This window comes from Mycobacterium sp. NGS45, assembly GCF_059812645.1.
This window is the reverse complement of the sequence record NZ_JCALDB010000005.1, coordinates 1-56,186: the sequence shown is the minus strand read 5'-3', so window position 1 is coordinate 56,186 and position 56,186 is coordinate 1. Positions and strand designations below refer to the sequence as shown.

Annotated in this window: 52 protein-coding genes (1 of these 52 running past the window's edge); 28 read left to right on the top strand and 24 right to left on the bottom strand. The window is 66.8% G+C overall.

Going from position 1 to position 56,186, the window contains the following annotated elements:
• The 4 genes from hsaD to AC5Y3P_RS06350 form a co-directional block, all read left to right on the top strand.
• Window positions 1-580 carry the 3' portion of a 4,5:9,10-diseco-3-hydroxy-5,9,17-trioxoandrosta-1(10),2-diene-4-oate hydrolase gene (hsaD, locus tag AC5Y3P_RS06365; protein ID WP_500045053.1) on the top strand. It extends 317 nt beyond the left edge of the window, so 580 of the gene's 897 nt are visible here — the last part of the coding sequence; its start codon lies off the left edge, out of view; the stop codon is at window positions 578-580.
• Between the two features lie 3 nt (window positions 581-583).
• The gene (gene hsaC / locus AC5Y3P_RS06360) at window positions 584-1,483 is read left to right on the top strand and encodes an iron-dependent extradiol dioxygenase HsaC (protein WP_500045052.1); all 900 of its coding nucleotides are present in this window, start codon (window positions 584-586) and stop codon (window positions 1,481-1,483) included.
• Between the two features lie 13 nt (window positions 1,484-1,496).
• The gene (hsaB, locus tag AC5Y3P_RS06355; protein ID WP_500045051.1) at window positions 1,497-2,066 is read left to right on the top strand and encodes a 3-hydroxy-9,10-secoandrosta-1,3,5(10)-triene-9,17-dione monooxygenase reductase subunit; all 570 of its coding nucleotides are present in this window, start codon (window positions 1,497-1,499) and stop codon (window positions 2,064-2,066) included.
• 541 nt (window positions 2,067-2,607) lie between these two features.
• Entirely contained in the window at window positions 2,608-3,948 is a 1,341-nt protein-coding gene (locus AC5Y3P_RS06350) for a hypothetical protein (RefSeq protein ID WP_500045050.1), read from the top strand.
• Window positions 3,949-4,127: 179 nt separating this feature from the next.
• Here the strand turns inward: AC5Y3P_RS06350 and AC5Y3P_RS06345 are convergent, their stop codons facing one another.
• Entirely contained in the window at window positions 4,128-4,370 is a 243-nt protein-coding gene (locus tag AC5Y3P_RS06345; protein WP_500045049.1) for a fibronectin-binding protein, read from the bottom strand.
• Between the two features lie 59 nt (window positions 4,371-4,429).
• Between AC5Y3P_RS06345 and AC5Y3P_RS06340 the strand changes: the two genes are divergently transcribed.
• Window positions 4,430-5,764: an MFS transporter gene (locus AC5Y3P_RS06340; protein WP_500045048.1), complete on the top strand. Its 1,335-nt coding sequence runs from the start codon at window positions 4,430-4,432 to the stop codon at window positions 5,762-5,764.
• On the opposite strand, the gene AC5Y3P_RS06335 is transcribed toward AC5Y3P_RS06340, so the two are convergent.
• From AC5Y3P_RS06335 to fadD3, 5 genes are read right to left on the bottom strand one after another with little or no spacing between them, the layout of a single operon-like run.
• Complete coding sequence (locus AC5Y3P_RS06335; RefSeq protein ID WP_500045047.1) at window positions 5,765-6,925, bottom strand: pyridoxal phosphate-dependent aminotransferase; 1,161 nt, start codon at window positions 6,923-6,925, stop codon at window positions 5,765-5,767. It lies immediately after the preceding gene.
• 46 nt (window positions 6,926-6,971) lie between these two features.
• Window positions 6,972-7,934, bottom strand: coding sequence for an acyl-CoA dehydrogenase IpdE2 (gene ipdE2 / locus AC5Y3P_RS06330; RefSeq protein WP_500045046.1), 963 nt, complete (start codon window positions 7,932-7,934; stop codon window positions 6,972-6,974).
• On the bottom strand, window positions 7,935-8,891 hold the full coding sequence (locus AC5Y3P_RS06325; protein WP_500045045.1) for an acyl-CoA dehydrogenase family protein: 957 nt from the start codon (window positions 8,889-8,891) through the stop codon (window positions 7,935-7,937).
• Window positions 8,888-10,039, bottom strand: coding sequence for an acyl-CoA dehydrogenase family protein (locus AC5Y3P_RS06320; RefSeq protein ID WP_500045044.1), 1,152 nt, complete (start codon window positions 10,037-10,039; stop codon window positions 8,888-8,890). Before AC5Y3P_RS06320 ends, AC5Y3P_RS06325 begins: the two co-directional genes overlap by 4 nt.
• Window positions 10,039-11,604, bottom strand: coding sequence for a 3-((3aS,4S,7aS)-7a-methyl-1,5-dioxo-octahydro-1H-inden-4-yl)propanoate--CoA ligase FadD3 (gene fadD3 / locus AC5Y3P_RS06315; RefSeq protein ID WP_500045043.1), 1,566 nt, complete (start codon window positions 11,602-11,604; stop codon window positions 10,039-10,041). Before fadD3 ends, AC5Y3P_RS06320 begins: the two co-directional genes overlap by 1 nt.
• A gap of 66 nt (window positions 11,605-11,670) precedes the next feature.
• On the opposite strand from fadD3, the gene ipdE1 reads away from it, so the two are divergent.
• From ipdE1 to fadA6, 5 genes are all read left to right on the top strand, one after another.
• The gene (gene ipdE1, locus AC5Y3P_RS06310; RefSeq protein ID WP_500045041.1) at window positions 11,671-12,840 is read left to right on the top strand and encodes an acyl-CoA dehydrogenase IpdE1; all 1,170 of its coding nucleotides are present in this window, start codon (window positions 11,671-11,673) and stop codon (window positions 12,838-12,840) included.
• Window positions 12,841-12,868: 28 nt separating this feature from the next.
• Window positions 12,869-13,660 (top strand): (5R,7aS)-5-hydroxy-7a-methyl-1-oxo-2,3,5,6,7,7a-hexahydro-1H-indene-carboxyl-CoA reductase, encoded by a 792-nt coding sequence (gene ipdF / locus AC5Y3P_RS06305; RefSeq protein ID WP_500045040.1) that lies wholly within the window; start codon window positions 12,869-12,871, stop codon window positions 13,658-13,660.
• Between the two features lie 83 nt (window positions 13,661-13,743).
• A complete protein-coding gene (locus tag AC5Y3P_RS06300; protein WP_500045039.1) occupies window positions 13,744-15,294 on the top strand; it encodes a DUF4153 domain-containing protein in 1,551 nt (516 codons plus the stop codon).
• A 48-nt stretch (window positions 15,295-15,342) separates the two neighbouring features.
• Window positions 15,343-15,966 (top strand): TetR family transcriptional regulator KstR2, encoded by a 624-nt coding sequence (kstR2, locus tag AC5Y3P_RS06295; RefSeq protein WP_500045038.1) that lies wholly within the window; start codon window positions 15,343-15,345, stop codon window positions 15,964-15,966.
• A 2-nt stretch (window positions 15,967-15,968) separates the two neighbouring features.
• Window positions 15,969-17,129 carry a steroid 3-ketoacyl-CoA thiolase FadA6 gene (gene fadA6 / locus AC5Y3P_RS06290; RefSeq protein ID WP_500045037.1) on the top strand — a complete coding sequence of 387 codons (1,161 nt, stop codon included), beginning with the start codon at window positions 15,969-15,971 and terminating at the stop codon, window positions 17,127-17,129.
• Window positions 17,130-17,197: 68 nt separating this feature from the next.
• Here fadA6 and AC5Y3P_RS06285 read toward each other — a convergent pair whose 3' ends face one another.
• A complete protein-coding gene (locus tag AC5Y3P_RS06285; protein WP_500045036.1) occupies window positions 17,198-18,310 on the bottom strand; it encodes an NDMA-dependent alcohol dehydrogenase in 1,113 nt (370 codons plus the stop codon).
• Window positions 18,311-18,382: 72 nt separating this feature from the next.
• Here AC5Y3P_RS06285 and AC5Y3P_RS06280 point away from each other — a divergent pair, with 72 nt between their 5' ends.
• Entirely contained in the window at window positions 18,383-19,147 is a 765-nt protein-coding gene (locus AC5Y3P_RS06280; RefSeq protein WP_500045035.1) for a M15 family metallopeptidase, read from the top strand.
• A gap of 10 nt (window positions 19,148-19,157) precedes the next feature.
• Here AC5Y3P_RS06280 and AC5Y3P_RS06275 read toward each other — a convergent pair whose 3' ends face one another.
• From AC5Y3P_RS06275 to echA20, 9 genes are all read right to left on the bottom strand, one after another.
• Window positions 19,158-20,549, bottom strand: a complete 1,392-nt coding sequence (locus tag AC5Y3P_RS06275) for a nitrate/nitrite transporter (protein ID WP_500045034.1) — start codon at window positions 20,547-20,549, stop codon at window positions 19,158-19,160.
• Between the two features lie 110 nt (window positions 20,550-20,659).
• Window positions 20,660-21,418, bottom strand: a complete 759-nt coding sequence (gene narI, locus AC5Y3P_RS06270; protein WP_500045033.1) for a respiratory nitrate reductase subunit gamma — start codon at window positions 21,416-21,418, stop codon at window positions 20,660-20,662.
• Complete coding sequence (gene narJ / locus AC5Y3P_RS06265; RefSeq protein ID WP_500045032.1) at window positions 21,415-22,104, bottom strand: nitrate reductase molybdenum cofactor assembly chaperone; 690 nt, start codon at window positions 22,102-22,104, stop codon at window positions 21,415-21,417. The genes narI and narJ overlap by 4 nt, the downstream gene beginning before the upstream one ends.
• On the bottom strand, window positions 22,101-23,714 hold the full coding sequence (narH, locus tag AC5Y3P_RS06260; protein ID WP_500045031.1) for a nitrate reductase subunit beta: 1,614 nt from the start codon (window positions 23,712-23,714) through the stop codon (window positions 22,101-22,103). Before narH ends, narJ begins: the two co-directional genes overlap by 4 nt.
• Window positions 23,715-23,718: 4 nt before the next feature.
• Window positions 23,719-27,408 carry a nitrate reductase subunit alpha gene (locus AC5Y3P_RS06255; RefSeq protein ID WP_500045030.1) on the bottom strand — a complete coding sequence of 1,230 codons (3,690 nt, stop codon included), beginning with the start codon at window positions 27,406-27,408 and terminating at the stop codon, window positions 23,719-23,721.
• 404 nt (window positions 27,409-27,812) lie between these two features.
• The gene (ipdC, locus tag AC5Y3P_RS06250) at window positions 27,813-28,886 is read right to left on the bottom strand and encodes a (3aS,4S,5R,7aS)-5-hydroxy-7a-methyl-1-oxo-octahydro-1H-indene-4-carboxyl-CoA dehydrogenase (RefSeq protein ID WP_500045029.1); all 1,074 of its coding nucleotides are present in this window, start codon (window positions 28,884-28,886) and stop codon (window positions 27,813-27,815) included.
• A 4-nt stretch (window positions 28,887-28,890) separates the two neighbouring features.
• Entirely contained in the window at window positions 28,891-29,637 is a 747-nt protein-coding gene (gene ipdB, locus AC5Y3P_RS06245) for a cholesterol ring-cleaving hydrolase subunit IpdB (RefSeq protein ID WP_500045028.1), read from the bottom strand.
• Complete coding sequence (ipdA, locus tag AC5Y3P_RS06240) at window positions 29,637-30,536, bottom strand: cholesterol ring-cleaving hydrolase subunit IpdA (RefSeq protein WP_500045027.1); 900 nt, start codon at window positions 30,534-30,536, stop codon at window positions 29,637-29,639. Before ipdA ends, ipdB begins: the two co-directional genes overlap by 1 nt.
• Window positions 30,533-31,288, bottom strand: coding sequence for a (7aS)-7a-methyl-1,5-dioxo-2,3,5,6,7,7a-hexahydro-1H-indene-carboxyl-CoA hydrolase (gene echA20, locus AC5Y3P_RS06235; RefSeq protein WP_500045026.1), 756 nt, complete (start codon window positions 31,286-31,288; stop codon window positions 30,533-30,535). Before echA20 ends, ipdA begins: the two co-directional genes overlap by 4 nt.
• 58 nt (window positions 31,289-31,346) lie before the next feature.
• Between echA20 and AC5Y3P_RS06230 the strand changes: the two genes are divergently transcribed.
• Together AC5Y3P_RS06230 and AC5Y3P_RS06225 are read left to right on the top strand one after the other, a co-directional pair.
• On the top strand, window positions 31,347-32,120 hold the full coding sequence (locus AC5Y3P_RS06230) for an SDR family oxidoreductase (RefSeq protein ID WP_500045025.1): 774 nt from the start codon (window positions 31,347-31,349) through the stop codon (window positions 32,118-32,120).
• Between the two features lie 15 nt (window positions 32,121-32,135).
• Window positions 32,136-33,041, top strand: coding sequence for an SDR family oxidoreductase (locus tag AC5Y3P_RS06225; protein WP_500045024.1), 906 nt, complete (start codon window positions 32,136-32,138; stop codon window positions 33,039-33,041).
• Window positions 33,042-33,129: 88 nt separating this feature from the next.
• Here AC5Y3P_RS06225 and AC5Y3P_RS06220 read toward each other — a convergent pair whose 3' ends face one another.
• The 4 genes from AC5Y3P_RS06220 to AC5Y3P_RS06205 all read right to left on the bottom strand — a co-directional run bounded on the left by AC5Y3P_RS06220 (window position 33,130) and on the right by AC5Y3P_RS06205 (window position 36,762).
• Window positions 33,130-34,548 carry a histidine phosphatase family protein gene (locus tag AC5Y3P_RS06220; protein ID WP_500045023.1) on the bottom strand — a complete coding sequence of 473 codons (1,419 nt, stop codon included), beginning with the start codon at window positions 34,546-34,548 and terminating at the stop codon, window positions 33,130-33,132.
• Window positions 34,549-34,744: 196 nt separating this feature from the next.
• Entirely contained in the window at window positions 34,745-35,227 is a 483-nt protein-coding gene (locus tag AC5Y3P_RS06215) for a nitroreductase family deazaflavin-dependent oxidoreductase (protein WP_500045022.1), read from the bottom strand.
• A gap of 9 nt (window positions 35,228-35,236) precedes the next feature.
• Complete coding sequence (locus AC5Y3P_RS06210; RefSeq protein ID WP_500045021.1) at window positions 35,237-35,611, bottom strand: DUF8021 domain-containing protein; 375 nt, start codon at window positions 35,609-35,611, stop codon at window positions 35,237-35,239.
• The gene (locus AC5Y3P_RS06205; protein WP_500045020.1) at window positions 35,611-36,762 is read right to left on the bottom strand and encodes a steroid 3-ketoacyl-CoA thiolase; all 1,152 of its coding nucleotides are present in this window, start codon (window positions 36,760-36,762) and stop codon (window positions 35,611-35,613) included. The genes AC5Y3P_RS06210 and AC5Y3P_RS06205 overlap by 1 nt, the downstream gene beginning before the upstream one ends.
• Before the next feature lie 158 nt (window positions 36,763-36,920).
• Here AC5Y3P_RS06205 and AC5Y3P_RS06200 point away from each other — a divergent pair, with 158 nt between their 5' ends.
• From AC5Y3P_RS06200 to AC5Y3P_RS06170, 7 genes are all read left to right on the top strand, one after another.
• Entirely contained in the window at window positions 36,921-38,168 is a 1,248-nt protein-coding gene (locus tag AC5Y3P_RS06200) for a cytochrome P450 (protein WP_500045019.1), read from the top strand.
• 42 nt (window positions 38,169-38,210) lie between these two features.
• On the top strand, window positions 38,211-39,233 hold the full coding sequence (locus AC5Y3P_RS06195) for an acyl-CoA dehydrogenase family protein (RefSeq protein ID WP_500045018.1): 1,023 nt from the start codon (window positions 38,211-38,213) through the stop codon (window positions 39,231-39,233).
• Complete coding sequence (fadE29, locus tag AC5Y3P_RS06190) at window positions 39,233-40,396, top strand: acyl-CoA dehydrogenase FadE29 (RefSeq protein ID WP_500045017.1); 1,164 nt, start codon at window positions 39,233-39,235, stop codon at window positions 40,394-40,396. Before AC5Y3P_RS06195 ends, fadE29 begins: the two co-directional genes overlap by 1 nt.
• 28 nt (window positions 40,397-40,424) lie before the next feature.
• A complete protein-coding gene (locus tag AC5Y3P_RS06185; protein WP_500045016.1) occupies window positions 40,425-41,381 on the top strand; it encodes a bifunctional MaoC family dehydratase N-terminal/OB-fold nucleic acid binding domain-containing protein in 957 nt (318 codons plus the stop codon).
• Window positions 41,378-41,779 carry a MaoC family dehydratase gene (locus AC5Y3P_RS06180; protein ID WP_500045015.1) on the top strand — a complete coding sequence of 134 codons (402 nt, stop codon included), beginning with the start codon at window positions 41,378-41,380 and terminating at the stop codon, window positions 41,777-41,779. The genes AC5Y3P_RS06185 and AC5Y3P_RS06180 overlap by 4 nt, the downstream gene beginning before the upstream one ends.
• Window positions 41,776-42,939, top strand: coding sequence for a 17-hydroxy-3-oxo-4-pregnene-20-carboxyl-CoA lyase (gene ltp2 / locus AC5Y3P_RS06175; protein ID WP_500045014.1), 1,164 nt, complete (start codon window positions 41,776-41,778; stop codon window positions 42,937-42,939). Before AC5Y3P_RS06180 ends, ltp2 begins: the two co-directional genes overlap by 4 nt.
• A gap of 146 nt (window positions 42,940-43,085) precedes the next feature.
• Window positions 43,086-43,919: a hypothetical protein gene (locus tag AC5Y3P_RS06170; RefSeq protein WP_500045013.1), complete on the top strand. Its 834-nt coding sequence runs from the start codon at window positions 43,086-43,088 to the stop codon at window positions 43,917-43,919.
• A gap of 59 nt (window positions 43,920-43,978) precedes the next feature.
• On the opposite strand, the gene AC5Y3P_RS06165 is transcribed toward AC5Y3P_RS06170, so the two are convergent.
• The 3 genes from AC5Y3P_RS06165 to kstD form a co-directional block, all read right to left on the bottom strand.
• Window positions 43,979-44,905: an MPT63 family protein gene (locus AC5Y3P_RS06165; RefSeq protein WP_500045012.1), complete on the bottom strand. Its 927-nt coding sequence runs from the start codon at window positions 44,903-44,905 to the stop codon at window positions 43,979-43,981.
• A gap of 117 nt (window positions 44,906-45,022) precedes the next feature.
• Complete coding sequence (chsH3, locus tag AC5Y3P_RS06160) at window positions 45,023-45,883, bottom strand: enoyl-CoA hydratase ChsH3 (protein ID WP_500045011.1); 861 nt, start codon at window positions 45,881-45,883, stop codon at window positions 45,023-45,025.
• Between the two features lie 7 nt (window positions 45,884-45,890).
• A complete protein-coding gene (gene kstD, locus AC5Y3P_RS06155) occupies window positions 45,891-47,576 on the bottom strand; it encodes a 3-oxosteroid 1-dehydrogenase (RefSeq protein WP_500045010.1) in 1,686 nt (561 codons plus the stop codon).
• A gap of 71 nt (window positions 47,577-47,647) precedes the next feature.
• Between kstD and AC5Y3P_RS06150 the strand changes: the two genes are divergently transcribed.
• The 6 genes from AC5Y3P_RS06150 (at window position 47,648) to AC5Y3P_RS06125 (ending at window position 53,747) form a co-directional block, all read left to right on the top strand.
• Window positions 47,648-48,433, top strand: coding sequence for a 2-keto-4-pentenoate hydratase (locus tag AC5Y3P_RS06150; protein WP_500045009.1), 786 nt, complete (start codon window positions 47,648-47,650; stop codon window positions 48,431-48,433).
• Between the two features lie 9 nt (window positions 48,434-48,442).
• The gene (locus tag AC5Y3P_RS06145) at window positions 48,443-49,405 is read left to right on the top strand and encodes an acetaldehyde dehydrogenase (acetylating) (RefSeq protein WP_500045008.1); all 963 of its coding nucleotides are present in this window, start codon (window positions 48,443-48,445) and stop codon (window positions 49,403-49,405) included.
• Window positions 49,402-50,463, top strand: coding sequence for a 4-hydroxy-2-oxovalerate aldolase (gene dmpG / locus AC5Y3P_RS06140; RefSeq protein ID WP_500045007.1), 1,062 nt, complete (start codon window positions 49,402-49,404; stop codon window positions 50,461-50,463). Before AC5Y3P_RS06145 ends, dmpG begins: the two co-directional genes overlap by 4 nt.
• A 128-nt stretch (window positions 50,464-50,591) precedes the next feature.
• Entirely contained in the window at window positions 50,592-50,996 is a 405-nt protein-coding gene (locus tag AC5Y3P_RS06135; RefSeq protein WP_500045006.1) for a hemophore-related protein, read from the top strand.
• A 59-nt stretch (window positions 50,997-51,055) separates the two neighbouring features.
• Entirely contained in the window at window positions 51,056-53,137 is a 2,082-nt protein-coding gene (locus AC5Y3P_RS06130; RefSeq protein ID WP_500045005.1) for a RecQ family ATP-dependent DNA helicase, read from the top strand.
• 76 nt (window positions 53,138-53,213) lie between these two features.
• Window positions 53,214-53,747: a hemophore-related protein gene (locus AC5Y3P_RS06125; RefSeq protein WP_500045004.1), complete on the top strand. Its 534-nt coding sequence runs from the start codon at window positions 53,214-53,216 to the stop codon at window positions 53,745-53,747.
• 232 nt (window positions 53,748-53,979) lie between these two features.
• Here the strand turns inward: AC5Y3P_RS06125 and AC5Y3P_RS06120 are convergent, their stop codons facing one another.
• Entirely contained in the window at window positions 53,980-54,483 is a 504-nt protein-coding gene (locus AC5Y3P_RS06120) for a DUF2505 domain-containing protein (protein WP_500045003.1), read from the bottom strand.
• Between the two features lie 193 nt (window positions 54,484-54,676).
• On the opposite strand from AC5Y3P_RS06120, the gene AC5Y3P_RS06115 reads away from it, so the two are divergent.
• A complete protein-coding gene (locus AC5Y3P_RS06115) occupies window positions 54,677-54,901 on the top strand; it encodes an MbtH family protein (protein ID WP_500045002.1) in 225 nt (74 codons plus the stop codon).
• A gap of 43 nt (window positions 54,902-54,944) precedes the next feature.
• The coding region (locus AC5Y3P_RS06110) for a condensation domain-containing protein (protein ID WP_500045181.1) at window positions 54,945-56,186 on the top strand (1,242 nt) is incomplete at its 3' end.

Sequence of the window (56,186 nt, the reverse complement as noted above, 5' to 3'; positions counted from 1 at the left end):
GCTGTTCGACCACCTCGGCTTGCAGGGCCGGATTCCGCTGCTGGGCAACTCCCTTGGTGGCGGCACCGCGGTGCGGTTTGCACTGGACTACCCAGATCGGGCCGGCAAGCTGGTGTTGATGGGCCCGGGCGGGCTGAGCGTCAACCTGTTCGCGCCGGACCCCACCGAGGGTGTGAAGTTGCTCGGCAAGTTCTCCGCCGAGCCGACGCGGGAGAACTTGGAGAAGTTCCTGCGGATCATGGTCTTCGACCAGAAGCTGATCACCGACGAGCTGATCGACGAGCGGTTCGCGATCGCCAGTCAGCCCGAATCACTGGCCGCGACCCGGGCGATGGGGATGTCGTTTGCGGGTGCGGACTTCGAGCTCGGGATGATGTGGCGTGAGGTGTACAAGCTGCGTCAGCCGGTGCTGTTGATCTGGGGCCGCGAGGACCGGGTCAACCCGCTCGACGGTGCGCTGGTGGCGATCAAGCAGATTCCGCGGGTGCAACTGCACGTCTTCGGGCAGTGTGGACATTGGGCTCAGGTCGAGAAGTTCGACGAGTTCAACAAGCTCACCGTTGACTTTCTCAAGGGGTAGATCATGAGCATCAAGTCGCTGGGTTATCTGCGGATCGAGACCACCGACATCGCGGCTTGGCGGGAGTACGGCCTGAAGGTGCTCGGCATGGTCGAGGGCGCCGGGACCACCGAGGGCGCGCTGTACCTGCGGATGGACGAGTTCCCGGCTCGGCTGGTGATCGTGCCCGGCGAACACGACCGGCTGCTGCAGTCCGGTTGGGAAGCCGCCAACGCCGCTGAGCTGCAGGACATCCGGACTCGGCTGGAAGCCGCGGGCACGCCGTACAAGGAAGCCACCGCCGCCGAACTGGTCGACCGTCGAGTCGACGAGATGATCACCTTCGACGACCCGTCGGGCAACAGCCTCGAGGTGTTCCACGGCGTGGCGCTCGAGCACCGCCGCGTGGTCAGCCCCTACGGGCACAAGTTCGTCACCGGCGAGCAGGGGCTGGGGCACGTCGTGCTCACCACCAAGGACGACCGCGAAACCCTGCACTTCTACCGCGACGTGCTGGGCTTCTCGCTGCGCGACTCGATGCGACTGCCCCCGCAGCTGGTCGGTCGGCCGGCCGACGGCGACCCGGCCTGGCTGCGGTTCCTCGGAGTCAACCCGCGGCACCACAGCCTGGCCTTCATGCCGGGCCAAACCCCCAGTGGCATCGTGCATCTGATGGTCGAGGTGGAGAACTCCGACGACGTCGGCCTGTGCCTGGATCGGGCGTTGCGCCGCAAGGTGAAGATGTCGGCCACGCTGGGCCGGCACGTCAACGACAAGATGCTGTCGTTCTACATGAAGACCCCGGGCGGGTTCGACGTCGAATTCGGTTGCGAGGGACTGGAAGTCGACGACGCCGATTGGGTGGCCCGAGAGTCGACCGCGGTCAGTCTGTGGGGCCACGACTTCTCGGTCGGCTTCAAGTAAGGCGCGCGCCGCGATGACGGAGGCGACGCCGATCGACCCGCGCACATTCCGCAATGTGCTGGGCCAGTTCTGCACCGGTGTCACGGTGATCACCACGCTGCACGACGACGTGCCGGTGGGCTTTGCCTGCCAGTCGTTTGCGGCGCTGTCGCTGGATCCGCCGCTGGTGCTGTTCTGTCCCACCAAGCAATCCCGGGCCTGGCAGGCCATCGAGGCCAGCGGCAAGTTCTGCGTCAACATGCTGCATGAGGACCAGAAGGACGTGTCGGCGCAGTTCGGCTCCAAGGCGCCGGACAAGTTCGCCGGGATCGACTGGCGGCCCTCAGAACTCGGCTCGCCGGTGATCGACGGCTCGCTGGCCCACATCGACTGCACCGTGCACTCGGTGCACGACGGCGGTGATCACTTCGTGGTGTTCGGTGCCGTGCACGGGATGTCGGAGCCGGCGGAGCAGAAGCCGCGGCCACTGCTGTTCTATCGCGGCGAGTACACCGGTATTGAGCCGGACAAGAACACTCCGGCGCAGTGGCGTGACGATCTGGAGGCGTTCTTGACCACCACCACCGACGACACCTGGCTGTAGCGTCCCTTCTCCATCGACGAGCTTCCCTTCTCCATCGACTTAGAGCCTAGGTAGCTGCTGAGGCGGTTTTCGCCTACCTAGACGCTGACTCGATGGGAGGGGGCACGTTCCTGCCTGCCACTAGAGCACGCCTGGCTCTGAGGGTCCCTTCTCCATCGACTTAGAACCTAGGTAGCTGCTGAGGCGGTTTTCGCCTACCTAGACGCTGACTCGATGGGAGGGGGCACGTTCCTGCCTGCCACTAGAGCACGCCTGGTTCTGCAGACGGGCATGCCCCTCAGTCGAGGATGGACATTTGCTACCTGGCTGCACGAGGGCGCGGAAATCTACCACTTCAGCCACTTACAAGTGCGTAAAAGGTGGTTAGCCTTGCCTATTGTAATTTAGGTAACACTCAGCTAACTTTCCTTATGTCCTCAGTTTTTTCTCAGCTTTAGGAGACCTTGTGCAGCAACCTGTCCCTCCCACCGATGACGCCCCAGTGGTCAGCCGGCGAAATAAGTTTTTGATCGCCGGTGTGGCCATGGCCAGCGTCGGCGCCATGGCAGCGGCCCCGATCGGCCCCGGCGCGACGGTGACTGCGCAGCAGCCCAAGACCATGGCCTACAACCTGACGGCGAAGATGGATGCCACTGCCTCGCCGGACGTGGTGTACGGCCAGCTGTTCGACGAAACCGCAGGCAACCTCGAGGCGCTCGGCGGCGCGTTGCTGGCCAACCCGGCGCCGCTGCTGAGCCAGGTGCTGGAGAACCAGCAGGGCTACGCGGAGAAGGTCGTCACGACCATCACCGACTACCCCCAGGGTCTCGAGGACTGGTGGAACGGTACCAACGGGGAAGCCCGCCTGAAGCAGGCACAGGCGGCATTCGAAGAAGGCGACATCGACGAGGCCTACCGGTGGCTCAACCACTCGATGCTGTACTTGATCGGAGCCATCACTGACCCGCTGCGGGCGCCCGGCCTGTTTCTTTCCGGAACCCAGGGCAGGAACGGCCCGTACGTCGCCGGAATTCCCGAGTTGATCGTGCAGAACCTTTCGAACCTGGTCGCCGCGAGCCTCAACACCGGCATTGTGGTCAGCCAGCTGTTCCAGGGGGTCTTCGCGCCGGTCAGCGGCGCGGTGTTCGAGCTCACGCGGATTGGTGAGGCCCTCGGCGCGGCCGGCGACGACCCGGAGGCAGCCCTCAATGTTCTGGTGAACACCCCGGCCGTTTTGGCCAACGCGGTGCTGAATGGCTTCGATTACGGCGACGTCGACGATCCCGGCACGATCGGCGACGACAACCAGAGCGCGTGGGCTGGACTGCTTCGATACCCGACGCCCGACGCTGACAACCCCAGTCAGCGCGTGGTCGGTGGTCTACTGCACAGTCTGCTGATCAACATCCCCACTACCCTGGCCGAAGCCATCGACAACACCCCGCCGGCCGAGCCCGAGGCGGCGCGCATCTTGGCCGAGCAGCCGCGCGTCGATCCAGATGCCACCGGGGCACTCGAACCGGCGACCGAACCGCAGGACGTCACCGACCCGCAGAACCAGGCCCTGACGCTGGTCGACGACGCCTCGAACACCGGGCTCAAGCTGTCGAAGACCGCCCCCGAGTCGAACACCACCACCACCGAGGAGACGGCCGGTGAGGTGCAAGAGCCGGTCAAGGCCAAGCCCTCGGCCGCTGACCAGATCAAGACCCGGGTCAGCGAGGCCAAGGACGCCCGGGAGGCCCGGGTGAAGAGCGCCCAGACCAAGGTCAAGGAAGCTCAGGCCAAGGTCAAGGACGCAGTGTCGAAGGTCAGCGAGAAGTTCAAGCCGTCTGCAAAGAAGGAAACCGGCACCAAGGCCAAGCAAGCCGAAGCTAAGGATGACAAGGGAAGTGAATCCTAAGTAGTCCTGGTTCTTGACCTGCTGGAAATAGCGTGGCTGGGCCCCATCCGTTCGGTTGGGGCCCAGTTGCGTGGACTCGCGGTCGCAGTACGGCACGCCTTCCAAGCGCAGCCTGGCATATCGGCACAGACAACGGGGAGCTACCTAATGGCCTGGAATCTCGCCGAGCAGAGCTTTCCCTACACGCAGCCCAGCCAGCAGATGTCCGCCGGCGGCAAACTCTCCCGATCCAGCGAGCTCTGCGGCTGGTTCTGAGTCAGATCGATGTCGTGCTCGAGCCCGGGCATCATCGGGATGAGGCCGCACACCGCGCCGAGCTGTCCGCACGGCGGCATGTCCGGGTCGGCACCGACCGGCGCCGCCCACGCGAACGCCGCAGCGCACAGCGCGCCGCAGGTCAACGCGATCAGCCGGGTCCGCATGGACCGAAGAATACCGGTCGGTCGCCCCCGGATCAGGCGCACCAGCAATACTCAGCAGAATGAGCACCCCGATTTCCACCGGACTGCGCCGCGTCGTCGTGGCATCGATGGCCGGCACCGTCGTCGAGTGGTACGAGTTCTTCCTCTACGGCACCGCCGCCACCCTGGTGTTCAACAAGATCTTCTTCGCCCAGGGCGGCGACGCCCTGGACGCGATCTTCTACGCCTTCCTCACCTACGCGGTCGGGTTCCTGGCCCGCCCGCTCGGCGGGGTGGTGTTCGGGCACTTCGGCGACAAGTACGGCCGCAAGAAACTGCTGCAGTTCTCCATCCTGCTGGTCGGCGCGGCCACCTTCCTGATGGGGTGTCTGCCCACCTTCGGTCAAATCGGTTACTGGGCACCGGCATTGCTGGTGCTGTTGCGATTCGCGCAGGGCTTCGCGGTTGGCGGCGAATGGGGCGGGGCGGTGCTGCTGGTCGCCGAACACAGCCCCAACCACAGCCGCGGCTTCTGGGCCAGCTGGCCGCAGGCCGGCGTGCCGGTCGGCAACATGCTGGCCACCGTCGTGCTGTTGGTGCTGACCTGGGCGCTGCCGGAATCGGCGTTCCTGAGCTGGGGCTGGCGCATTGCGTTCTGGCTCTCGGCCGTGGTGGTGCTGATCGGCTACTACATCCGGACCAAGGTCAGCGACGCGCCGATCTTCGTCGAGGCCCAGCAGGAGGCCGCACAGCTGGCCAAGTCGTCGCTGAACGTGGTCGAGGTGCTGCGCCGCTACCCGCGCGGCGTGTTCACCGCGATGGGGCTGCGGTTCGCCGAGAACATCATGTACTACCTGGTGGTCACCTTCTCGATCACCTATCTGAAGGTGGTCGCCGAGGTCAGTACCGCCAACATCCTGCTGTACATGTTGGCCGCCCACGCCGTGCACCTGATCGCAATTCCATTGGTGGGCCACGCCTCTGACCGGTTCGGCCGACGTCCGGTATACCTGGCCGGTGTGCTGGGAACCGCCAGCTGGGGGTTCTTCGCCTTCCCGATGATGGACTCCAAGCACTACTTCGTGATCATGCTGGCGATCGTCCTCGGCCTGGTGTTCCACGCGCTGATGTACGCACCGCAGCCTGCGCTGATGGCCGAGATGTTCCCGACCCGGATGCGCTATTCCGGGGTGTCACTGGGGTACCAGGTCACTGCCATCGTGGCCGGCTCGATGGCCCCGTTGATCGCGGTGAAGCTGCTCGACATCTACCACTCGTCGGTGCCGATCGCGCTCTACCTCGCCGGAGCTTGCATGATCACCCTGGTGGCGCTGGCCTTTGCCCGCGAGACCGCGGACATCGACCTGGCCACCATCGACGCCGCCGACCGGGCGCGGCACCTCGACGCCAGGTAGTCAGCGCAGCCAGCCGCCGATCCGGCTCAGCGCCTCGTCGATGTCGGCGCTGGGCCCGGCGAACGACAGCCGCACGAACGACGAACCCCGCGCGGTGTCGAAGTCGATGCCGGGTGCGATCGCAACACCGGTGTCGGCCAACAATTTTTCGCAGAACGCCAGCGAGTCGCCGGTGTGATCCGAGACATCGGCATACACGTAGAACGCACCGTCGGTGGGCGCCAACCGGTCGATACCGATGTCGCGCAACCCATTCAGCAGCCGTTCGCGGTTGGCGCCGTAGTGCTGCAGGTGCCCCTCGGCCTCGGCGATCGACGCCGGGGTGAACGCCGACACCGCCGCGTACTGCGACAGCACCGGCGGGCAGATGGTGAAGTTGCCGGTCAGACAGTCCACCGCGCGCTGCAACGATTTGGGCACCAACAGCCAACCCAGCCGCCACCCGGTCATCGCGAAATACTTCGAGAAGCTGTTCACCACCACGGCGTTGCGCGATGTGCTCCACGCGCAACTGGTTTGCGGCGCACCGGGATACACCAAGCCGTGGTACACCTCGTCGCTGACCAACCGGACCCCGGTCTCGTCGCACCAGGCCGCGATGGCGGCCAACTCCTCCGGCGCGATCACGGTGCCGGTCGGATTGGCCGGGCTGGCGACGATCACCCCGGCCAGCGGCGCCGCGGCGTGCGCCTCGGCGAACATCTCCCGGGTGGGTTGGTAACGGGTGTCCGGCCCGCACGGCAACTCGACCACCTCGCACCCGAGTGCGGACAGGATGTTGCGGTAACACGGGTAACCCGGGCTGGCGATCGCCACCCGGTCGCCGACATCGAACGCGGCCAGGAAGGTCAACAGGAATCCGCCGGACGACCCGGTCGTGAGGATGACGTCGTCGAGATCGACGTCCAGGCCGTGCTTCTCGGCGTAGGACGCCGCAATCGCCGAACGCAGCTCGGGGATACCCAAGGCCACCGTGTAGCCCAACTGATTGGCCTCGATCGCGGCGGCCGCGGCCGCGCGCACCGGCTCGGGTGCGCCCACACTGGGTTGACCGGCCGACAGGTTCACCAGGTCGCCGTGGCTGCGCTGCCGCTCGGCGGCCGCCAACCAGACGTCCATCACGTAGAACGGCGGGATCCCAGCACGCAACGCGGTCTTCATGGTTCCGAGCCTACTTCGCTCCCCGGCCGGGCTGGCCGGATGCGATTCAGAGCTGCTCGCCCACCACGGAGAGCGCCACCGACTCCAACCGGCGCAGCTGCTCGGCGGGCTGGCCCAGCAGCTGGGCGCAACCGTGTGCGCGCTTGAAATAGAGCTGCACATCGCATTCGGCGGTGATCGCGATACCGCCGTGGATCTGAATCGCCTCGGCCGCGACGTCGAGGAACGCCTCGGTCGCCACCACGTGCGCCAGCGCGGCCGAGGTCGGCGACGGATCGGCGATCGCCTCGGCGACGACGGCGTCGGCGGTCTGCACCTTCACGTACAGGTCGGCCATCCGATGCTTGAGCGCCTGGAAGCTGCCGATCGGCCGGCCGAACTGCACGCGTTCCTTGCTGTACTCGACGGTCAGCTCCAAGCAGCGGCCAGCGGCCCCGACCTGCTCGGCGGCCAGCAGCAGCGCGGCGGTGTCGGCCAGGCCCGGGTCGGCGGCCAGCGGTTCGACGGCCTGGGGTTCCAGCCGGGCCAGCCGCCGGGTGGTGTCCATGGTGGTCAGTGCCTCGGCACTGAACTCGGTCCAACGGGTCAGGGCCCCGTCGTCGACGCCCACGACGACGTCGGCAACGTCCCCATGGACCACGAACCCGGGATCGAAGACCACCGCACCGATCGCCGCCCCGGCGGCCAGCTGCTCCAGGGTGTCGCCGTCGGGTTCATCGGCGGCCAGCAAGGCCAGCTCGGCCAGCGTGGTCCCGAGCAGCGGGCTGGGCACCAAGGCCCGGCCCAACTCGGTGAAAACTGCCGCGGCATCCGCGAGTTCGCCGCCGGCGCCGCCGAATTCCTCGGGCACCAGCAGCGCAGCCACCCCCACCTGCTCGCACAGCAGGGTCCACAGTTTGGCGTCGTAACCGCGCTCGGTCTCGACCGCAGCACGGACCGCTTCGGGCCCGGCGTGCTTGTTGACCAGGTCGCGGACGGTCTGGATCAGCAGGGTGCGTTCCTCGGACATCTACAGTGCCTCCAATACCCGGCGCCGGTGTGTTCGCGGATCGCCCCAGGCCGAGCGCAACGCCTGCGCGCGCAGTAGCAGCAGACCCAGATCGTGTTCCTGGGTGAAGCCGATCGCACCGTGGGTCTGCAGCGAGGACCGGGCGGCCAGCAGGCCGGCTTCGGCGGCCGCCACCTTGGCCGCACTCACATCACGACCGGCCTCGGCCGATCCGCCGGCCAGGCTGATCGCGGCCCCGTACACCAGTGGCCGGGCCAACTCGAGCGCGATGTGCACGTCGGCGAGCTTGTGCTTGATGGCCTGATACGAGCCGATCACCCGGCCGAATTGGGTGCGTTGCTTGGCGTAGTCGACCGCAGCATCCAACATCGCCTGCCCGGCGCCGACCAGCTGCGCGGCGGTGACCAACGCACCGAAGTCCGCGGCGCGGTCCACGTCGGCGTCCCAGGCCGGTCCGGACGCGCTGACGTCGAACATGGTTCGGCTGGGGTCGATCGATTCGTGTCGAGCTCCCGCGTCCGCTTCGTGCACCTGCCCGGCTGCGGTCAGCAGCACCAGACCGGCGAAGTCGGCGTTGACCGCGCGCGGCTGCCAGGCCCCGGCGGCGACCGTCACGATCAGCTCGCCGGCCGCCAGCGCGGCGCTGCGTTCGGCGTCCGACGCCAGCAGAATCGGTGCCACCGCGACAGATTCGGTGATCGGACCGGGTACACCCCAGTAGCCCAATCGCTCACAGGCCACCACCAGATCGACCGGGTGCGCACCGATCCCGTCGTGCTCTTCGGCGACCGCCAGCGCGGTGACGCCGAGGTCGGTCAGTGTGCCCCAGATCTTGCGGCCCGGTGCGGTGTCGCCGTCGGCCCAGGCCCGCACCGCGGCGGGCACGTCGGCGGCGCCCAGCGCCGCGTCGATGCTGGCGGCGAAGTCGCGCTGCTGTTCGTCGATCTCGAAGTTCACTTGGTCCCCTTGGGTTCGCGGGGCAGGCCCAGCAGCCGCTCGGCGATGATGTTGCGCTGAATCTCGTTGGTGCCGGCGTAGATCGGCCCGCCGAGGGCGAACAGATAGCCCTCGGTCCAGGCATCGGTCAGTTCGGCATCCGCGCCGCGCAGATCCAGTGCGGTCTGATGGATCGCGACGTCCAGATCCGACCAGAACACCTTGGTCACCGACGACTCAGCGCCCAGCTCGCCGCCGCCCGCCAGCCGGGTCACGGTGCCGAAGGTCTGCAAGCGGTAGGCCTGCGCCTTGATCCAGGCGTCGACCACCCGATCGGCGAACTCGGCCCGAACGGTGGTGTCGGGCTGGTTCTTCCACAGTGCCACCAGTTTCTCGGCGGCCGAGGTGAACCGGGCCGGGCTGCGCAGCGACATGCCGCGCTCATTGCTCGACGTGCTCATCGCCGCGCGCCAGCCCTCATTCGGCGTGCCGATCACATCCTGATCGGGGACGAACACGTCATCGAGGAAGATCTCCCCGAAGCCGGTGTCCCCACCGAGTTGGGCAATTGGCCGCACCGTGATGCCATCGGCCTTCAAGTCGAACATGAAGTACGTCAGACCATTGTGGCGCTGCGACTCCGGGTCGGACCGGAACAGCCCGAAGGCCATGTCCCCGAACGGGGCCCGCGAACTCCAGATCTTCTGACCGTTGAGCTGCCAGCCGCCGTCCACCTTGGTCGCGGTGGAGCGCAGCGAGGCCAGGTCGCTGCCGGACTCCGGCTCGGACCAGGCCTGCGCCCAGATCTGTTCACCGCTGGCCATTTTGGGCAGGATCCGGGCGAGCTGTTCGGTGGTGCCGTGCGCGAACAGCGTCGGCGCCAGCATCGAGGTGCCGTTGGCGCTGGCCCGCCCCGGGGCGCCGGCGTGGAAGTACTCCTCTTCGAAGGCGATCCACTGCAGCAGCGAGGCGTCGCGGCCGCCGTATTCCTTGGGCCAGCTGATCACCGACAGGCCGGCGTCGTAGAGCACCTTGTCCCAGCGGCGGTGCTGTTCGAAACCCACCGCATTGTCGTAGGACTCAGTGGGGAAGTCGTCGCGGTGCGCGGCCAGGAACTCGCGCACCTCGGCGCGGAATTCCTCGGTGGATTCGTCGAAGTCGAGGTCCATCAGACCCTTTCCCTTAACTGTGGTTTGACGACCTTGCCGCCGGGATTGCGCGGCAGTACGTCCAGGAACTCCACCGAGCGGGGAGTCTTGAAGTTGGCCAGATGCTCGCGGGTGAACGCGATCACCGCGGCCTCGTCGAGGTCGGCATCGGGCAGTCGGACGACGAACGCCTTACCCACCTCACCGAGCCGTTCGTCGGGGACGCCGATCACGGCAGCCTCGGCCACGCCGGGCAGGCGGGCCAGCACCTGTTCAATCTCGGCGGGATACACGTTGAATCCGCCGCAGATGTACATGTCCTTGAGCCGATCGGTGATCCGCAAATTGCCTGCGGCATCCAGGGTTCCGATGTCACCGGTGTGCAACCAGCCGTCGTCGTCGATCGTCGCGGCGGTGGCCTCGGGATCGTCGAGATAGCCCAGCATCACACAGGAACCGCGCAGCAGCACCTCGCCGGCCTCACCGGCGACCGGGGCGTCGATCCGCAACTCGAAATCCGCGATCGGCCGGCCGCAGGTGGTGGCCACCGTGACGGCGTCGTCGTCGGATCGGCACATCGTGCCGAACCCGGTCGCCTCGGTCAGTCCGTACGCGGTCAGCACGATGTCGATGTCCAGTTCGGACTGCATGCGTTCGATCAACACCACCGGTACCACCGCGGCCCCGGTAACCGCGAAACGCAAAGAGCTCAAAACGTATTCGGCGCGCCGAGGATGATCCAGCAGGGTCTGATAGATGGTGGGCGGTCCGGGCAGCACGGTGGCATGGTGTTCCTGCACGGCGGCCATCGCGGCTTCCGGGTCGAAGGTCAGCATCGGGATCAGCGTCGCCCCGGTCTGCAGACAGGCCAGGATGCCGGCCTTGTAGCCGAAGTTGTGGAAGAACGGGTTGATGCACAGGTAGCGGTCGGTGCTGCGCACCTCGCCGCAAGCCGCCCAGGCCGCCGACCCGGCCAGCGACTGCCGGTGCGCGCACAGCACGCCCTTGCTGCGGCCGGTGGTGCCGGAGGTGAACAGGATGTCGGACACGTCGTCGGGTGCGACGGCTGCTGCGCGGGCGTCGGCGCTCTGCTGCGCCTCCGGATCCGCACCGCGCGCGACGAAGTCGTCCCAGTCGCCGTCGTCGGCCTCGATTCCGATGCGCACCACCTTGCGCAGCGCGGGCAGCGTCGCGCGATCGAGTTCGGCCACCCGGTCGGCACCGAGGAAGCGGCCCATCCCGATCAGCAGCGGCGCCTGGGTGCGGGCCAGGATGTCGGCGGCCTCGCTGGCGGTGTAGCGCGTGTTCAGCGGTACGACGACGGCGCCGGCCCAGTGCGTGGCCAGACAGGCCACCACCCAGTGCCAGGTGTTCGGCGCCCAGATCGCCACCCGGTCACCGGCTTGGATGCCGAGGGACACCATCGCCGCAGCCGCCTGTCGCACCTGATCGCGCAATTCGCTGTAGGTCAGCGTTCGATCGGGCGTGATCACGGCCGGGTGGTCGGGCAGTGCCCGGGCGATCCAGTCCAGTACCGCCGGGGTGGTTCCCAGATCGTCGGGACGCTGCCCGGCGGGACTGCTCATCGATGCTCCTCAGATTCTCGCCGCCCGGCCTAACAAAGCAAGTGCTTGGTAGGTTAGCCTACAGGGATGCAGGAGGTCCAGAAGTTCCGGGCGGAGGTCCGCGAGTGGCTGGCCGACAACCTGGTCGGCGAATTTGCAGCGCTCAAGGGCCTGGGCGGCCCCGGTCGTGAGCATGAGGCATTCGAAGAGCGGCTGGCGTGGAATCAGCATCTGGCCGCGGCCGGACTGACCTGTCTGGGCTGGCCGGTCGAGCACGGCGGTCGGGGATTGTCGGTCGCGCACCGGGTGGCGTTCTACGAGGAATACGCCCGCGCCAACGCCCCGGACAAGGTCAACCACTTCGGTGAGGAACTGCTCGGGCCCACCCTGATCGCGTTCGGCACCCCCGAACAGCAGCAGCGCTTCCTGCCCCGGATCCTCGACGTCACCGAACTGTGGTGCCAGGGCTACTCCGAGCCGAACGCCGGCAGTGACCTGGCCAACGTCGCGACCACCGCCGAACTCGACGGTGATCAGTGGCGGATCAACGGCCAGAAGGTGTGGACCTCGCTGGCGCACTGGGCGCAGTGGTGCTTCGTGGTGGCCCGCACCGAGAAAGGCTCCAAGCGGCACGCGGGACTGTCCTACCTGTTGGTGCCGCTGCAGCAGCCGGGCGTGCAGATCCGGCCCATCGTGCAGTTGACCGGCGACTCCGAGTTCAACGAGGTGTTCTTCGACGACGCGGTCACCGACGCGTCGTTGGTGGTTGGTGAACCCGGCGACGGGTGGCGGGTCGCGATGGGCACCTTGACCTTCGAGCGCGGAGTGTCCACGCTGGGTCAGCAGATCCGTTATGCGCGTGAGCTTTCCGGGATCGTGGAGTTGGCTCGCGGCAACGGCCGGATCGACGACCCGCTGATCCGGGAGCGACTTACCCGGGCCTGGGTCGGGCTGCGGGCGATGCGGTCGTATGCGTTGGCCACCATGGACGTCGAGCGGCCCGGTCAGGACAACATCTCGAAGTTGTTGTGGGCCAACTGGCATCGTGACCTGGGCGAGCTGGCGATGGACATCGCCGGCAAGGACGGCTTGGTGTTGACTGCGCCCGGCCAGACCCCGGACACCACCGACTATGACGAGTGGCAGCGGCTGTACCTGTTCTCCCGGTCGGACACCATCTACGGCGGTTCCAACGAGATCCAGCGCAACGTCCTCGCCGAGCGGGTGCTCGGCCTACCCCGAGAAGCCAAGGGCTGATGAGCGTTTGCCCGAAGAGGAGAGAACTGTGACCGACCTTTCGGTAGCGCCCGAGGAAATCGCCGGACACGGCCTGCTGAAGGGCAAGGTCGTCCTGGTCACCGCCGCCGCGGGCACCGGCATCGGATCGTCGACGGCGCGTCGCGCGCTGCTCGAAGGCGCCGACGTCGTGGTGTCCGATTATCACGAACGCCGGCTGGGCGAGACTCGCGATGAACTGGCCGCCCTGGGTCTGGGCCGGGTGCAGTCGGTGGTGTGCGATGTGACCTCCACCGAGGCTGTCGACGCGTTGATCACCGAGACGGTGGCCAAGGCCGGCCGACTCGATGTCCTGGTCAACAACGCCGGGCTGGGCGGGCAGACCCCGGTGATCGACATGACCGACGACGAGTGGGACCGTGTCCTCAACGTCACGTTGACCTCGGTGCTGCGGGCCACCCGCGCGGCCCTGCGCTACTTCCGCGACGTCGACCACGGCGGTGTGATCGTCAACAACGCCAGCGTCTTGGGTTGGCGCGCACAGCATTCCCAGTCGCACTACGCAGCGGCCAAGGCCGGTGTGATGGCGCTGACCCGGTGCAGTGCCATCGAGGCCGTCGAGTACGGCGTGCGGATCAACGCGGTCTCGCCGAGCATCGCGCGGCACAAGTTCCTGGAGAAGACGTCGTCGGCGGATCTGCTGGACCGGTTGGCCGGTGACGAGGCGTTCGGCCGGGCCGCCGAACCGTGGGAAGTCGCAGCCACCATCGCATTCCTGGCCAGTGACTACTCCAGCTATCTGACCGGCGAGGTCATCTCGGTCTCCAGTCAGCGCGCCTGATCGCACCGTCGCAATTGCTGCTCGTCGGGGTGCTGAACCACCCTTAGGGTTGGACGGGTGACGCGCAGCAAGGAGGGTTTCCGGTGAGCGCCGGCGCGCCGCCGCCTGCCGGCGCCCCAACCATGGTCGTGCCGCCGTTGCATGGGCCACTGCTGCCGCGCCAGGGCGAACCGGGCTGGAGCATCTGGCCGCGCCGACTGTGGCCGCTGAACCCGGTCGCGGCCGCCCCGCGCCAGGTGCTGCTGCTGGCCCTGGCGTGCGGTCTGATCGGCACCGCCATCTGGCGCGTCACGGTGCTGAGCATCGGCTATCCCATCGTGGGTGTCTTGGTCTTCGCGGTGGTGTACGGCACCGCGGGACGACGGCCGACCCGCTGGGAAGGGCTCGGAATCGCGCTGACCCTGTCTTTGCTCACGGTGCCCGCGGTGCTGGCTGCGGAATGGTTGGCGGTCTATTGCCTGATGGCGGCCTGGATCTTGGGCTGGTGCACGCTGGTCGGCGGTCGCACCTGGACCGCGATCTTCCTGGGTCCGTTCGTGCCGTGGCTGTCTCCGGGCCGGGTGCTGGGCTGGGTGCGCCGCGGCGGGCAGGGCGCCTTGCCGAGACGCGACGGGTTGCCGAGTCTGGAACGGGTGCTGGCGGTCGCCGGGATCACGTTGGTGTTGGTGCTGGTGTTCGGCGGCTTGTTCGCAACCGCCGATCCGGCGTTCGCGCACCTGTTGGGCAATCTGGTGCCCGCGGTCGATGGTGGTGAGATCGTCGCGCGGACCGTGGTGTTCGGCATCGTGGTGATGTTCATCCTCAGCGGCGCCTACCTACTGCGCTTCGCCCCTCGACTGGACAAGCTGGCGCCGGCGCCGATGCGACCGGTGCGGCGCTGGGAATGGCTGCTGCCCCTCGGCGTGCTCGACGCGTTGTTCGTCGCGTTCGTGGCGGTGCAGGCCACGGTGCTGTTCGGCGGGCACACCCATGTGCTCGAGACCGAGGGCCTGACCTACGCCGAATACGCCCGGCAGGGGTTCTGGCAGCTGCTGTGGGTCTCTGCGCTGACCCTGCTGGTGATCGCGGTCGTCGTCCGGGTGGCCGCCCGGCAGACCGCCGCCGACCGCCGCATACTGCGCATCCTGGTCGGAATCCTGTGCGGCACTTCGGTGGTCGTGGTGATCTCGGCGATTCACCGGATGTGGCTGTACCAACAGGCGTACGGCTTCACCTCCGACCGGATCATGGTGATCACCGTCGAGGTGTGGCTCGGTGTGGTCTTCGTGCTGATCGCGCTGGCCGGTATCCGGATGACCGGGCGGTGGTTGCCGCGCGCGGTCCTGGTGGCCGGGGTCCTGGCGCTGCTCGGCTTGGCTGCGCTGAACCCGGAGCGGATCATCGCCGAACGGAACATCGATCGTTTCGAGCAGACCGGTCAACTCGACGCCGAATACCTGTCCCGGTTGTCGGCCGACGTCGACCCGGTGCTGCACCGACTGCCTGAGCAGGTGCGCAGCTGCATCAACGGCGGTGCCGCCGGCACCGACGCGTGGTACGAGTTCAACCTGTCGCGCTCGCGCGCCGACCGCTCGGCTGAGCGCACACTGCCCGAGCACTGCTCGGCCTACCGCAGCACGCACGGGTACCGCTGACACGCCCAACCGTGACCTAGCAAGCGCTTGGTTGATAAGCTGCATGTCATGGTGCCCCCGGCCGCGTCACCAGCGAGCAGGCGCGACGAGCTGTTGCAGCTCGCCGCCAGCATGTTCGCCGAACGCGGCTTGCGTGCGACCACCGTCCGGGACATCGCCGACGCCGCCGGCATCCTGTCCGGCAGCCTCTACCACCACTTCTCGTCCAAGGAAGAGATGGTCGACGAGGTGCTGCGCGGCTTCCTGGACTGGCTCTTCGATCGCTATCAACAGATCATCGACACCGAGCCCGATCCGCTGGCCCGGCTCAAGGGCCTGTTCATGGCGTCGTTCGAGGCGATCGAAAACCACCACGCGCAGGTGGTGATCTATCAGGACGAAGCCAAGCGACTCTCGTCGCAGCCCCGGTTCGACTACGTGGAGGCCCGCAACCGGGAACAGCGCAAGATGTGGGTCGACGTGATCGACCAGGGCATCGCGCAGGGCTGCTTTCGGCCCGACCTCGACGTCGACCTGGTCTACCGGTTCATCCGCGACACCACCTGGGTGTCGGTGCGCTGGTATCAGCCGGGCGGCCCGCTGACCGCCGAGCAGGTCGGCGCCCAGTACCTCGCCATTGTTCTTGGCGGAATCACCAACGCATCGAAAGATACTGACGAACAAGGAGATTGACCATGGCAGAGGCGTATGTCATCGATGCCGTACGCACCGCGGTAGGTAAGCGCGGCGGCTCGCTTTCCGGTGTGCACCCGGTGGACCTGGGCGCCCTGATCTGGCGCGGCCTGTTCGACCGCGTCGACGTCGACCCGGCTGCGATCGACGACGTCGTCGCCGGCTGCCTGGACACCATCGGCGGGCAGGCCGGCAACATTGCCCGGCTGTCCTGGCTGGCGGCCGGCTTCCCGGAGGAAGTTCCCGGTGTCACCGTCGACCGGCAGTGCGGCTCCAGCCAGCAGGCGATCTCGTTCGGCGCGCAGGCGGTCATGTCGGGCACCGCTGACCTGATCGTGGCCGGCGGTATGCAGAACATGAGCCAGATCCCGATCAGCTCGGCGATGACCGTCGGTACCCAGTTCGGTTTCACCTCGCCGACCAACGAGTCCAAGGGCTGGCTGCATCGCTACGGCGATCAGGAGGTCTCGCAGTTCCGTGGTTCGGAGCTGATCGCCGAGAAGTGGGGCCTGACCCGTGAGGTGATGGAGGAGTTCTCGCTGAACAGCCATGAAAAGGCGTTCGCGGCGATCCGCGCGGGTCACTTCGACAACGAGATCCTGGCCGTCGAGACCGAGAGCGGGCCGTTCCGCATCGACGAGGGCCCGCGCGAGTCCTCGCTGGAGAAGATGGCCGGACTCAAGCCGCTCAGTGACGGCGGACGGATCACCGCGGCGATGGCCAGCCAGATCTCCGACGGCGCCAGCGCGGTGCTGCTCGCCTCCGAGAAGGCAGTCAAGGAACACGGTCTGAAGCCGCGCGCCCGGATCCACCACATCAGCACCCGCGGCGCCGATCCGGTGTTGATGCTCACCGGTCCGATCCCGGCCACCCGTTACGCCCTGGACAAGACCGGGCTGAGCATCGACGACATCGACACCGTCGAGATCAACGAAGCGTTCGCACCGGTGGTGCTGGCCTGGCTCAAGGAAACCGGGGCCGACCCGGCCAAGGTCAACCCGTCCGGTGGCGCGATCGCGCTGGGCCACCCGCTGGGTGCGACCGGCGCCAAGCTGTTCACCACGATGCTCAACACCTTGGAGCGCACCGGCGGTCGCTACGGTCTGCAGACCATGTGCGAGGGCGGCGGCACCGCCAACGTCACGATCATCGAGCGGCTCTAACCCACCACGTCGAAAGCCGCCGCAGCACCGGAACCCGGTGTGCTGCGGCGGCTTTCGGCGTTTGGACCTCAGTGGTCGTGCAGTACCACGCCGCGGATGTTGCGGCCGGCGCGCATGTCCTCGTAGCCCTCGTTGACCTCGGCCAGCTTGTACTCATGCGTCACCGTCTCGTCGAGCAGCAGTTGGCCCTCGCGGTACAGGTTCAGCAACCGCGGGATGTCGGCGCGCGGGTTGGCCTCGCCGTACAGGCTGCCCAACAGTCGCTTCTGGAACAGGGTGAACATGCACATGTTCAGCGTCGGTGACATGTCGGTCATGCCGGCGATCGCGGTCATCACCACCGCGCCGCCCTTGCGGATGATGTTGGCGGCCTCGTCGACCATGTAGCCCTCGAGCAGGCCGACGGTCAGGATCGCCGAATCGGCCATCACGCCCCGGGTCAGATCGGCGACCAGCGCGGTGGCCTCGGCCATCGACGTGACAAAGTGCGTCGCCCCGAACTGAATTGCCTGCTGGCGCTTGGCTTCCACCAGTTCGACGACGACGATGTGCTTGGCGCCGGCCAACCGGGCACCCTGCACCGCGCCGCAGCCGATGCCGCCCAGACCGATGATGACGACGGTGTCGCCGGGTCGGACGTCGGCGGTGTTCACCGCCGAACCCCAGCCGGTGGTGATACCGCAGCCGAGCAGACACGCCCGGGCCAGCGGGATGTCGTCGTCGATCTTGACCACCGAGGCCTCCGGCACCGTCCCGTACTGCGAGAACGTACCGACGAACGCCATCACACCGAGGTCCTGGTTGCGGAACCGGCGCCGGTAGGTGCCGTCGACCTGGGTACCGGCCATGATCAGCGCGCCCAGATCGCACAGGTTCTGGTGCCCGGTGGAGCAGAACCGGCAGCGGCCGCAGGCCGGCAGGAACGAGGCGACCACATGATCGCCCGGTTTGAGACCTTGGACGCCGGGGCCGACCTCCTGAACGATGCCGGCGCCTTCGTGTCCGCCGATGATCGGCAGCGGCGCGGCCAGGTCCCCGGTCCGCACATGCTCGTCGGAGTGGCACAGGCCGGTGGCCTCCCAGGACACCAGTACTTCCCCGTCCTGCGGCGGGTCGAGGTCGATCTCCTCGACCGTCCAGTTACCGCCGTACTCGAAGAGAATTGCCGCTTTCGATTTCATGGCGCCCACTCTATGAAGCTGCGCACCCCGGTATCGGCGGTTTGGTGAGAGCCGTCCGGGATGATGGGGGCCATGCCGGTCTCGGGTCGCGTCAGTGCTGCGCGTCGGGTCGTGCTGCCGGTGCTGGCCGTCCTCGTCGTCGCCTGCAGCAGCCCGGTGGACCCCGGGCCGCAGACCGACGCGAACCCGACGTCGACGGCGGCCCCGGACCCGGCAACCACCGCGACGACGACGGCAGCGCCACCCCCGTCGGCGCCGACGACCACCGCACCGCCGGTCGCCCGGGTCACCGAGGTGACCCAAGCTGAGCTGGGTGCGACCTGGCGGTCCGGCTGCCCGCTCGGCGCGGCCGATCTGCGCCGGCTGACGATCGACTACCTCGGTTATGACGGGCAAGAGCGCCGCGGCGAGTTGATCGTGCACCGCGAGTTGGCCGACGACGTGCTGGCGATCTTCGCCGAACTACTGCGACTGCGGTATCCGATCGAACGGATGCGCAGCCCCGCGCACTACCCGGGCGCCTCCGATGAGCTGTCCATGGCCGACAACAACACCTCGGCGTTCAACTGCCGCGACATCCCGGGTTCCGGAAACTGGTCGCACCACGCCTACGGACGGGCGATCGACATCAATCCGTTGGTCAACCCGTACATCCCGAGCAGCGGCGACTACGAGCCGCACAACGCCGGCCCGTATCTGGATCGCACGCTCGATGACCCGGCGATGCTGCGCGACGGCCACCCGGTGGTGCGGGTGTTCACCGACCGCGGCTGGACCTGGGGTGGGCACTGGCGCAGCCCGAAGGACTACCAGCACTTCGAGCTGCCGGCCCGGTAGCAGCCGGTAATCAGACCCGGACGGCGTCGGTGACGATCGAGGGTGTGCGCGCCACCGGGGTGCGCACGTAGCGGAACCAGGTCAAGGCCATGGCAACCAGATAGAACGCCACGAAGATCCAGAACGCGGCCGTGGCCGATCCGCTGGTCAGGTAGGACTGCCGCAGGGCCAGGTTGATGCCCACCCCGCCCAGGGCGCCGATCGCGCCGGCGAACCCGATCAGCGCACCGGCCATGGCCCGCGACCACTGCTGCTTGTCGGCCTCGCTGCCCACGATGGAGCGGCTGCGCGCATCGAAGATCGACGGAATCATCTTGTACACCGACCCGTTGCCGATCCCGGACAGGACGAACAGCGCGACGAATCCCACCACGAAACCGGTCATGGTGCCGGTGCCGACGGCGCCACCGGTGCGGTCGTGATACGAGGAGACGGCGATCAGCAGCGTCCCGGCCAGGATCATGCCGGCGAAGGCGACGACGGTGACCCGCCCGCCGCCGACGCGGTCGGCGAGCTTGCCGCCGTACACCCGGGCCACCGAACCGAGTAGTGGTCCGATGAAAGCGATCTGGGCGGCGTGCAGGGCGGCTTCGCCGGCGGTCTGCCCGCCTGCGGCGAAGTTGATCTGCAGCACCTGACCGAAGGCAAAGGAGAACCCGATGAAGGATCCGAAGGTGCCGATGTAGAGCAGTGCGATCACCCAGGTGTCGCGGACCCACAGGATGTCGCGCATGGCCCTGGTGTTGATCTGATGCTGTTCGAGGTTGTCCATGTAGAGCGCCGCACCGATACCGGCCACCGCCAGTGCCACCAGGTAGACCGCGCACACCCAGTACGGGGAGCGGTTGCCCGCGGTGGCGATCACCAGCAGGCCGACCAGCTGCACGACGGGTACCCCGATGTTGCCGCCACCGGCGTTGAGTCCCAGGGCCCAGCCCTTGAGCCGTTGCGGGTAGAAGGCGTTGATGTTGGTCATCGAGGAGGCGAAGTTGCCGCCGCCGAAGCCGGCCAGTGCGGCGCACAGCAGATACGGCCACAAGGGCAGACCCGGATTGGCCAGCAGCCACATGGTTCCCAGCGTGGGGATCAACAGCACGAACGCGGAGAACACCGTCCAGTTGCGGCCACCGAAAGTTGAGGTGGCCAAGGTGTAGGGAATCCGCAGGCAGCCGCCCACCAGGGTGGCAGTGGCGCCCAGCAGGAACTTGTCCCCGGCCGAGAACCCGTAGATCTCCTCGGGCATGAACAGCACCATGACCGACCACAGCGTCCACACCGAGAATCCGACATGCTCGGCGATCACCGACCAGATCAGATTGCGCCGTGCGACGTATTTGTTTCCGGCCTCCCAGGCGTCGATGTCTTCAGGGTCCCAGTGCGTGATGGTTCGTGAACGGAGCACGGTGCAAACCTAGAAATGCTTTGTTGCGCGGGTGCTGCGTGTCGTGTCCCGGCCGTGAATATCCGCTCACCAAGAGTTGACTTGCCCTGTGAGAAAAGGTTTTACCGGCCTCAGACCCAGCGGTTGCGCGGCGGCGGGGCAGCCGGTGTGACCCATGCCTTGGCGTACCGGTTCTTGCCCGCCCGCTGTGGGTCGCGGCTGCGGTAGATCACGTACGGACGAACCAGGTATCCGATCGGCGCGCTGAACATGTGTACCAACCGGGTGTACGGCCAGAATCCCAGCAACGCAACGACAATCAGGACATGCGCCTGGAACGTCCACGGCGTCTCGGCCATCAGCTCCGGTGCCGGATTCAGGGTGAACAGGCTGCGGAACCACGGCGAGACCGTGTCCCGATAGTTGTAGACCGAGAACACATTGGTCAGCGTGTTCAGCATCCCGGTGAGCAGCGCACCTACCAAGAGCAGATACATCAGCTTGTCGTTGACCGTGGTAGCGCCGCGCACCTCCGGGACGGTGATCCGGCGATACAGCAGAATGCCCGCGCCGGCCAGCACAGCGATTCCGGCAACCGACCCCATGCTGACCGACATCAGGTGATAGGTGTGCTCGGAGATACCGACGGCCGCGGTCCAGGTCTGCGGGATCAGCAGTCCCACCACATGGCCGCCCAGAACACCGAGCATGCCGAAGTGAAACAGTGGGCTGCCCAGCCGCAGCAGCCTGCTCTCGTAGATCTGCGAAGACCGTGTGGTCCAACCGAACTGGTCGGCGCGGTAGCGCCAGATGTGCCCGAGGATGAATGAGGTGAAGGCGATGTAGGGCAGGGTCATCCACAACGTGGTACTCAACGGCAACGTACTCATCGGCGAGCTCCCGGGCCTGAGGGGTCCATCGTCATCGGGTCCATCGCGAACGGGTCGAGGCCGACGTCCTCGTCGGGCGGACCTTCGGCGGCCAACTGTGCAATGCGACGCCGGTCCGCGCTGTTCACCGGTGGCAGTGTGGTCAGTACCGCGGCCAGCAGACCGGCGTAGTAGGAGCCGTTGTCCTGCAGCGAGAGTCGCAACAGCTCGAGCACCGGTACGTGTTCGGCCAATAGCCGCTCACCCTGGGCATGATCGACCGTTGCGGCGAACTCGAGCACCATGGGTAGGTAGTCGGGCAACTCGGCGTCACCCAGATCGTGGATACCCGCTTGCCGGTAGGCGTGTTTGAACCGCAGCAACGCCATCCCTCGTTTGCGGGTATCCCCGTAGGCGTAGTAGGTCAGGTGCAGGCTGCTGCGTCGGCGCATGTCGAAGGTTTCGACGTAGTCCGATGCGCGTTGCATCTGATCGGTGTCGCCGAAGCGGCCCAGGAACTCGACCAGCGGCAGCCGTGCCGAATCGGGAAGTTCGGCTGCGGCAGCGCCGAGTTGGTCGGCCAATGCGGCAGTCTCGGTGCTCGGGTAGTCCAGCAGCAGCGCGGCGATGCGCCACACCAGACGTTGCTGACGCTCCGAAAGGCTGCTGCCCAGACCTGTTCGGCGGGCGCGGGTGAGGAGTTTCATTTGCTCGGCACCAACCCGTCTGTGCTGCGGCCATCCCAGTTGAGCAGGTTGACCCGGGTCGGACCGCCCTGTGGCACAGCGTCGTTGGTGTTCGTCAGGTGGAACTTGTCCGCCATGGTGTCGAGCGCCGTCATACCCGGTCCGCCGTCACCGTCCAGGCTGCACCCGGTGGCCAGCGCATCGAGACGATGCGCGTCGGAACTTGCGCCGGTGGGGATGACGTAGCGGTCCTGATACTTGGCGATCGCCAACAGGCGGTACATCGATTCGATCTCCGCACCGCTCAGACGCACCGAGTCCGGGATGGTCTCGTCGAACTCCTCGCCGAGATTGGCTGCGCGCATGTAGGCGCGCATCGCGGCCAACCGTTGCAACGAAGCCCGCACCGGGCCCACCTCACCGGCGGTGAACAACTCGGCGAGGTATTCGACCGGGATGCGCAGGGTGTCGATGGCGCCGAACAGGTTGTTCTTGTTCTCGCCGTCGTGACCGGTCTCCTTGAGGATGTCGACCACCGGCGACAGCGGGGGCACGTACCAGACCATCGGCATGGTGCGGTATTCCGGATGCAGGGGCAATGCCACCTGGTAATCCACGATCAGCCGGTAGACCGGTGAATTTTGTGCCGCCTCAATCCATTCCGGGGAGATTCCGGCTCGCTCGGCCTCGGCGACCACCCGCGGATCGTGTGGGTTGAGGAACACCCCGAGCTGGGACGGGTAGAGGTCCTTGTCATCGGCGACCGAGGCGGCCTCGAGTACCTTGTCCGCGTCGTAGAGCATCACGCCGATGTAGCGCAGCCGGCCCACGCAGGTCTCCGAGCACACCGTGGGGATGCCGACCTCCACGCGGGGATAGCAGAATGTGCACTTCTCGGCCTTGCCGGTCTTGTGGTTGAAGTAGATCTTCTTGTACGGGCAGCCGGTGACGCATTGTCGCCAGCCGCGGCACTTGTCCTGATCCACCAGCACGATGCCGTCTTCGGACCGCTTGTAGATCGCGCCGGACGGGCACGCTGCGGCGCACGCCGGGTTGAGGCAGTGCTCGCAGATGCGCGGCAGGTAGAACATGAAGGTCTGCTCGAACTCCAGCTTGACCTTGGCTGAAATATCCTCGACCTCAGCCATTTTGGCCAGCAGCGGATCCCGTCCCACCTGATCCGGTCCGCCACCGAGGTCGTCGTCCCAGTTCGCGCCCCAGGTGACCTTGGTGTCTCGACCGGTGATCAACGACTTGGGCCGGGCGACCGGGGTGGTGTCCATCGCCGGCGCCGCGAGCAGGTTCTCGTAGTCATACGTCCACGGGTCGTAGTAATCGGACACGGTGGGCAGGTCGGGATTGGCGAAGATGTTCAGCAGGCGCTTGAACCGCGAGCCGGACTTGAGGGTCAGCTTGCCGCGCTTGTTCAGCGTCCAGCCGCCCTTCCACTTTTCCTGGTCCTGGTACTGGCGTGGATAACCCTGTCCGGGACGGGTTTCCACATTGTTGAACCACACGTACTCGACACCGCTGCGGTTGGTCCAGGCCTGCTTGCAGGTGACGCTGCAGGTGTGGCAGCCGATGCACTTGTCGAGGTTCATCACCATCGCGAGTTGCGCCATGACTCTCATGCGTCTAGTACTCCACTTCCTGCGAGCGGCGACGAATCGTGGTGACCTCGTCGCGTTGGTTTCCGGTGGGGCCGTGGTAGTTCAGCGCGAAGGACTGCTGCGCATAGCCGCCGATCAGATGGGTGGGTTTGATCATGATGCGGGTCAGCGCATTGTGGATACCGCCGCGTTTGCCGTTCTTCTCGGTGCGCGGCACATCCACGGCCTTGTCCTGGGCGTGGTACATGAACACCAGGCCCTCGGGCATCCGGTGGCTGACGATGGCCCGGGCGTTCACCACGCCGTTGCGGTTGGTGCACTCGATCCAGTCGTTGTCGGAGACCCCGATCTTGGCGGCATCCACATCCGACATCCAGATGCACTGACCGCCGCGGGACAACGTGAGCATGTGCAGGTTGTCTTGGTAGGCCGAGTGGATCGACCACTTGGAGTGCGGGGTCAGATACCGCACCGTGATGGAACTGCCGGTGGAATCCCCGCCGCTGCTGCCCACGGCGGGCTCGTTGAACATCGCCGTCATGTCCAGCGGCGGCCGGAAGGTGGGCAGTTGCTCGCCGAGCTCACTCATCCAGTCGTGATCCAGATAGAAGTGCTGACGGCCGGTCAGGGTGTGCCACGGCTTGAGTCGCTCGGTGTTGATGGTGAACGGTGAGTACCGTCGCCCACCGGTCTCCGAGCCGGACCATTCCGGTGAGGTGTTGACCGGAACCGGACGGGATTGGGTGTCGGCAAAGGTGATTTGCTTGCCCTCATTCTCCTTGGCCAGGTCCACCAGTTCGGTCCCGGTGCGACGTTCCAGCGCCTCGAAACCCTCGACGGCCAGGCGCCCGTTGGTGGTGCCCGACAACGCCAGGATGGCCTCGGCGGCGTGCGTGTCCTTGGCCAGCGACGGGCGCCCGCCCGCCACACCGCTGACCACCGTGCCGTTCACCCCGCGCAGGTACTCGACCTCGGCCTCGGGGTGGGTGGTGACGCCCTTGGTGGTCAGCCCGACGGTTTCCACCATCGGCCCCAGTGCCGCCATCTTGTCCGCGATCGCCGGATAGTCGCGGTCCACCATGATCAGCCGGGGCATGGTCTTGCCCGGGATGGGCTCACATTCGCCTGCACGCCAATCCAGTACCCGTCCACCGGGCTGTGCGGTCGCATCGGCGCTGTCGTGTTGCAGCGGCGTCGCCACGATGTCCTTGCGCTTACCCAGATGTTTCTCGGCCAGCCAGGAGAATCCGCGGGCGATCCGGTGGAACGCCTCGAAGTCGGTCTTGGTTTCCCAGGGCGGTGAGATGGCCGGCGAGAACGCATGCACGAACGGGTGCATGTCGGTACTGGACAGGTCGTGCTTCTCATACCAGGTGGCCGCCGGCAGCAGGATATCGGAGAACAGCGTGGTGCTGGTGTTGCGGAAGTCCAGGGACAGCAACAGATCCAGCTTGCCGACCGGCGCCTCGTCGCGCCAGCGCACTTCTTGCGGCCTGATGCCGTCCTCGTCGAGCGCGGCCACCGCGGAATCGGTGCCCAGCAGGTGCTTGAGGAAATACTCGTTGCCCTTGGCCGAGGATCCGAGCAGATTCGACCGCCACACCGTCAGGCATCGGGGGAAGTTCTCCGGGGCGTCGGGATCCTCACAGGCGAACTGCAGATGTCCCGACTTGAGGCCGTCCACAACGTATTCCGCGGCGTCCTTGCCCAGCCGGTCCGCCTCGTCGGCCAGATCCAGCGGGTTGCGGTTGAACGTCGGATAGGTCGGCATCCAGCCCAGCCGGCTGGCCAGCGCGATGCTGTCCGCCACGGTGCGGCCGGCGAACCGGCCCTCGGCCAGCGGTGAGGCCATCACCTCCGAAGTGAACGGGTCATACCGCCACTGGTCGGTGGTCAGATACCAGAAGATGGTGCCCTGCATCTGGCGTGGCGGACGCTGCCAGTCCAGACCATAGGCCAGTGTGGCCCAACCGGTTACCGGCCGGCACTTCTCCTGGCCCACGTAGTGGGCCCAGCCGCCACCGTTGACGCCCTGGCAGCCGGTGAGCATGACCAGGGTGAGGAAGGAGCGGTAGATCTGGTCGGAGTGAAACCAGTGGTTGGTGCCCGCGCCCATCAGGATCATCGACCGGCCCTTGGAACGTTCGGCGTTGTCGGCGAACTCACGCGCGATACGCTCGGCGGCCTGGGCTGGCACGCCGGTGATCTTCTCCTGCCAGGCCGGGGTGTAGGGCTCGGCGGCATCGTCATAGCCGGACGGCCAGCTTCCCGGCAAGCCGTCGCGACCGACGCCGTACTGCGCGAGCATCAGGTCGAAGACCGTGGTCACCCGGTGCCCGGCAACGGTTTTGGTCGGCACACCGCGTTCCAGCACGCCGGGCTGGTCGCTGTCGAATCGGGGCAGTGCGACGACGGCGGTGTCGTCGCCGCAGCCGTACAGGGTCAGCAGCGGATCCACACCCTGCAGGTCCAGGTTCCAGTGGCCCTCGCCCGATGCGGTGAACCGGTGGCCCAACGAACCGTTGGGCACCACCGGGATGCCGTCACTGTCGAGTAGCACCGTCTTGGATTCGGCGGCCTCGGCGTCGGCGTATTCGCCACCGAGATCGGCTGCGGTGAGGAACTTTCCGGGGATCATCCGACCGTCGCGTTCGACCAGGGTGATCAGGTAGGGCAGGTCGGTGTACTTCTTGACGTACTCGGTGAAGTACGAGGTGTTCTTCTCGACGAAGAACTCCTTGAGCATCACGTGGCCCATCGCCATGGCCAGGGCGGCGTCGGTCCCGGGGCGGGCGGGCAGCCACTCGTCGGCGAACTTGGTGTTGTCCGCGTAGTCCGGGGACACCACGACCACCTTCTGGCCGCGGTACCGCGCCTCGGTCATGTAATGCGCATCGGGGGTTCGGGTCACCGGGACGTTGGAGCCCCACATGATCAGGTACCCGGCGTCGAACCAGTCGGCGGATTCGGGCACGTCGGTCTGGTCCCCGAACACCTGCGGGGAGGCCACCGGAAGATCGGCGTACCAGTCGTAGAACGACAGCATGGAGCCGCCCAGCAGCGAGATGAAGCGGGCACCGACGGCATGGCTGACCATCGACATCGCCGGGATCGGCGAGAAGCCCGCCACCCGGTCCGGCCCGTACTTCTTGACGGTGTGGACGTGGGCGGCGGCGGCGATCTCGGCGGCCTCCCACCATTCGGCCCGGACGAATCCGCCCTTGCCACGGGCGGCCTTGTACCGCTTGGACTTCTCCGGATCCTCGACGATGTCAGCCCAGGCCAGCACCGGATCCTCTAGGCGCTCCTTGGCCTCGCGGTAGTACTCCAGCAGCACCCCGCGCACATACGGATAGCGCACCCGCGCCGGCGAATAGGTGTACCAGGAGAACGACGCGCCACGCGGGCAGCCGCGCGGCTCATACTCGGGCTTGTCTGCGCCGACCGAGGGGTAGTCGGTCTGCTGTGACTCCCAAGTGATCACACCGTCCTTGACGTAGATCTTCCACGAGCAGGAGCCGGTGCAGTTCACCCCGTGGGTGGAGCGCACCACCTTGTCGTGGGCCCAGCGGTCGCGGTAGAACTCGTCGGCCGAACGGCCACCGATCTTGTGCAGAGTCCGGTGATCGTCGGAGACCTCGCCGCGGTGGAAGTACTTTCCCAGTCGCAGCAAGGCGTCGGCAGGTGCCTGACTGCCCGCGTGTGTGTCGGCCACGAATCGTCCCTCCAGAGCTGTTGATGCACGAGCGTAGGGGGGTTGAACAGCGCCTCAAAAGAACGCACCCGGCGGGTTCGGGCGCTGTGAAATCGGCGTAATGCACCGGTCATTTGGCAGGAACACGACGGTCATGCGACGGCCCGGTGTTGCCCTCCCGTGTGGGCTGTCTACCTGCGACGACGGTCGGCTCGTGGCAGCGAGCTGGGGTGTCGGCGGCGCTGTTACGGTGGCCCTGAGCACGGCCTGGACGGCCCAGGATTTAGCACCGCGGTAACACGCTGCGGGCCGGGTCCAGCGGGCCCGCGGCTGCCTCAGAACAAGGCGGGATTTGTCCGAGCAACCGCGCGCCGGCGGCCGGCATGCGCCGGCTGGGACGGCTGTCCACCCGTCCCTTCTGCCGGTCAGTCGACGACGAAGCTGTTCGCCGACCTCAGCTGCGTGATCGCGTCGTCCACGATGCGCTGCACCAACTCGGCGCAGGACGGCAGGTCCTCGACGATGCCGGCCACCTGACCGGAGGCCAGCACACCGGCTTCGGTGTTGCCCTCCACCAGACCGGCCTTGAGCAGCATCGGGGTGTTGGCCGCCATCACCACCTGGGCCCAGGTCAGGTCCTTGCCCTTTCGCATGGCCAGCCCGTCGGAGATCATCGAGCGCCAGGTCATCCCGGTCAGCTTCTTGAACTTCTGGGCATTGGCGACGGCCGCGGCGAAACCGCGTACCCGGGAACCACTTTCGAGCTTCTCGACCAGACCGGTGCGCAGTACCCGGTGCGGCATACCGTCGACCCGGGTGGAGACCACGGTGCCGTCCAAGGCTGCGCCCAGGTAGCGCCGTTTGACGTCGTCGGGCACCGTCGAGTCCGAGGTGAGCAGGAAGCGGGTGCCCATCGCCACACCGGCCGCGCCGTAGGACAGCGCTGCCGCCAGGCCGCGGCCGTCGAAGAAACCGCCGGCGGCGATCACCGGCATGCCGGTGTCGGCGACCGCGTCGAGTACCGACGGCAGCAGCAGCGTGGTGGCGACCGGGCCGGTGTGGCCGCCGCCCTCGCCGCCCTGGACGATCACCGCGTCGGCGCCCCAGGAGGCCACCTTCTTGGCGTGTTTGGCCGCGCCGACCGACGGAATCACCACGACACCAGCATCTTTGAGCTTGGCGATGAGCTCCGGTTTGGGTGCCAGCGCGAACGAGGCGACCTTGACGCCCTCCCGGATCAGCAGGTCGACGCGGTCGCCGGCGTCACCGGCGTCGGCGCGCATGTTGATCCCGAACGGTTTGTCGGTCGTCGCCTTGACCTTGGTGACCGCGGTCTGCAGTTCGTCCAGCGTCATGGTGGCCGAGGCCAGGATGCCCAGGCCGCCGCCGTTCGAAGTGGCCGCCACCAACCGGGCGCCGGCCACCCAGCCCATCCCGGTCTGCACCACCGGGTGCTCGATGCCGACCAGTTCGGTCAGCGGTGTCTTCAGTGTGGCCATCTCGTCAGACCCGGACTTCCTTGTCACGCAGACTCTTCGGGTCGATCACCTCGCGCAGCAGGCGCTGCTCGTCGGGCGTCGGCAGCCGGGTCTGATCGGCGGAGTCCAGGCCGTGCACCTCGAACGAGGTGTTGTCGGCAACCTGGTCAGCCTCCACGCCGGGGTGCAGGGACACTGCCCGCATCTGGTGCTCGGGTCCGTTGAAGTCGAACACCCCGAGGTTGGTCACCACCCGATAGACGTTGAGGAAACGGTAGGCCGGGTTGGCGGGATCGATCTTGTCCCAACCGATTCCGGAGACGATGTCCACCTGGTCGCAGAACACCCGCCGGGAGTGGTTGCCCACCCAGTAGCTGGTGGCGTGGTTGATCGCGTTGCCGGGTGCACCGCGCACGCCGAACATCTGCCGGGTCGGATGCTGAATCGGGCCGAATGCCGACAGGTTCTGGTTGCCGTAGCGGTCGATCTGATTGGCGCCCATCACCACGTGCCGCCGCCCCCAGGACAGCGTCTCGAAGACCCGCCCGAACGGCATCCACCCTTCGATCGCGGCCGGCGCGCCGATGGCCGGAGTATCGGCGATCAGCCGTGCCTCACCGTCGGTCAGCAGGATGTCGGGGGAGAAGGTCAACCGAGCCAACCGGGCCCCGACCGACACCATGGTGGTCATCGGGGACACCATGATCTCGCCGGCGTCGCGGAACAACTCGGCGCATGCGACGGCGCACACCTCAGCGCGGGTCACGGACATCACTTGCTCGCCTCCTTCTGTGCGGCCTGGGCATCGGCGAACTTACGCACCGCGGCCTGGTAGTCGGCCTCGCTGCCGGACAGATAGGTCTCGACGAACTCGGCCCAGCTCTCGTCGGAGCCGGCGGCTTCGGCGTAGTGCCGCTGGAACCGCTCGTCGCGTCGGTAATCCGGCTCGTTGGTGGTGAAGTGGGCGCCGTTGGGAGCTTCGACCACGGTGTCGACCATCATCCGGTTGACCAGCAGTTGCTGCGGCACCACCGAGGACACCAACTCCTCGGTCGAGACCACCTTCTCGACCGACAGGAAGCGGCGCTGCGCCGACATCAGGTACAGGTCGTCGAAGTAGGGGTCGATGCCGGTGTAGGCGGCATTGCCCTGTGCGTCACCGAGATTCAGGTGCACGAACGCGGCGTCGAGGTTCAGTGCCGGCATTGCGATCAGTTCTTCGTAGCCGTCGCCGGTCGGATACGGCGAGCGCACGGTCTGCAGTTCGTCGCCCCAGAACTTCCGCACGTCGCTGCCCAGTCCGGCGCGAATCGGCAAGAACGGCAACCGCTGTGCGGCGGCCTGCAATCCGCAGCGCAGCATGCCTTCGTCCATCTCCCGGGCCTCGATCGCGCCGGAGGTGCGGGCTTTGGCGAACCACGGATCGTAGAACGGCGGCGAGTCCAGCGAGACGAAACCGTAGTAGACCCGTTTGACCTTGCCGGCCGAGCACAGTAGGCCCAGGTCCGGTCCGCCGTAGGTCACCACGGTCAGGTCCGTGACGTCGGTGCGCAGCAGTGCGCGCACGAACGCCATCGGCTTGCGCCGGGAGCCCCAGCCACCCAAGCCGATCGTCATGCCGCTCTCGATCGAGGCGACGGCCTGGTCCAAAGTCGTTCTCTTGTCGCTCACTTGGATCCCTTGTCAGTTCCGGCGAATGCATCGCGGTGTTCATCGGACACCCCGGACAGATTGAGTTCGAAGGTGAAACCCTGCTCCATGCGGTACCTGGCGTTGACCGGTTGCACGTCGATGAAGTTCAAGGCCTCCTTGGCCGCCCGGATCACCCGAGTGTCCTTGCTGGCGATGTCGCGAGCGACCCGCAAGGCGGACTCGTCGAGTTCGGCGCGCGGCACCACCTCATGCACCGAACCGAAATGGTGCAGCGTTTCGGCGTCCACGGTGGCGGCGGTGAAGAACAGCCGGCGCATCAGGTGCTGCGGCACCAGCCGGGACAGATGAGTGGCCGCGCCCAGTGCGCCGCGCTCCACCTCGGGCAGGCCGAACTTGGCGTCGTCGGAGGCGACGATCACGTCGGCGTTGCCGACCAGGCCGATGCCACCGCCCACGCAGAAGCCGTTGACCGCGGCGACGACCGGTACCTCGCACTCGTAGACCGCCTTGAAGGCCGCGTAGCAGCCCCGGTTGGCGTCGATCAGCGCGCCGAACCCCTCGGTGTTCTGCATCTCCTTGATGTCGACACCGGCGTTGAAGCCACGGCCCTCGGCGCGCAGGATCACCACGTGGGTCTTGGGGTCACGGCCCGCGGCCGTGATCGCGTCGGCCAATTCGAACCACCCCGCGGACGGGATCGCGTTGACCGGCGGGTAGTTGACGGTGACCGAGACGATGCCCGGTTCGACTGTCGCGGTGGTGATCGTCATCAGTCACTTCCTGGAGGGGTCGCTACCTAAGCAAGCACTTGCTTGGTACGCTAGCACAGTGACTGACGTGGCTGGAATCAATCTGCAACTGGACGGCCGGGTGGTTCTGGTCACCGGCGGTGTGCGCGGGGTGGGTGCCGGAATCAGCGCCGTCTTCGCCGCGCAGGGCGCCACCGTGGTGACCTGCGCCCGCCGCCCGGTCGAGGGCTCGCCGTACGAATTCCACTCCTGCGATGTGCGCGACGACGACTCGGTCGCCAAATTGATCGACACCGTCGCCGCCAAGCACGGCCGGATCGACGTCGTGGTCAACAACGCGGGCGGCTCGCCGTACGTGCCGGCCGCCGAGGCTTCGGCGAAGTTCAGCAGCAAGATCGTCGAACTGAACCTGCTCGGGCCGCTGTCGGTGGCTCAGCACGCCAACGCGGTGATGCAACGACAGGCCGAGGGCGGTTCGATCGTGAACATCTCCAGCGTCAGCGGTTACCGGCCGACGCCGGGCACCGCGGCCTACGGTGCGGCCAAGGCCGGCATCGACAACCTCACCAAGACTCTGGCGGTGGAGTGGGCACCGAAGGTGCGGGTGAACTCGGTGGTGGTCGGCATGGTCGAGACCGAACAGTCCGAACTGTTCTACGGCGACGCCGACTCGATCGCCGCGATCTCCAAGAACGTGCCGCTGGGCCGGTTGGCCAAACCCCACGACGTCGGGTGGGCCACCGCCTTCTTGGCCTCTGAAGCGGCGTCCTACATCAGCGGCGCATCGCTTGAGGTGCACGGCGGCGGAGAACCGCCGCACTACCTGTCGACTACCACTGCAGACATCAAATAGAAGGAGAAGCAACGCATGGGACTTCTGGACGGCCGCGTGGTCATCGTCACCGGCGCCGGCGGCGGTATTGGCCGCGCGCACGCATTGGCGTTCGCGGCTGAAGGCGCTCGGGTGGTGGTCAACGACATTGGCGTCGGGCTGGACGGCTCACCGGCCGGCGGCGGCAGCGCGGCCCAGGGTGTCGTCGACGAAATCGTCGCGGCCGGCGGCGAAGCCGTCGCCAACGGCTCCAACGTCGCGGACTGGGCGCAGGCCGAGGCCTTGATCCAGACCGCGGTCGACACCTTCGGCGGATTGGACGTCCTGGTCAACAACGCCGGCATCGTGCGGGACCGGATGTTCGCCAACACCTCCGAGGAAGAGTTCGACGCGGTCACCGCGGTGCACCTCAAGGGGCACTTCGCGACCATGAAGCACGCCGCGGCCTACTGGCGCGCGCAGTCCAAGGCCGGTAATCCGGTGGACGCCCGGATCATCAACACCAGTTCGGGCGCCGGTCTGCAAGGCAGTGTGGGACAAGCGAATTACAGTGCGGCCAAGGCCGGTATCGCGGCCCTGACGTTGGTCGCCGCCGCGGAGATGGGCCGCTACGGCGTCACCGTCAACGCCATCGCGCCCTCGGCGCGCACCCGGATGACCGAGACGGTGTTCGCCGACATGATGGCCACCCAGGGGCAGGACTTCGACGCGATGGCGCCGGAGAACGTCTCACCGCTGGTGGTGTGGCTGGGCAGCGTGGAGTCCCGCGAAGTGACGGGTCAGGTCTTCGAGGTTGAGGGCGGCAAGATCCGGGTCGCCGAGGGCTGGGCGCACGGGCCGCAGATCGACAAGGGCGCCAAGTGGGATCCGGCCGAGATGGCGCCGGTGGTCAGCGACCTGCTGGCCAAGGCGCGCAAGCCGGTTCCGGTCTACGGCGCCTGAGGCTTTCGCCGACCCGGCCGCCAGAGCTGATCCTGCGGCGGACGGCCTGAGGAGGGGGATTCCCAGGCCGCCCGCCCAGCAGGACGGCTCAGGCCGCGGCCTCGGTGTCGGCCACTGCCTTGCGCACGCCATCGTTCTTGTCGGCCTTGGCTTTCGGGCCGGTGACCTTCTTGACGGCATCCTTGATCTTCTGCGTCGTCGCCGACACCTGTTCGCGAGCGTCATCGACAGCCTGCCGAGCTTGCTGCTGAGCGCGGCTGATCGCCTTGCTCACGCCGGGCACGGTCTTGTTGCCATCGGTGAGATCGGTTGCCCCGTTGGGCTTGGTCGTCAGCTTGGTCGGCGACTCGACGGCCTCGCGGACCGTCTTGGTTGCCGTGTCGATCGCCGACTTGGTGGACAGGACCCGGTCGTCGAGCGCGGTCTTGGCCACCTCGGCGGACACCGTGGTTTCCGCGTCGGCGTCGAGCTTCGACACCAGAGTCGTGGACTGTTGCTGCAACGAACCCGGGATGGAAGTGATCGCGTCGACGGTGTCGGTCACCGAATCGCGTACGAACTTGACACCCGCCTGGGCGACATCGCTGACGCCGGTGACGATGCCGTTGCCGATACCTTCTGCGTCCAGCGCGAAGATTGGCTGGCGCAGGTTGTACAGCGCGGTCTGCGGCGCAACGATCAGGTCGCGCACGTTGACCAGCATCTTGGTGGGGTAGTTGGCTTCGCCGACTTCGGTTCCGGCCCAGCTCTTCAGGGTCCAACCGCCCTCGCCATTGCTCTCCACCACCACGATGTCGGTGTTCTCCAACTGATGGCTGAGCATCAGGCCCAGATCGGGATTATCGACGCTCATCATGGTCCAGAACATGATGGTGGCACCGTGCGAGAACGCGGCGACGTTGACCTCGCCGTCGCCGTCGACGTCACCGCCGCTCTCCATCTCCGCCAGGGCTGCCTCCATCCGGGCGGCGAACTCGTTGCCGTCCTCGGAGCCGGGAATGCGCACGAAGCGCATGCCGAGAATCCACGTCATCGGGGCCAGCGCGTAGGCGATCCGGCCCAGGCCGCCCTCCTGGGATGTGCCCTCGAAGATGCCGGCGCTGATCTCCTGGATCCCGGCCGGCGACTGCGGCTTGTGCTCGTCAGCGGTCTCGGAGTCGAATGCGCCGATGACGATCGGCGTCAGCTCCAAGGCTTCGGCCAGCGGCTTCGCGGTCTGCTGGGTCCGTTGCATCGTCGAGGCGTAGATGGCGTCGAACTTGCCGTATTTGTCTGGGTCGTTCAGTTTGATTGCCACCTCGGCGGCTTCGGTCTCACCCAACGCGGTCAACGGCGGTCCGGGCACCTTGGTGTCGATGTAGCCCGACGCATTGCCTTGCGATTCGGCGTGCCTGACGAATGTCACCGTCATCGCAGCCGCCGGGATGGCGGCCACCACGAACAGTGCGACGGCAGTCAGGACGGCCAGTAGGTAACCCAACCGACTGCGTGATCTGGACCCTGGCATTCGACCTCCACTCGACCCTATGTGTGCTGCCTCACACGACAGCGGATGGAGTGTGGCGCATCACTGAACACAAATGCAAACATGTCAACTTGTGCCATGTCGGGGTCAGCCACGCCAGCTAAAGCGGCAGGGTTCGGCGGCCAAAAGGAAAACGCCCCTGAACTTGCGTTCAGGGGCGTTCGACGACAGCGTTTGGCTAATCGGCCGGCGGGTCGCAGATGATGATCGGGATGTCCCGATCGGTCCAGGACCGATAGGTCTCGAAGTCCGGGTACATCGCATCGAGCTTGGGCCAGTACTCGGCGCGTTCGGCTTCGGTGGCATCCCGGGCGGTCAGCGACAGCTTCTCGTCGAAGATTTGGAACGTCACCGCGGGGTTGGCCTTCAGGTTCAGGTACCACATCGGGTTGGTCGCGCGACCACCCTGGGAGGCGACCAGCACCACCCGATCGCCTTCGCGCAGGAACAGCAGCGGGCTGTCCCGCGGCTGACCGGATTTGCGCCCGATGGTGGTCAGGATGCCCACCGGCGGTGGTGCGCTGAACCGGTTCGACCCGCCCCGCCACTTGGCGCCGAGTCGGCCGTTGGTGGCGCGGTAGGCCCAGGTGTTGAAGCGCGAACCCCACTTGATGATGGTGCCGGTGTGCTTCGAGTTGAGCCCCTTGGGCGCAGTTGCCATGACCAGACCCTATCGGCTGATGAACGGTGTGAGGTGGGCGCGAATGTGGTGGATCCGCCCGTCGGCCGCCGGGATCAGGAACGTCTCGTCGACATGGGTGCACACCCGCCGGCCGAACAACCGCGGTTTGGTCAACACGTCGAACCGGGCGCGGACGGTGTCACCGGCCACGCTGAACTCCGGTTCGGTGGTCGCCTCGATCACCCGGTACTGCGGGCCGTTGTTCAGGCTGCGCCGCAAGTGATCTCCCGATCGCCCGGTCTTCAACCCGATTTCGATGCGAACGCACTCAGGTGCGAACGGCACCGCGGTGGCGTCGTGGCTGACCAGGGCGTCGATGTAGGACTGCGCCGCCGCGATGCGCTCTTCGTCGGAGAACGCCATTAGATCCGCTCGATGATGGTGCCGGTGGACAGAGCGCCGCCGGCGCACATGGTGATCAATGCGGTGGACTTGTCGGTGCGCTCCAACTCGTGCAGCGCGGTGGTGATCAACCGCGCGCCGGTCGACCCGACCGGATGGCCCAGGGCGATCGCGCCGCCGTTGACGTTGACCTTGTCCAGATCGGCTCCGTGCACCTGGGCCCAGGACAGCACCACCGAGCCGAACGCCTCATTGATCTCGACCAGGTCGATGTCACCCAATTTCATGCCGGCCTTCTCCAGCACCCGCGCGGTGGACTGCACTGGTCCGTCGAGGTGGTAGTAGGTCTCGGCGCCGACGTTGGCCTGCGCCACGATCCGGGCGCGCGGCTTCAGGCCGAGCGCCTTGGCCTTCTCTTCGTCCATCCACAGCACGGCCGCGGCGCCGTCCGAGATCTGCGACGAGGTGCCCGCGGTGTGCAGGCCGCCCTCCATCACGGGCTTCAGCGCGGCCAGGCCTTCGGCGGTGGTGTCGCGCAGGCCCTGGTCGCGGCTGACGGTGTTCAGCTCGGCGGTCGGCTGCTTGTTCTCGTCGATCACCGGCGCGATGATCGGCGAGACCTCGCGATCGAAGCGACCCTCGGCCCAGGCCCGGGCGGCCTTTTGCTGCGATGCCAGTCCCAGCGCGTCGAGATCGGCGCGGGTGATGCCGCGGCGCTTGGCGATCCGCTCGGCGGCCTCGAACTGGTTGGGCATGTCGATGTCCCACGATGCGGCCCGCGCACCGCCGCCGTTGGCGCCCAGCGGCACCCGGCTCATCGCCTCCACGCCGCACGCGAGGCCGATGTCGATCGCGCCGGTGGCGATCAACCCGGCGATCAGATGGTTGGCCTGCTGGGCGCTGCCGCACTGGCAGTCGATCGAGGTGGCGCCGACATGCTCGGGCAGCCCGGCGATCAGCCAGGACTGCCGGGTCACGTTGTTGGCCTGCTCGCCATACTGGGTCACGCAGCCGCCGATCACCTGCTCGACGGCGCCGGGGTCGACGCCGGCCTTCTCGAGCACGGCCTTCTGCACCGCGCCCAGCAATTCGGTGGCGTGCAGGCCGGACAACCAGCCGTTGCGTTTGCCGATTGGGCTGCGGGTGGCTTCGACGATCACAGGATTACCCATGAGGTCAGGCTAGAACACGTTTCATTACTCTGACAAGCAACGATGAAATGCTGCCTTTGATCTGCGGTCAGGCCGTGTTTCAATGGTGGCAACCAGTACTAGACCACGTTGTTTCCGTAGTGCTGAAACCCCTGTGGCCGACGCGAGGAGTAGACCAAATGGCCCACCTGAGCTTCCCCAGCGAATTCGACTTCATGGACGCCGAACGCAACCTCAAGGAGGGCCTGCCAGTCGAGCAACTCGCCGAGCTGCGCAAGGCTGAGCCGATTCACTGGGTGGACGTACCCGGTGGCACCCACGGCTTCGGTGACAAGGGGTACTGGCTGGTGACCAAGCACGCCGACGTGCGTGAGGTGTCGCGGCGCAGCGACGTGTTCTCCAGCGCGATGGACGGCGCGATTCCGGTGTGGCCGGAGGGCATGACCCGCGAGGCGATCGATCTGCAGCGCAATGTGCTGCTGAACATGGACGCCCCGCACCACACCCGGTTGCGCCGCATCATCTCGCGCGGCTTCACCCCGCGGGCCATCGGCCGGCTCAAGGACGAGCTGAACGCCCGAGCCCAGAAGATCGCCCAGGACGCCGCCGCGCACGGCACCGGCGACTTCGTCGAGCAGGTGGCCTGCGAGCTGCCGCTGCAGGCCATCGCCGAGTTGCTCGGTGTGCCGCAGGAGGACCGCGACAAGCTGTTCCGCTGGTCCAACGAGATGACCGCAGGCGACGATCCGGAGTTCGCCGACGTGGACCCGGCGATGTCGTCGTTCGAGGTGATCACCTACGCGATGAAGATGGCCGAGGAACGCGGCAAGAACCCGACCGACGACATCGTCACCACGCTGATCCAGGCCGACATCGACGGCGAGAAGCTCACCGACGACGAGTTCGGCTTCTTCGTGATCATGCTGGCCGTCGCCGGCAACGAGACCAGCCGCAACTCCACCACGCACGGCATGATCGCGTTCATGGAGAACCCCGAGCAATGGGAGATCTTCAAGCGCGACCGGCCGGAGACCGCGGTCGACGAGATCGTCCGATGGGCGACCCCGGTGACTGCGTTCCAGCGCACCGCCAACCAGGACACCGAGCTGTCCGGAGTGCAGATCAAGAAGGGCGAGCGGGTGGTGATGTTCTACCGCAGCGCGAACTTCGACGAAGAGGTCTTCGACGATCCGTTCACCTTCAACATCCTGCGGGATCCGAATCCGCACGTCGGCTTCGGCGGCACCGGTGCGCACTACTGCATCGGCGCGAACCTGGCCAAGATGACGATCAGCCTGATCTTCAATGCGATCGCCGACAACATGCCCGACCTCAAGCCGCTCGGGGAGCCGGAACGGTTGAAGTCCGGCTGGCTCAACGGCATCAAGCATTGGCAGATGGACTACACCGGCAAGTCCCAGAGCTGACCTGGCCGACACTCGCACTGACGCGAATCGAGGAGGATTCGGGTGGATTTCAGTCCGGACGAAGGCCAGCAGGCCGTCGCCGACGTCGTCAATTCCGTTCTGGGACGGGACAACAGCTGGCAGGCCCTGGTCGACGGCGGGGTTGGCGCGCTCGGCGTGCCAGAACGTCTCGGCGGCGACGGGGTGGGGTTGGCCGAGATCGCCACGGCGCTCACCGAGATCGGTAAGCACGGCACCGTCGGTCCCGCGCTGGCGACGCTCGGGCTCGGCCTGGTGCCATTGCTGGAGCTGGCCTCTGAGGCCCAGCAGGATCGCTACCTGGCCGGCGTGGCCAAGGGCGCGGTGCTGACCGCCGCGCTCAACGAACCCGGTGCACCGCTGCCCGAACAGCCCGCGACCACGCTGCACGGCGGACGGCTCTCCGGCACCAAAATCGGTGTGCCATACGCGGATCAGGCCCAGTGGATGCTGGTCAGCACCGATGACGGTGTCGTGGTCGTCGCGCCCACGGCCGCCGGCGTGACCTTGACCAAGACCCCGACCGCCAACGGGTCCGATGAGTTCGCGGTGTCCTTCGCCGACGTAACCGTCGCCGACGAGGACGTGTTGGCCGGCGCTGCGGTGGCCCGGCTCAACCAGTTGGCCTTGACCGTGATCGGTGCGTTCGCGGCCGGACTGGCGGCCGGCGCGCTCCGGCTGACCGCCGACTACGTGGCCACCCGGGAACAGTTCGGTCGGCCGCTGTCCACCTTCCAGACCGTCGCGGCGCAGCTGTCCGAGATCTATATCGCCTCGCGGACAATCGATCTGGTGTCGACGTCGGTGGTGTGGCGGCTGTCCGAGGGACTGGACGCCGACGAGGATCTGGGCGTCCTGGGCTACTGGGTGACCTCGCAGGCCCCGCCGGCCATGCGACTGTGTCACCACCTGCACGGCGGCATGGGGATGGACATCACCTACCCGATGGACCGCTACTACTCGTCGATCAAGGACCTGACCCGCCTGCTGGGTGGTCCCTCGCATCGACTTGACCTGGTGGGGATTGAAAGCGCGGTGGGAGCCTGATGTTCATCGACCTGACCCCCGAGCAGAAGGCGCTGCAAGCCGAACTGCGGGAGTACTTTTCGACTCTCATCACCCCCGAAGAAGCCAAGGCGATGGAGGCCGACCGGCACAACGAGGCCTACCGCGCGGTGATCAAGCGGATGGGCAGCGACGGCAAACTCGGGGTGGGCTGGCCCAAGGAGTACGGCGGCCTGGGTTTCGGCCCGATCGAACAGCAGATCTTCATCAACGAAGCCAACCGGGCCGACATCCCGCTGCCGATGGTCACCCTGCAAACCGTGGGACCCACCTTGCAGCTGCTCGGCACCGAGGCGCAGAAGAAGAAGTTTCTGCCCGGAATCCTTTCCGGCGATGTACATTTCGCGATCGGCTACTCCGAGCCGGAAGCCGGCACCGACCTGGCGTCACTGCGGACCACCGCGGTACGCGACGGCGACCACTATGTGGTGAACGGGCAGAAGATGTGGACCACCGGCGCGCACGACGCCGACTACATCTGGCTGGCGTGTCGCACCGATCCGACCGCGCCCAAGCACAAGGGCATCTCGATCCTGATCGTCGACACCAAGGATCCCGGCTACTCGTGGACGCCGATCATCCTGTCCGACGGTGCCCACCACACCAACGCGTCCTACTACAACGATGTGCGGGTTCCGGCCGACATGCTGGTCGGCGAGGAAAACGGTGGCTGGAAGCTGATCACCACCCAGCTCAACCACGAGCGGGTCGGTCTGGGTCCGGCCGGACGGGTCGCGGGCATCTACGAAAAGGTGCACGCCTGGGCTTCCAAGCCGGGCAGCGACGGTCGCATCCCGGTCGAACAGCCCGACGTGCAGCGCCTTCTCGGCCAGATCAAGTCGATCTGGCGGCTCAACGAACTGCTGAACTGGCAGGTGGCCGCCTCGGGCGAGAACATCGCCGTCGCCGACGCGGCCGCAACGAAAGTCTTCTCCACCGAACGCATCCAAGAGGTGGGGCGACTGGCCGAGGAGATCGTGGGCGCCCACGGCAATCCCGCCGACTCGGACACCGCAGAGTTGCTGGACTGGCTGGACAAGATGACCAAACGCAACCTGGTGATCACCTTCGGTGGCGGCGTCAACGAGGTGATGCGCGAAATGATCGCGGCCGCCGGCCTCGGCGTCCCCCGCGTGCCGCGGTGAGCGAGCGCGCGACGAGTCAAGGAGACAGATGACGGAGCTGCAGGCCGGCATCGACCGGCTGACCTCGTTGGGTAGGAGCAAGCCGAGGTTGGGCCGCGATCCGGTGAACCAGCCGATGATCCACCACTGGGTCGATGCCATCGGCGACCAGAACCCGATCTACGTCGACGAGGCGGCCGCGCGAGCCGCCGGCCACGCCGGTATCGTGGCACCGCCCGCGATGATCCAAGTGTGGACCATGTTGGGGCTCAAAGGTGTTCGGCCCGACGATGATCCGCTGGGCGCGATCATGGACCTGTTCGACGCGGCCGGCTACGTCGGTGTGGTCGCCACCAACTGTGAGCAGACCTACCACCGCTACCTGCAGCCCGGTGAAGAAGTCGCGATCAGCGCCGAGGTGACCGACGTGGTCGGCCCCAAGCAGACCGCACTCGGTGAGGGCTTCTTCGTCAACCAGAAGATCACCTGGACCGTCGGCACTGAAGAGGTTGCCGAAATGGACTGGCGGATCATGAAGTTCAAGCCGGCCGAGAAGCCGGCACCGGACATTCCCGAGGACCTCGATCCGGACAAGCTGATGCGGCCGGCGTCGTCCAAGGACAGCCAGTTCTTCTGGGACGGGGTCAACGCGCATGAGTTGCGGATCCAGAAGCGTCCGGACGGTTCGCTGCAGCATCCGCCGGTGCCCCCGGTGTGGAAGGACTACCAGGACCCGGTCACCGAGTCCGACTACGTCGTCGCGTCCGGCGTCGGCACGGTGTTCAGCTACGTCGTGCACCACGCGCCGAAAGTGCCGGGCCGCAGCTTGCCGTTCGTCATCGCGCTGGTCGAACTCGAAGAAGGCGTGCGGATGCTCGGTGAGTTGCGCAACGTCGAAGCCGATCAGGTGCAGGTCGGGATGCCGGTGCAGGTGATGTTCATCGACTTCCCGGACAGTGACGTCAGTCCGGCCTGGACGCTGTACGCATGGGAGCCCAAGGCATGACCGAGACCATCACCGTCGGAACCACGTTGCCCGAGTTGGCGATCTATGGCGATCCCACGTTCATCGTGTCCACCGCCATCGCCACCCGCGACTACCAGGACGTGCACCACGACCGGGACAAGGCGCAGGCCAAGGGCTCCAAGGACATCTTCGTCAACATCCTCACCGACACCGGCCTAGTGCAGCGATACCTGACCGACTGGGCCGGCCCGGCCGCGCGGATCAAATCCATCGGGCTGCGCCTGGGGGTGCCGTGGTACGCCTATGACACCGTGACCTTCACCGGTGCGGTGACCGCCGTCGACGGGGAGCTGATCACGGTCAAGGTGACCGGCGCCAACAGTCTGGGCAACCATGTGATCGCCACGGCCACACTGACTTTCGGAGGCGACAAATGACCGGCCTGTCCGGTGCGGCGGCGATCGTCGGGATCGGCGCCACCGACTTCTCTAAGAATTCCGGGCGCAGCGAACTGCGGCTGGCCGCCGAAGCGGTGCTCGACGCGCTCGAGGACGCCGGCCTGTCGCCGGGCGACGTCGACGGTCTGGTGACGTTCACCATGGACTCCAACCTGGAGACCGCGGTGGCGCGGTCCACCGGCATCGGCGACCTGAAGTTCTTCAGCCAGATCGGCTACGGCGGCGGCGCAGCCGCGGCGACCGTGCAGCAAGCGGCCCTGGCGGTCGCCACCGGGGTGGCCGAAGTGGTGGTGGCCTACCGGGCCTTCAACGAGCGCTCGGAGTTCCGGTTCGGTCAGGTGATGACGGGTCTGACCGTCAACGCCGATTCCCGCGGCGTGGAGTACAGCTGGTCCTATCCGCACGGACTGAGCACACCGGCGGCGTCGGTGGCCATGATCGCCCGGCGCTACATGCACGAGTACGGCGCCACCAGCGCGGACTTCGGCGTGGTGTCGGTGGCCGACCGCAAGCATGCGGCCAACAACCCGAAAGCACACTTCTACGGCAAGCCGATCACGATCGAGGACCACCAGAACTCTCGGTTCATCGCCGAACCGCTGCGGCTGCTGGACTGCTGCCAGGAAACCGACGGCGGCGTGGCGATCGTGGTGACCACACCGGAGCGGGCCCGCGATCTCAAGCACCGGCCGGCGATCATCGAAGCTGCCGCGCAGGGCGCCGGTGCCGACCAGTTCACCATGTACTCCTATTACCGCGACGAACTCGGCCTGCCCGAGATGGGTCTGGTGGGGCGCCAGCTGTGGCAACAGAGCGGTCTGACCCCGGCCGACATCCAGACCGCGGTGCTCTACGACCACTTCACTCCGTACACCCTGCTGCAACTCGAGGAGCTCGGCTTCTGCGGCAAGGGTGAGGCCAAGGACTTCATCGCCGGCGGTGCGATCGAGATCGGCGGTCGACTGCCGATCAACACCCACGGCGGGCAACTCGGCGAGGCCTACATCCACGGTATGAACGGCATTGCCGAGGGGGTGCGTCAGTTGCGCGGCACCTCGGTCAATCAGGTCGACGGCGTCGAGCACGTGTTGGTCACCGCGGGAACCGGAGTGCCGACCTCGGGTCTGATCCTGGGCTGAGCGTGTCGTCCGGCCCCTGGCACCGGCGTCAACCGGGACCGGCGTGCACACACCGGTGCCCGCGTCGCCTACCCTCAAGTACGCGGACGTCGTAATCCTGGAGACAGGGGTTCAGCAGTGGTCGCTAGCGAGGGAGGGGTGCGCGGATGAACAAGCCCTCGTCGGATGGCGAATCCCCGTCGCGGACACCCGAGCACGACCCCGATACCGAACCTCTGCAGACCATCAATCAGACCGCGCCGTTCCCCACCGACTGGACCGCGCCGCCCTCGCCGACCGCCGACACCGTGCAGGCGGTCAGCCCGGTTCAGCAGTCGTGGCCTCGCTTCGACGAGTTCGCAACGGCCACACCGGCCCGGCTGCAGCGCAAGCGGGCGCGGATCGTGATCGCCGGGGCCGCGACGGCCGCGGTGCTTGCCGCGGTGGCAGGTTTGATGCTGTGGAACCGATCTGGTTCACCGGAACCCGCGACCGCGCAACCGCAGCAGACCACGACGCCCTCGGCAGCGGCCACCACCACGACCTCGACCAGCCCCACCACGGCGCCGGCCGACCCGGAAGCTCAGGCACGGCTGCTGACCTTGATCCCGAAGGGATATGCCCCCGGCGTCTGCACGCCGGTCGACCCGCCGGTGGACGCGCTGGCCAAGGTCAGCTGCGGTAACAACGCCGACGCCGGCGGCCCGTCGAGCGCGACGTACCTGTTGGCGCGCAACAAGTCCGCGCTGCAAGCGGCGTTCGATGACACCGTGCAGTCGATCGGTGTGGTGGTGTGCCCAGGCAACATCCAGTCCCCGGGCCCGTGGCGACGCAACGCCACCCCGGAGGTGACCGCGGGCACCCTGGTGTGCGGGGTGCGGCAGAGCCTGAAGACGGTGGCCTGGACCACAGAGGCGGAAACCATGCTGTCGGTGGTGCAGTCCGAGGCTGCCGGGCCGTCGCTCGACCAGCTCTACTCGTGGTGGTCCTCGCACTCCTGACCGACGAAAAACTGATGGCCACCGTCTGCGCGACGGTGGCCATCAGTTCTGGCAGCGAATCAGGAAACCTGCGAGCCCTGGCTGGACGGAGCTGTGCCCGGGGTGGGCAGCAGGGTCGGATCGGTGGTGCCGCCGTCGGCCGGGGCCACTTCGGCCTCGGCGGCCTCCGGGGCAGCGGTCTGCGGGGTGCCGTGCCGGTTGTCGCCCTCCGGGCTCGACTGGGTGGTGGGCTGCTCACTGACACCCTCGGTGGGCTGTTCGGTCGCGCCTTCGGTGCCCGGTTCGGTGGACTCGTCCGTGGTCGTGGTGTCCTCGGCGCCGGCCTCGGTGCCTTCCGGCAGCGGGGTGCCCTGGCTGCCTTCGGGCAGCGGGGTGCCCTGGCTGCCGGTCGGCGCCTCGGTGGGGGCCTCGGCGTCGGTCGCGGTCGCGGCCGGGGATTCGGCGGGTGCGGTGCCCGTGGTCGCCGAGCGGGGCGACGGTGCGCTCGGCGCTGCGTCGACCGGGGCTGCCGGGGCGGGCTCGACCCACACCAGCAGGTCCTCGTTGCCGGCCCGGTAGACGACGCTGTCCGGATCCGCGCCGGTGACGTCGAAATACACCTTGCCGGAGGCCTTCTGGCCCTGGGCCAGCGTGGACGGGTTGATGCCCTGCGGGGTGGCGACCCCGAAGAGCACCCGGTAGTTGTCACCGTCGCCGGCGCGGGCGTTCAGGTTGGAGATGATCGGGGTCACCGTGCCGGAGATGGCCTCGTTGGTGGCGGTGGCTTCCCAAAGCGTGCCCTGCACCGCATGCGGGATCTGATCCGAGCTGACCTTCAAGCCGGTGATGGTCCATCCCTGCACCACGTCACCGTTGGTCAGCGTGCCCTGCTCGCCGATCGACTGCGTGGTGGCCTCATCGGCGACGGCAACGGGGCTGCCGAGGATGGTTGCCGTCGCGACGGCGGCGCTGGCCGCAGCCGCGAGGGCGAGTTTGGAAAACTTCACGCTGGCGCTACTCCTGATCTGGCCGACGGGGCGGCGCACCCCGCCAGGATGGTCACTGTCTGGAAAAGTTAGCAGGTCAGCCGAAGGGATGCGTCCACTCCACCGGGCTCACGCAGGTCAGGCCGGGGTCAGCCGGACCCCGGTGAGCACGCTGGCGCCGTCGCGCGCCGGGGCGATCACCGAGCCGACCAAACCGTCGGGGACCTTCCAGGCATTGAGCCGCAGCGTCTCACCCGGGAACACCACGCCGGCAAAGCGTGCGCCGTAGGACCCGACCTGGCCGGCGTCGCCGTCGAACACCGCGTCGGTGAGCGCCTTGCAGGCCATCCCGTAGCTGCACAGCCCGTGCAGGATGGGCTTGGGAAAACCTGCGGCAGAGGCGAATTCGGGGTCCGAATGCAGCGGGTTGCGGTCTCCGCAGAGCCGGTAGAGCAGGGCCTGCTGGGGCAGGGTGGGGATGTCGATCTCGAGGTCGGGGGCCCGGTCCGGGGTCGCCTCGGTGGTCGACGGTCCGCGGTCACCACCGAAGCCGCCCTCACCGCGGGCAAAGATCGACCGTTTCTGGGTCCACAGCGGTGCGCCGTCCGGGGTGCTGACCGTGGTCTCCGACCAGATCACCGCGGCCTTGCCCTTGTCCCAAATCTCGGTGAATCTAGTGACGGCCACGCCGGTACCCGACGGCGGGATCGGCGCCGGCACCGAAACCGCCTCGCTGGCGTGCAGCACCTTGGACAACTCGATGTCGATGCCGGGGAACTGCACTGTCGGCGGCTCGGTCATGTGAAAACTTTGGGCCACGTTGCCGAAGGTCGGCAGCACCTGCGGGGTGTCGTCGACCAGGTAGCGCAACTCGCGCGGATCCATCGGGTCCGCGCCGGCGCCCAACCCCAGGTGATACAGCTGGATGTCGCTGCTGGTCCACGAGAACTCGACCGGAGCGAGTTCAGCGCCGATCGCCTCGTCGAGATTGATGGGCATCGAAGTTTCAGCCTTTCGCGTCGGTGGATCCGGCGATGTGCAGTGCGGCGAGATACCCGAAGGTCATGGCCGGGCCGATGGTCCCGCCCGGCCCCGGGTAAGTGTGTCCCATCACCGGTGAGCTGACGTTACCGGCGGCGTAGAGTCCCTCGATCACCGAGTCGTCGTCGCGCAGCGCCCGGCCGTGCACGTCGGTGCGGATCCCACCCTTGGTGCCGAGGTCGCCGGGCACCAGCTTGGCGGCATAGAACGGGCCGCGGCTGATCTCACCCAGGTTCGGGTTGGGCTTGTTGGTGGGATCGCCGTAGTACCGGTCGTAGGCGCTCTCGCCGCGGTGGAAGTCCTCATCGACGCCGCTGCGGGCGAAGCCGTTGAAACGTTCCACGGTGGCCTTGAACGCGTCGGCCGGCAGGCCCGCCTTGACGGCCAACTCGTCGAGCGTGGACGCGGTGACGATGACCCCGGACTCCAGCCACTTGCTCGGGATCCGCTGGCCTGGCTGCAGGCCGGCGAACAGGTAGCGGTCGCGGTACTGCTGGTCGAAGATCAACCAGGCCGGGACGTTCTCGCCCGGCCCCTCACCCTGGCCGTACTGGCCGCCGTACATGTGATGGCAGGCCTCAACGTAGGGCATGGATTCGTTCATGAACCGTTGACCGGACATGTTGACGATGATCGACCCCGGTGAGTTGCGTTCCGACAGTGCGAACCAGGGCGCGCCCACCAGCGGCACCGTCGGACCCCACCAGGCGTCCTCCATCAATTCCAAAGCGGCGCCCAGCTTTTCGGCGGCCAGGATGCCTTCGCCGGTGTTGGCCTTGGCGCCCACGGTCCACTCGGTGGTGATCGGTGCCCGCTGGTATTTCACCCGCATCTGCTCGTTGTGCTCGAAGCCACCCGAGCCCAGGATCACGCCGCGCCGGGCGCGGATCAGCCGCGGCTCGGCGTCGTCGGAGCCGACCACGTAGATGCCGCGCACCACACCGTCCTCGACGTACAGATCGGTCAGCGCGGTGTTCAGCAGCACCGGCACACCGGCATCGCGCAGGCCGATGCGCAGCGGAGCGATCAGCGCCCGACCCATACCCACCAGGTTCTTGCCGGTGACGTTGGCCCACACCGTGCGGGCACCGACCTTGAGGCTGCGCAGCAGGCCGCGCGGATGCCGCTTGAGTTGGTTGAGCCGCACGTAGTCCTGCTGCAGCACCACCATGTTCATCGGCACCTTGCCGTAGGGCGGCTCGAGGCCGTCCAGGTCCGGGCCGAGCTTCTTGGCGTTGAACGGCTTGGGTTCCACCGAACGTCCGCCGGGACGCCCGCCGGGCTTCTCGGGGTAGTAGTCGGAGTAATTGGGCACCCAGCACAGCTTCAACGGCGAATGCTCGAGCACGAACGACAACATCTCCGGCCCGCGCTGCAGATAGGTGTCGATCTTCTCGGCAGGCACCACATCGCCGACGATCGTGTGCAGATAGGTCCGCGCAGCTTCCGGGGTGTCCTTGACCCCGGCGCGCTCGAGGATCTCGTTGTTGGGGATCCACACCCCACCGCCTGACCGCGCAGTGGAACCACCGTAATGCGCGGCCTTCTCAACGACTACGGTGGAAAGGCCCTGATGGGCGGCGGTCAAAGCGGCCACCATGCCGGCGCCGCCGCTGCCCACCACGACGACGTCGTACTCCTGAGCTGTCATGTAGAACACGTTATAGAATTGGCCGCGTCGGGGACAACTTCCCCGGTCGCAGAAACGAGGGGAATTCACACATGCTCGCTGATTCGATCCGCGCGGAGCTTGCAGCCAGGCTCGCCGAAGCGGAACGAACCCGGGTCCCGACCGCGCCGTTGACCGACACGCATCCCGACATCGACGTCGTCGACGCCTACCAGATCCAGTTGATCAATATCCGGCAGCGAGTTGCCGAGGGCGCCCGGATCGTCGGGCACAAGGTCGGCCTGTCCAGCAAGGCCATGCAGGACATGATGGGCGTCGACGAGCCCGACTACGGTCATCTGCTCGACGAGATGCAGGTCTTCGAGGACGTTCCGGTCAAAGCCGGGCGATTCCTGTACCCCCGGGTCGAGGTGGAGGTCGGGTTCATCCTGGCCGATGACCTGCCCGGCGCCGGGTGCACCGAAGCGGATGTGCTGGCGGCCACCGCGGCCTTCGCGCCGGCGATCGAGCTGATCGACACCCGCATCACGAACTGGCAGATCAAGTTGTGTGACACCATCGCCGACAACGCGTCCAGCGCAGGGTGGGTGCTCGGCGAAGCTCGGGTGTCCCCCAAGGACATCGACATCTGCAACATCGACGCGGTGCTGCGCAACCGGGGCGAAGTGGTCGCGGAGGGCCGCAGCGATGCGGTGCTGGGCAACCCGGTGACCGCGGTGGCCTGGCTGGCCCGCAAGGTGGAGAGCTTCGGGGTGCGGCTGAAGGCCGGCGACATCGTGCTGCCGGGCTCGTGCACGCGTGCGATAGATGCACCGCCGGGCAGCGATTTTGTCGCGGACTTCGCAGGACTAGGTTCAGTACATCTGAGTTTCGAGTAAGGAGCGGATATGGCCCAGAATGCTGCCGGCAGCGGAGCCGGTGAGAAGGCGTCCGTTGCGATCGTCGGGTCGGGCAACATCAGCACCGACCTGCTGTACAAGCTGCTGCGCTCGGACTGGCTGGAGCCGCGCTGGATGATCGGCATCGATCCGGAATCCGAAGGTCTGGCCCGGGCCCGCAAGCTCGGCTTGGAGACCAGTCACGAAGGTGTGGATTGGTTGCTGGCGCAGGATGAGTTGCCCGACATGGTGTTCGAGGCGACGAGCGCCTATGTGCACCGGGACGCCGCGCCGCGCTACGCCGAAGCCGGTATCCGGGCCATCGACCTGACCCCGGCCGCGGTCGGCCCGGGCGTGATCCCGCCGGCCAACCTGCGCGCGCACCTGGATGCCCCCAACGTCAACATGGTCACCTGCGGTGGCCAGGCCACCATCCCGATGGTGTACGCGGTGTCCCGTGTGGTGGATGTGCCGTATGCCGAGATCGTCGCGTCGGTGTCGTCGGCGTCGGCCGGGCCGGGCACCCGAGCCAACATCGACGAATTCACCAAGACCACCAGCGCCGGGGTGCAACACATCGGCGGCGCCGCCAGCGGCAAGGCGATCATCATCCTGAACCCGGCCGAGCCGCCGATGATCATGCGCGACACCATCTTCTGCGCCATCCCCGAGGATGCCGACCACGCCGCGATCACCGCCTCGATCAAGGAGGTGGTGGCCGAGGTGCAGACCTATGTGCCCGGTTACCGGTTGCTCAACGAACCGCAGTTCGACGAGCCGTCCGTGGTCAACGGCGGCAACCATCTGGTGACGGTCTTCGTCGAAGTGGAGGGTGCGGGTGACTACCTGCCGCCCTACGCTGGAAATCTCGACATCATGACCGCCGCGGCCACCAAGGTCGGCGAGGAGATCGCCAAGGAAAAGGCCGCCGGTGAGGCCGGAGTCGCAGCAGGAGCAGGAGGCCAGGCATGAGCGTCATCAACGACATCTTCTTCAACCCGGTGTGGGACGTGCGGATGACCGACACGTCACTGCGCGACGGCTCGCACCACAAGCGGCACCAGTTCACCAAGGACGAGGTGGGCGCGATCGTGGCGGCGTTGGACACCGCAGGCGTTCCGGTCATCGAGGTCACCCACGGCGATGGGCTGGGCGGGTCGAGCTTCAACTACGGGTTCTCCAAGACACCCGAACAGGAGCTGATCAAGCTGGCGGCCGAGACCGCCAAGGAAGCCAAGATCGCCTTCTTGATGCTGCCCGGTGTGGGCACCAAGGAGGACATCAAGGCCGCCCAGGACAACGGCGGTTCGATCTGCCGGATCGCCACGCACTGCACCGAGGCCGACGTATCCATCCAGCACTTCGGGCTGGCCCGGGAACTGGGGCTGGAGACCGTCGGCTTCCTGATGATGAGCCACACCATCTCCCCGGAGAAGCTGGCCGCCCAGGCCCGGATCATGGCCGACGCCGGCTGTCAGTGCGTCTACGTCGTCGACTCGGCCGGTGCGCTGGTGCTCGAGGGCGTGGCCGACCGGGTCAGCGCGCTGGTCGCCGAACTCGGTGACGACGCCCAGGTCGGTTTCCACGGACACGAGAACCTCGGTCTGGGGGTGGCCAATTCGATCGAAGCCGTGCGCGCCGGTGCCAAGCAGATCGACGGTTCATGCCGGCGGTTCGGCGCCGGTGCCGGCAACGCACCGGTCGAGGCGCTGATCGGGGTGTTCGACAAGATCGGCGTCAAGACCGGCATCGACTTCTTCGACATCGCCGACGCTGCCGAGGAAGTGGTGGCCCCGGCCATGCCGACCGAATGCCTGCTCGACCGCAACGCCCTGATCATGGGCTATTCCGGGGTGTACTCGAGTTTCCTCAAGCACGCCGTCCGGCAATCCGAACGCTACGGTGTGCCGGCACATGAGCTGCTGCACCGCGCCGGGCAGCGCAAGCTCATCGGTGGTCAAGAAGACCAGCTCATCGACATCGCGCTGGAGATCCTGCGCGAGCGCGAAACGGCGTCGTCGAACAGCTAGATCCAGGCCCGGTTCGGAACGAAAGCCGGCGCGCGCGTTTCACCGCGCCGGTCGACGGGTAACTGCATCCCCGGGTCGGGGAGTGGCGCTGCGGCAACCGCAGACCACACGATCCGAAGGAGCTACAGATGACCGTCACCAAGACGACCGTCCGCCGCAGCCTCTACGGCATGTTCGCCGGAAGCATGCTGGGAGCCGTCGCCTGCGCGACGATCGCCCTGCCGACCGCTGCCGCCGAACCCGTCGCGCCGGCCGAGCCGGCCAATGCGTGCAGCGCCAGCACCGTGCAGCAGACCAAGAGCTCGGTCTCGCAGTCGGTAGCCAGCTACCTGGCTTCGCATCCGGAGACCGACCAGGCGCTCTCGGACATCGCCACGCAGCCGGCCACCCAGGCCGAGGCCGCCTATGAGGCTTACTTCAAGGACAACCCGGACGTTGCCGACGAACTGCGCACCATCCAGGCTCCGATCACCAATCTCAAGGAGCAGTGCAACATCGCGGTGACGCCGGACCAGGCCGTGGCGGCGCTCTGATCCACTCCGGAGGCCCGCCGGATGCCGACCTGTCGGCACCGGCGGGCACCATGGGGGTTATGGCCACCCGCGCAGCTGCCCAGGAACTGCTCGAACGTCTTGCCGGATCCGATGCGCGGCTGCGGGACGACCAGTGGACCGCCATCGAGGCCCTGGTGGTGCAGCGGCGCCGCGCGCTGGTGGTACAGCGCACCGGCTGGGGCAAATCGGCGGTGTACTTCATTGCGGCCAAACTGCTGCGGGCCGCCGGTCGCGGACCCACCGTGATCGTCTCGCCGCTGCTGGCGCTGATGCGCAACCAGGTCGCCGCCGCCGAGAAGGCCGGTGTCCAGGCTGCGACGATCAACTCCAGCAATGTGGCCGACTGGGCCGACATCCACGCCGAGGTGCAGGCCGGCCGCCTCGACGTACTGCTGGTCAGCCCAGAGCGGTTGAACAACCCCGACTTTCGCGACAATGTGCTGCCGTCGCTGGCCGCCGACGCCGGACTGGTGGTGGTCGATGAAGCGCACTGCGTCTCGGACTGGGGGCACGACTTCCGCCCCGACTATCGCCGAATCCGCACGCTGGTCGGGGATCTGGGCGACGACGTGCCGGTGCTGGCCACCACCGCAACCGCCAACGACCGAGTGGTCGCCGACGTCGCGACACAGTTGGGTGTCGGCGGCGCCGAGACGCTGGTACTGCGCGGCGGCTTGGACCGGGAATCACTGCGACTGTCCGTGGTGCACTGCGCCAACTCGGCGCAGCGCGCGGCATGGATTGCCGCGCAACTGGATTCGCTGCCCGGCTCGGGAATCATCTACACCTTGACGGTGGCCCAGGCGCATGACGTCGCCGCATTGCTGCAGGAGCGCGGATTCGCCGTCGCGGCCTACACCGGTGCCACCGAAGCTGCCGAACGGGAAACCCTGGAGGCCGATCTACTCGCCAACCGGGTCAAGGCCCTGGTGGCCACCTCGGCGTTGGGCATGGGTTTCGACAAACCGGATCTGGGGTTCGTCGTGCACCTCGGTGCGCCCTCTTCGCCGATCGCCTACTACCAGCAGGTGGGCCGGGCCGGCCGCGCCACCGCGGACGCGCAGGTGGTGCTGCTACCAGGCGCCGAGGACAGCGCGGTGTGGCGCTACTTCGCCTCGGTGGCGTTTCCGCCGGAAACCTTGGTGCGCAAGGTCATCGACGTTCTGGATCTGGAGGTCGCCCAGTCCACACCGGCGTTGGAACCGCAGGTCGACCTCAACCGCAGCCGACTCGAAATGGTGCTCAAGGTGCTCGACGTCGACGGTGCGGTGCGCCGGGTACGCGGCGGCTGGCTCGCCACCGGGCAGCCGTGGAGCTACGACGCCGAACGCTATCAACGATTGGCAGCGGCCCGGCGCGCAGAAGAACAAGCCATGCTCGACTATCAACGCACCACCGACTGTCGGATGTCGTTCCTGCGCGCGCAACTCGACGATCCGGAACTGCGCGAAGGGCAGCGCTGCGGCCGCTGCGACAACTGTTCGGGGGTCCAGTTCAGCGCCGACATCGATCCCGGCCTGCTCGATGACACCGAGCGGCAACTGCTGCGACCCGGGGTGGTGATCGCGCCGCGCCGGCAGTGGCCCACCGGCTTGAACAAGCTGGGCGTGCCGCTGTCCGGGCGGATCGCCGACGGACCGGAACCCGGTCGCGCCGTGGGCCGGCTGACCGACTTGGGCTGGGGTCAGCGGTTACGCGCGCTGCTCGACGGGCCGGACCGTGACGTTCCCGACGAGGTCGTCGAGGCCTGCATCGCGGTGTTGGCCGCCTGGGAATGGGACCAGCGGCCGGTGGCGGTAGTCGGCCTGGACTCGTCGTCGCACCCGAGGCTGATCTCCTCGGTGGTGCAGCGGCTGGCCTCGATCGGTCGGCTGACCAATCTGGGAACGCTGGCATATGCGCCGGGCAGGGGTGCGGTCAGTGCCGCCAATTCGGCCTATCGGGTGGCCGGTTTGCAGGGTTGTTGGGTGCTGCCCGAAGGGCTGGGCCAGGTAAACGGTCCGGTGCTGTTGGTCGATGATTTCGCCGATTCCGGGTGGACCTTGACCATCGCCGCGCTCGAGCTACGAAAAGCGGGTGTACCTGCAGTTTTGCCGTTCACGTTGGCTGTCGTGAACTGACGTTTTCGGTCCCACGGGTAACAACTCGCAGGTCGGTGCCGACGTCATAACCAGTGACCACCGACAAGGAGTGACCATGAATCGTGTCTTCACCAGTACCCGGCGGGCCGTTGCGGGGATGATCGGGGCCGGAGCCGTGTGCGCTGCAGTGACGATCCCGCTGGCCTACGCCGAGCCGACCGAACCGGCTGACCCGACCCCGACCACGTCGGCCGAAGAGACCACCACCACCGAGACCACCGGCACCGAGACCACCGGCACTGAGACCACCGCGACGACCAGCACTGAGACCACGTCGGCGACACCCGCCGCGGAGCCGGCCGCGGTCACCGACGACTGCAACGCCGCGGGCCTGTCGGCGACGATCAGCTCGGTCACCGCTGACCTGTCGGACTACTTCGCCGAGAACCCGGACGCCAACGCGGCTCTGATCGAGGCCACCCGGCAGCCGGCCTTCAGCGCGATCGGGCAGTTCGACGCCTATTTCCGCGATCATCCGGAACAGGCCGACGAGGTCCGCGCCATCAAGGCGCCGTTGACCGATTACCAGAACAAGTGCGGTCTGCAGGTGCAGCCGGCCGAGGCCCTGGTGGTCATCGGCGAGCTCTGAGGCCGCCGCACACCCGGACTGAGCCGGCGCGCTGCCCTTCTTGCCTGGGGAGGGAAGCGCGCCGGTTTCGTGTTTGCTGGCCGCACGCTCGTCGGGTTCACCGCTCGGTCAGCGAGGGCGGCGAGTCTGATCGGCGCGCGCGGATCGCAGTGCGACGCAGGCCTGCCGGAACTGAGGTGACGCTTCCCTTACTTCAATTTGCGGCGACGTTACTTCTCGGTGGCCGAGTGCGTCAGGCGTGCGCCTGGATCCATTCCGTGGTGAAGTCCTGCAGCACGGCGATGCTCTGCACCACGCCCTTGCCCAGCGCGGCTTCGAGCATCCCGCCAACCAGTGGGATCTTGAACTCCACCTTGGCCTTTCCGCGAAGTGCGGATCCTTGCGCCGTCGGAACCATCAAGGCCTTACCGGCCACGGTCCCCGGAGCGCCGTGGGCTGCGGCGTCGATCTGTCCGCGCACCCGGCCATCGCCGACCGGCGTCCAGGTCTCGGTCTGAACTATCCGGTACTCGCGGGGGAAGAACTTGGCGGCCGGCCCGGGTAGTCCGACCGAGCGCACCACGTTGGAAACCACGATGGTGATGGCCTCGTCGGATCCGACGGTCAAGGAGTCCAGCGCGGCGCGATCGCCGACCTTGGTCAACCGGGCCAGCCAGTAATCCCGCTCCGCGAACGCCCGGTGGATTTGCTCGACGCTGGCTGACGAGTCCACCGAAAAGTCGAATGACCGCGACATGGCACCAGACTAATTCCAGTTCGATGATTTCGACTCGGCAATCCACAGATGTGGATATGCTCCCCAATGCAAGAGATTCATCGTAGCTGGGGTGGGCCAAGAGACAGACAGCGCAGATGCTCGGTTCGGGGGAACTGCCGGCATCTCAATCGTTGAACGACTTCAGGGGTCTAGTCCAGGGTGGGGAGGACTAGTGAGCGTCAATCCGTTTGATGACGACAACGGCACATTCGTCGTCTTGATCAATGACGAAGAACAGCACAGCCTTTGGCCGACCTTTGCGGACGTGCCCGCGGGCTGGAAAGTGGCCTACGGCGAAGCCGACCGTGCCGCGTGTCTGGAATACATCGAACAGAACTGGCCCGACATCCGGCCGAAGAGTCTGCGTGACAGATTGGCGAAAAGTCAGACTGCCTAAAGGCTTGGGGGCACAGACATTAGATCTCTTGGTGGGGACCCAGATGCAGTCTGACAATCGAACGCTGTCTGCAACTCGTGCACAACTAGATGTCTGGCTCGCGTCAGAGACAGCGCACTCCACGACGGAATGGCAGCTTGGTCTGTTCGTGAGGATCGACGGCCCAGTTGAGCGTGATGTTCTCAACTGGGCGATCAACCGCGTTCTGCAAGAAGCTGAGCCGCTCAGGGCAACGTTCTTCGAGGCGGACGGCCGGCTCTTCCAGCGGGTGCTCGAGCACCAGCCCGTCGAGCTGGACTACCACGACTTGACTGGTGCGCCGGATCCGCTGGCGGCAGCCCGGGCGATGGCGGCTTCGATCCAGCGTACCCCGATGCCGTTCGATGGTCCGCTCTTCAAATTCGCGCTGCTGCAAACGGGATTCGATCAACTTTGTCTGGTCGGTTGCTGTCATCACATCGTGCTGGACGGCACTGGCGTCGCGCTGGTTGGACACCGGATCGCAGCCGTCTACTCGGCGACCGTCGCGGGCGAGCCGATCCCGGCGTCGCTGTTCGGTTCATTGGGCGATCTCGTCGCCTGTGAATCGGAGTACCAAGCGTCCGACGAATACCTGAACGACCAGGCCTACTGGGATGCGAACCTGCCGCCAGAGCCGGATTCGTACCAGCAGATCCCGGCGGCGAAGGAAGCCGACGCGGCGCTGTCGCCGGCTGAACCAGTGCAGCTGAGCCCGGTGCTCCTGCGTCGGGTCGATGAGTGGGCGCAGTCGAAGAATCTCGAACGCACGACGGTCCTCACGGCGGCCTGCGCGCTGCTGATCCGGGGCTGGAGCGCCGAGGGACCAGACGTGGTGCTGGACTTTCCGGTCACCCGTCGCGTGCATCCGACGTCGAAGACGATCCCGGGCATGCTTGCCGGCGTCGTGCCGTTGGTCATCAGCACGTCCCCGGATTCAACGGTCGTCGAGTTCTGCCGGCATGTGGAGCTTCGCATTCGAGAAGCCCTGCAGCACCAACGGTTTCCGGTGCAGGCCCTGGAACGCAAGATGGGCTCCCGACTGGCCGGTGCGCTGGCCAACCGGGTCAGCATCAACTTCCTGCCGTCCACCTTCAGCTTGGACTTCGGCGGCGTGCCGGCGTCGGCATCGCTGACCAACGCCGGCGTGGTGGGTGGTTTCGGGCTGATCTTCTCCAGTACTGGAGACCAGCTTTCGCTCAGCACGATGGGTTCTGGACAGCTGTTCTCGGACCTCGAGCTTTCTGACCTCGTGACCCGGCTGGAA

What these genes read in the sequence shown, in the direction of transcription:
- AC5Y3P_RS06285 (WP_500045036.1), bottom strand. Translation starts at nt 18,310, where the DNA reads ATGAAATCGAAAGCGGCAATTCTCTTCGAGTACGGCGGTAACTGGACG.
- AC5Y3P_RS06350 (WP_500045050.1), top strand. Translation starts at nt 2,608, where the DNA reads ATGGCAGCGGCCCCGATCGGCCCCGGCGCGACGGTGACTGCGCAGCAG.
- narH (WP_500045031.1), bottom strand. Translation starts at nt 23,714, where the DNA reads ATGAGAGTCATGGCGCAACTCGCGATGGTGATGAACCTCGACAAGTGC.
- AC5Y3P_RS06215 (WP_500045022.1), bottom strand. Translation starts at nt 35,227, where the DNA reads ATGGCAACTGCGCCCAAGGGGCTCAACTCGAAGCACACCGGCACCATC.
- fadA6 (WP_500045037.1), top strand. Translation starts at nt 15,969, where the DNA reads ATGGCAGAGGCGTATGTCATCGATGCCGTACGCACCGCGGTAGGTAAG.
- ipdE1 (WP_500045041.1), top strand. Translation starts at nt 11,671, where the DNA reads ATGCAGGAGGTCCAGAAGTTCCGGGCGGAGGTCCGCGAGTGGCTGGCC.
- AC5Y3P_RS06145 (WP_500045008.1), top strand. Translation starts at nt 48,443, where the DNA reads ATGGCCCAGAATGCTGCCGGCAGCGGAGCCGGTGAGAAGGCGTCCGTT.
- AC5Y3P_RS06345 (WP_500045049.1), bottom strand. Translation starts at nt 4,370, where the DNA reads ATGCGGACCCGGCTGATCGCGTTGACCTGCGGCGCGCTGTGCGCTGCG.
- kstR2 (WP_500045038.1), top strand. Translation starts at nt 15,343, where the DNA reads ATGGTGCCCCCGGCCGCGTCACCAGCGAGCAGGCGCGACGAGCTGTTG.
- AC5Y3P_RS06150 (WP_500045009.1), top strand. Translation starts at nt 47,648, where the DNA reads ATGCTCGCTGATTCGATCCGCGCGGAGCTTGCAGCCAGGCTCGCCGAA.
- hsaB (WP_500045051.1), top strand. Translation starts at nt 1,497, where the DNA reads ATGACGGAGGCGACGCCGATCGACCCGCGCACATTCCGCAATGTGCTG.
- AC5Y3P_RS06185 (WP_500045016.1), top strand. Translation starts at nt 40,425, where the DNA reads ATGACGGAGCTGCAGGCCGGCATCGACCGGCTGACCTCGTTGGGTAGG.
- narJ (WP_500045032.1), bottom strand. Translation starts at nt 22,104, where the DNA reads ATGAAACTCCTCACCCGCGCCCGCCGAACAGGTCTGGGCAGCAGCCTT.
- fadE29 (WP_500045017.1), top strand. Translation starts at nt 39,233, where the DNA reads ATGTTCATCGACCTGACCCCCGAGCAGAAGGCGCTGCAAGCCGAACTG.
- chsH3 (WP_500045011.1), bottom strand. Translation starts at nt 45,883, where the DNA reads ATGCCCATCAATCTCGACGAGGCGATCGGCGCTGAACTCGCTCCGGTC.
- fadD3 (WP_500045043.1), bottom strand. Translation starts at nt 11,604, where the DNA reads ATGAGCAGTCCCGCCGGGCAGCGTCCCGACGATCTGGGAACCACCCCG.
- AC5Y3P_RS06320 (WP_500045044.1), bottom strand. Translation starts at nt 10,039, where the DNA reads ATGGACCTCGACTTCGACGAATCCACCGAGGAATTCCGCGCCGAGGTG.
- AC5Y3P_RS06180 (WP_500045015.1), top strand. Translation starts at nt 41,378, where the DNA reads ATGACCGAGACCATCACCGTCGGAACCACGTTGCCCGAGTTGGCGATC.
- ipdB (WP_500045028.1), bottom strand. Translation starts at nt 29,637, where the DNA reads ATGTCCGTGACCCGCGCTGAGGTGTGCGCCGTCGCATGCGCCGAGTTG.
- AC5Y3P_RS06170 (WP_500045013.1), top strand. Translation starts at nt 43,086, where the DNA reads ATGAACAAGCCCTCGTCGGATGGCGAATCCCCGTCGCGGACACCCGAG.
- AC5Y3P_RS06280 (WP_500045035.1), top strand. Translation starts at nt 18,383, where the DNA reads ATGCCGGTCTCGGGTCGCGTCAGTGCTGCGCGTCGGGTCGTGCTGCCG.
- AC5Y3P_RS06225 (WP_500045024.1), top strand. Translation starts at nt 32,136, where the DNA reads ATGGGACTTCTGGACGGCCGCGTGGTCATCGTCACCGGCGCCGGCGGC.
- narI (WP_500045033.1), bottom strand. Translation starts at nt 21,418, where the DNA reads ATGAGTACGTTGCCGTTGAGTACCACGTTGTGGATGACCCTGCCCTAC.
- AC5Y3P_RS06125 (WP_500045004.1), top strand. Translation starts at nt 53,214, where the DNA reads ATGAATCGTGTCTTCACCAGTACCCGGCGGGCCGTTGCGGGGATGATC.
- ltp2 (WP_500045014.1), top strand. Translation starts at nt 41,776, where the DNA reads ATGACCGGCCTGTCCGGTGCGGCGGCGATCGTCGGGATCGGCGCCACC.
- echA20 (WP_500045026.1), bottom strand. Translation starts at nt 31,288, where the DNA reads ATGACGATCACCACCGCGACAGTCGAACCGGGCATCGTCTCGGTCACC.
- dmpG (WP_500045007.1), top strand. Translation starts at nt 49,402, where the DNA reads ATGAGCGTCATCAACGACATCTTCTTCAACCCGGTGTGGGACGTGCGG.
- AC5Y3P_RS06120 (WP_500045003.1), bottom strand. Translation starts at nt 54,483, where the DNA reads ATGTCGCGGTCATTCGACTTTTCGGTGGACTCGTCAGCCAGCGTCGAG.
- hsaC (WP_500045052.1), top strand. Translation starts at nt 584, where the DNA reads ATGAGCATCAAGTCGCTGGGTTATCTGCGGATCGAGACCACCGACATC.
- AC5Y3P_RS06130 (WP_500045005.1), top strand. Translation starts at nt 51,056, where the DNA reads ATGGCCACCCGCGCAGCTGCCCAGGAACTGCTCGAACGTCTTGCCGGA.
- AC5Y3P_RS06335 (WP_500045047.1), bottom strand. Translation starts at nt 6,925, where the DNA reads ATGAAGACCGCGTTGCGTGCTGGGATCCCGCCGTTCTACGTGATGGAC.
- kstD (WP_500045010.1), bottom strand. Translation starts at nt 47,576, where the DNA reads ATGACAGCTCAGGAGTACGACGTCGTCGTGGTGGGCAGCGGCGGCGCC.
- AC5Y3P_RS06340 (WP_500045048.1), top strand. Translation starts at nt 4,430, where the DNA reads ATGAGCACCCCGATTTCCACCGGACTGCGCCGCGTCGTCGTGGCATCG.
- AC5Y3P_RS06210 (WP_500045021.1), bottom strand. Translation starts at nt 35,611, where the DNA reads ATGGCGTTCTCCGACGAAGAGCGCATCGCGGCGGCGCAGTCCTACATC.
- AC5Y3P_RS06205 (WP_500045020.1), bottom strand. Translation starts at nt 36,762, where the DNA reads ATGGGTAATCCTGTGATCGTCGAAGCCACCCGCAGCCCAATCGGCAAA.
- ipdE2 (WP_500045046.1), bottom strand. Translation starts at nt 7,934, where the DNA reads ATGTCCGAGGAACGCACCCTGCTGATCCAGACCGTCCGCGACCTGGTC.
- AC5Y3P_RS06135 (WP_500045006.1), top strand. Translation starts at nt 50,592, where the DNA reads ATGACCGTCACCAAGACGACCGTCCGCCGCAGCCTCTACGGCATGTTC.
- AC5Y3P_RS06220 (WP_500045023.1), bottom strand. Translation starts at nt 34,548, where the DNA reads ATGCCAGGGTCCAGATCACGCAGTCGGTTGGGTTACCTACTGGCCGTC.
- ipdC (WP_500045029.1), bottom strand. Translation starts at nt 28,886, where the DNA reads ATGGCCACACTGAAGACACCGCTGACCGAACTGGTCGGCATCGAGCAC.
- AC5Y3P_RS06200 (WP_500045019.1), top strand. Translation starts at nt 36,921, where the DNA reads ATGGCCCACCTGAGCTTCCCCAGCGAATTCGACTTCATGGACGCCGAA.